This is a genomic window from Allobosea sp. P5_A5 (assembly GCF_056400625.1).
In genome coordinates this window covers 620,517-675,728 of the sequence record NZ_JBFUKY010000001.1, presented here as the reverse complement: position 1 = coordinate 675,728, position 55,212 = coordinate 620,517, and the positions used below count along the sequence as shown (strand labels likewise).

The following is a 55,212-nucleotide window of genomic DNA, read 5'->3' as shown; positions in this document are numbered from 1 at the left end:
CCGGCCGATAGCGATTGATGCCGAGCCGGGGCAGCGCGCCCCGCTGGCGGCTTTCAGCCCGGCGGCCGGCCTTGGCAAGGGGCAAGGGCTGGCGGGCGCTGGCGGCCGCCGTTTCCGCGCCCGGCCTAAGCCTTCAGCTCCCCGTGCTTGCCCGGAAATTTGGCTTTCTCGTTATCAAGCCAGTGTATTTTCAGGTGGACGCGAATGTTGTGCTTAGTCGCTATCCGCTGAATTTCTTTCCAAGCACCATCGGCCGACTGACCTTGGTAAGAAATACCTAGATCGGGATAATACTTGTAGCCGTTATTCTCATATTCAGCCGCAGTCGATGGTATGTTTAGTTCTTTGTCCAGTTCAGCGGCAGTCAATCCTCGCCTGTTTTTGAGAGCGTGAATAATTGCATTCAAGGCGGATGACCAGTTTGGTAGTCTCAGTGAAATGTTATCGATTTTAGCTTCAACAATCTTTGTGTAGGTAACAGCCGGAGACGCCAGAAATGTCAGATTTCCGGCATCATTAGTTGAAGCGTCCTCTCCTTGATTGTCTTTTTCGAGGCCGAGGCTCTCCATAGTTTCCCTAATAACCCTGTCCAGTGTTTCAGCAGGGCTCTTTGTTTTAAACCACTTTGCCATGACCGACAGATCATCAAAAGCAGAGTCGCTAATTCTAATAACAGGCATCATGTCCGTCTCCCAAGTTGCAAGCCTAGGGAGAATGTTACATATACCCTAACTGCCGTCAAGCGGTTATGTAACATATCGTCTGATGGCGTGTCGTCTGAAGCCAAGCCGTTTGACATGCTGTTTTCTCGCCGCGTAAGACGGCCGTGCCCTTCGGAAATACAGGCATGATGCGCGCTCTTCGGTTGTCGGTCATCCTCGCGGCGTTCGCGTTTTCGCAGAACGCCCAAAGCGTAATTCTAGGGCTTGATGCGTCGCATCTTCCGATCTCACGAAGCAGCGTCATGTTGCGAGGAGAAGGGGGATGGTGCAGCGCGGTGTTAATTGACAGCGTGACAGCTCTCACCACAGGCTTTTGTGTTGATGGGAAACGCGATCAGTATATTACGTATCTAAATGGAAGCGGCATTCCGACCCGAATTCCAGTTCGATTAACCAGCGTACATCCCAATTTTAACCGCGACGCCGCTCGGTTGCGCTTGGCATCAACAGATGCTGCGCTTCTACGCCTAGCGTGGTCCGTGCCGAGTAGCTATCGCGGCGCGTTGCTAAGCTATGACTCGCCAAGCGTCGGGGATAAAATACACGTCGCAGGTTTTGGAGTAACGGTCGAAGGCAACGACCAATCAAGCGGCCGATTGAGCTACGCTGAAATTCAGTACGTAGAGCCTTATGGCCGAGGTGCAATCTTATCGTGGGCTCAAGATGCCCAGCCCGATCAGCCTGGTCTCGGACGTGGCGTTTGTTTTGGTGATGCAGGTGGCGCGCAGATTATCGCCAGTGGACCAAATGCAGGACGCGTTTTCGCGATTAACTCGTGGTCAACAGGCTCCGGTGGGCGGACGTGCGGACTGCTAACTCAAGGCGTCCGAATATCGGCGCTCCGCGAATGGATTGGTCAAACGCAACAAGCGTGGGGGGATGCTACGCCGCGTCCTATGCCGCCCGTCGTCACCCTCTCCCCCCCGGTCCAGCCTGCATTTCCCCAGCCGCCAGTTCGTACAGCCTTGAGACACGGTGTTGAGCGCCTTGGCTACAACCTCGCAGGCGAGATGGTCGTAAAAATCAGCGGAACGATTACCCGCGATGCAATCGGGGAATTCCAGCAAGCGATCGGTGATGAGAGGCGCGTCGCCGTCGTGCTTGAAGGGCCCGGCGGCAACCTGTCTGCGGGCATAGAGATTGGCAACCGCATACGATTAAGAGGGTTTCGGACAGCCGTCGCGCCGGGAACGATGTGCGCATCGGCATGCGCAATCGCATGGCTTGGTGGTAATCCTCGTCACCTTGATGCTTCATCCCGTGTCGGTTTCCATGCCGCCTACACTGATGAGAGTGGACGATTGCTCGAATCCGGTGTCGCAAATGCCTTGGTCGGCTCGTATGCTAGCCGACTTGGTCTGAGCGACAATGCGATCATATTCATCACATCGGCAGGGCCAACCGATATGAACTGGGTCCAAACTCAATCGAGTAGTTATTTCGGCGTCGACTTTCAAACCGATGCGCGCGGGCATATCCCACTTAAATAAACATCGGGCTTTCGCCTTCGGCCGCCCAGACTTCATTTGTCTGGGGTAGCAGTTTATGCCTCCTGACGCGCGATCGTGAAGAGTCGCTCCAACTCAGCCAGCGGCAGATCGCGCAGCGAGTGGATCAGATAGGCGCGGCGGCGCATTTCGGCGGGAAGCTGCGCCGACGCGACGAATGCCGGAAGATGATCGCCGCGCTTTGCAGGCGCGCCGCCGTGGGCGAGGTGCGCCTGCAGATCGTCCTTCGCTGCCTGCGGAAGGTCGCCCGTGTCTGAAACGAACGCCTCGTATGCGGCGCGGTCGATGCCGATGGCGGCGGGCAGATCGCTCATCTGCTTCATCCGAGAGGGGTCGCTCAGCATGGCGCGGAGCGCGAAGTCGGCGTGCCAATTCTGGAGTTTGTCCATGCAGTCGGGATCGGGGGCGACGTCGGCGTCCGCGAAGTCTGTGAGGCTGTCGCGATCGATGCCAACCCGAAGGGCTAGCGCCCGAAGATCGGGCCGGGAGAGGTTGGCGATGGCGCTCCGCATGCGGTCGAATGGGCGGGTCATAGGGGTTCTCCGTGGTATCGGATCGGGGGTAATTTGATCTTGATAGGGGCTCGGCGGGCCTGCTCGTCGAATGTGTCTTGCAGGGCCTCCGGCCAAATTTCGTCGTAGCGGAGCAGGCAGTCGGGGTTGCCGGGATTTGCCGTCAGCGAGATCTCGGCGAGGGAAAAGTGGCGGATCAGGATTACACCGTCTGATCGCTTTGAGACGCCGAGCATGTACCCGCCGACCGAAAAGCCGTGACCTGCTTCGGCTTTAATCGCCGCGATGCGCTCCGCCACCATTGGCAAGGCAGGATCGAGAACGGCTTCGCACCACAGGCGGCCATTCCGGGCGCTTAGCTGCTTGATCTCGCCGGCCGGCAGCGCGGGCACATGGTCGAGGCGCAGGGCAATGCCTGACAAGCCGACAAGGGCGATCGATACGTCGAAGCATCCGGGCATGAAGACGCAATCCCGGAGGGTGAGCTTATCGGTTGATGCGAAGCCCCGGACGCGCATATCAGCCTCGAAAGAAGATGTCCGGAGTGGTGGTCTTCTCGATGAATTCGACGATGTCGTCGGCCCGCGCTCGGGTTTCCGGATCGAGGTGCGCGTCGCGCCGGATCGCTGCGGCCAAAGCCCGGCGCCGATCCTTTGTCATGATCGCGTCCCAGCCCGGCCGATCGGAAATGCCGACCGCGCGCTTCAGCTCGCGCACGGCGTCCTGGAGGCGTCGAAGTTTTTCGATGTTGAGAGTCATGAATTCAGCTCCGCGCGAGGAATAATCGCTGCAAGAGCGTAGAATGTCATGAGAGCGCCGCCGGGGCGATTGGGCCATGAGCGGCGCAATACGCTTATCACGCCCATAGATGCGCGCGCGCCGCAAGCAAAATCTTCGCTGAAGATCGATTTATATTAGGTCATCAGCAAGGTCTTGGCTGAATCCTTACGAGTGCTAGAATTTTTCCTTAAATCGCCTCACAAACGGCGCCGCATCACGGGAGGCTTGCCACCGGCTGATCGGCCAATCGCGTGGATTTCCAACGAGTTGCAACGTTTTCGGACCCATGCCAACGCGTCCGCATGCGAGCGAAAATCGACATCCTTCGAGAGCTTATGGCCTGCGGCGATTGGCATGCCGCCCTTCGACTGGCTGCGTCATGGCCCGATGCGACAGTTGAAGTTAGAAAAGCATGGGAAGGCTGCGTCCGGCCGGACTTCCAGCGGCAGCTCGGTCGCGATCCTGAAGCGCTGATCACGGCTGGCCTCGAAGCGTTGAAAGCTAGATATGCGCGCTGAATGCCGAGAGGTGTCGCGCGCATCGTCATGAGTCATTGTCGGATAGTCGCTCGGGCGCTATGCCTTGTTATCATCAAGGAATCTGTGATGCATCGCGTCGTTCAAAGTCACCTTAGCGATTTCAAAAACAAACATTCAATCGATCGCGATGAGTCAAAATCTTTCGAGGCATTTGTTAATTACGCGGCATTCCGTACGCTATCTGCTGAGGCAATAGACCCAAACGACTTGATTTACGACGGCGATGATCCTGGCATCGATGGCGTCATGGTATTTTTAGACGACGCTTACATATCCTCACCAGAAGAGGTTGAAGATTTCTTCACGTCGCGCAAGCGCGATGTCGAAGCAACTATAATATTTACTCAGGCAAAAACTGGAGAAAATTGGAATAAATCGGAGATAAACGCATTTCAATCAGCAGTAATCGATTTTTTATCACCAGACCATTCATATCCTCATAGTGATTACATGAAATCGGCCCGCGAGGTTTTCGATAGCGTCATCCAGAATGTTGGGAAGATTCGCGGTGGAAAGCCGCAGGTGCTTTGTTACTTCGCTAACTCAGCCAGAACGCCGACCGAGCGAGAGATCATTGGTGCTCGCGATGCGATGCAAAAATCGCTGGACGACTCCGGATACTTCCGACTGGCCACTGTCGACCTTCTGGATCGTGACAAGGTGGTCGACCTTTGGACTTCTGCGGAAGGGCAGGTCGAAGCGACCCTAAGGGTGCTCGGCTCAGCGGCCTTTCCGAAGGCTCCCGAGATCGAAGAAAGTTATGTAGTTACCGTGAGAGCAATCGACTTTGTCGAACAAATTCTCTCGGATAGCAACGGTCGTCTAAGGCAGCGTATTTTCGAAGAAAATGTTCGAGATTTCATTGGACTGAAGGGTGAAATCAATTCTGAAATGTCGGATACGCTGCGGGATAGCGTGAAGCAGAAGCGATTTGGCGTTCTTAATAACGGCATTACGATCATATCTCCTGATATTCGGCTCACCGGATTTGATATTTTTCTGCGTGATTTTCAGATCGTGAACGGTTGTCAGACTTCAAACGTTCTATTCGAGAACCGTCTGGGCATAAGCCCCGAGACAACGGTCATGTTGAAAATTGTTGAGACTTCGGATGCCGCTGTGGTCGATGATATCGTTCGATCAACTAACCGCCAGACGAAAGTTGAGGAAGACCAGTTCCTTGCAACCCTAGACGCCGTTAAGGCGCTAGAGCGATACTTTGATGCACGAGGCGCTGACGAAGAGTATCGCCTCTTCTTCGAAAGGCGGAAGAATCAATTTTCGTCACACGAGAACGTCAAAGCGATCAGGGTATTCGATATCAAAGAGATCGCGCGCTGCGCCGCCGCGATGTTTCTCGACAAGCCGGATATTGCAAGCAGGTATCCGAACAGGCTGACTAATGAACTGCGAGATTCTGTATTTAATCAGACTTACTCGGAGGAAGTGTATCATGTTTCAGCATACACGCTTTACCGAGTCAAATTGCTGCTTAGTAATAATAAGATTGACCCTAAATATAGTAAATTGCGATGGCACATATTGATGGCGATCAAGTATTTTGTTCTGGGCGATGATACTCCTCAGTTGGGTTCGAAGAAAATTACACAAGCTTGTGCAAAGGTAGAGCATTTTATCAGCAGCAATGATGATTCGAATATCGCCAAATTGAGAGCCTTGTGTGCGGCCATCGTCGATATTAACGATATCACTCGGGATAGGATCAAAACGCCGACCTTCTCTTCCGAAGTGAGAGCGCGCGCCCTTGCTCACCGGAAGGACATCGGGTTCGGCTGAAGCCCGTTCGCACTAAGCCGGTCTATGGCCTCGGCATCCAGCAGGCTGCGGCGGGTAGCGGCGGCGCGCTCCGCCCGAGCGGTTGGGGCTTAACGTCGCGCGGCTCGATCGCGGCCGGGTCATACCGGCTCCCGGCTGCCATGGCTTGGCTGGGCCTCAGGCTAGCGCGGGCCTTTCCGTCTGCCGCCTTTCTTTCGCGCATGGCTTGAAGGTCGCGCAGCCGGGCCGCCGCCGCCGCCATGCGGATGCCCGCAAAGAAAGCCGCCATCGGGTGTGGCCGGCGGAGCGCCAAGGTGCGGGCGCAAATGGCGATGATGGCCTCCTCCGCCGCGATCCGGGCGTCGGCATGCGGGCGGGCATCGAAGAGGTTACTTAGCCAGCTCATTGGGCGGCCTCCGTGGCAAGGCCGAAGCGGGCCTCGAATTCTTTGTCATCCATCGCCTGCGAGGGGCGCCGGGCCGCCAAGCTGAAGCCGTGGCGGTTGAAGGCGAGGTGAAAGATGCCGCCGGATAAGTCGATGGCCTCGGCCGCCGCTAGAACCAGCGCGCCGGCTGCGGCGTTCGCCAGATCATCATGGGCGCCGGGCGGGTGATCGACAGAGTCCCGGCCGGATCGGCTGGTTCGGCGCTCAAGCGATGTGAGCTGGGTTTGCAGCTTGGGCAGATCGAGCAGGCGGATCGACTGGCTGTTTATCTGTGGGAGCAGCTCTAGGTAAATCTCGCTTCGGGATTTGGTGGTGTGCTCGTAGGTGACGCCGTTGGCCGCAAAGGCGCTGACGACCCACTGCGCGGCATAGCGATCGCCTGTGACCGTGTGCAGGCCGTAGGATTTGATCGTGTTGCAGAACTCCGCCGTTGCTTGGGCCGGATCGAATGGCGGCCTGATCTCGCGGGCAAGGTCGAGCACTGTTTGGTTGGTGATCCGGTCGCGATGGGCGATGCCGAGCGTCATTGAGTCGTTGCTGCCACCGGATGGGTCTGCGAAGGCGAAGTATTGAACCCTGCCGCCGGGGATGCCGGGGACCGATGGGATCGGCGGGCGCTCGCGAATATTGCGGTCGGTGCAGGCCGCGACGGCATCGAACTCAAGGAAGCCGGCGACATCGGATCGGAATTCCGCGCCGTACTCGGCCGCTGCGGCTTGCGGGTCATCGCGATAGGCTGCGGCGATGACGCCTGTCTCGCGGCGCAGGGTCGGGTTCATCCGCCAAGTCGGCGCCTTGACGATGAGGATGTCGGGCTCGCCGGGCTCGGGAATGCTGCCGTGGTGCCGGCGGAACTTCTTCCAGAGCAGGCCGCGCCGGGCATAGGGGCTGCTGATGCCGATCAGCATCGCGCCGGGGATGGTGGCCATAGCCGGCGTCAGGGCGTCATAGACCGCGCTGTCCGGATTGACGCTGTTGCCCTCGTCGCTCATCCAAAAGGCGACTTCATCGAGGACGGCGGCAACAACGGTTCGGCCTCGGACGCGGCGCCGGTCGTTCGTTGTGATCTCGATGGCTAGGCCGTTCGTTAGCTCGATCCCGTCCGGCATCTCCTTCTCGACCATGGAAGCGAGAAGCGGCTGCTGCATCATGGCGCGGAGGTAGCCGAGGCAGACCTGCGCTTGGTTGCGATCGACAGCGAGAAGCTGAACAACGCCGCGCTCGCCGGGCGTCAGGTGCTTCTGGAAGTTCATGAAGTGGGCGCCGATCGTCGCGATATAGGCGATGATCGAGGCGGCCTTGACGTCCTTCCCGCTGCGCCGACCGGCGATCAGCCAAGCCTCTGCCACCGGCTTCTGCGGGGCTTCGGCGCGGGCTGTCAGCTCTTGGAAGATCGCAAGCTCGGCAGGATCGAGGGGCTCGCCGAAGATGGCCTTGTCGAGGACGCGCCAGCATTCCCACGAGTCAGCGGCGAACCATGGGCCGAAGAGCGCCGGGTCGCGGCAGGCGGCGGCATAGCTGAATTCGGTTTGGATCATCGGAAGGCTTCCAGGATTGGCACGGAAGGCCAACGGCGGGCTTCATCTGGAGCGGCGGGGCCTGGGCCGCCCATTGCGATCAGCCGGCGGCGCCGAGCCATGACGGCATGCCGCCTTCGCCCGGCTGCACGGTCTTCGCTACATCGTTCCCGACCTTGCCCGTCAGATAGGAAGCGAGGTCATTCGCCGCGCCCTTGGCCTTGCGCTCAAGGCCCAGCTCCTTCAGCAAGCGCAAGAGCGTGGTGGCGACTTTCGTATAGTCATCGGGCATCGGCTTGCCCTGAAGCATGCGGCTGTCGACAAGCTCAAGTTGCACCTGCATGGAGATGACGCGATCCAGCAGGGCCTCGCGGGCATGGCTGAGATCGTCACCGAGATCCGTCTCGTAAAAGATTCGCAGGTTGTATGCCCTGATTGCCTGCCAGCTCATAAAGCCGCTGAAAGCAGGATCGACACCGATTTTCCGGTTCCACTCATCGGGCGGCATGCCGGGGTCGGGGATCGGAAATTTTTGGCTCATCTCGGCGCCCTCCGGGCTCCCGGCTTGGATTTGATCCCCGGACGTTCCCCCAGGTTATCGCGATAGGCAAGCGCTATATATCAAATATATGAAATCAATCATCTTATCTATCTAAGGCCATATGATTGATTATCAGATGGCATGAATTCGGCGCGAAGATCGAGGCCGGCTGTCTCTCTGCATGGCGCGACATCGGCGTCGGCCTCGCGGCCGGCGGAGAAATATTCGGAGCCATGATCTTGCCACCAGATAAGTGGGTGCTGCGAAGAGATCGATCTCGACGCTTGAGAAACCGGCCCCACTCCGCCGGCAGCGATGTTCATGAATTCATGGGCCATTCATGCCCGTTTTTAGGAACAGAAAACGCCCTAATTACAATGAGTTAATATATAAAACCATATATATTCATGTTCTATCTCTCTCTCGATCTATTCCCTTGGGGGACCCCGGCATGAATGGCATGAATGCATGAATGGCGGCCGGGAAAGGCCCGAAATGCCGGCGATCCCGACTTCCAAAGCCGCTCACTTGTATTTCTTCAGGTCAATAATTTGATAGACCTTTCCGATATAATTTACCTTCACCCCTGAGTATTCTTTCCCATTATCGCATTCGATGATGACGCCTTCATCCTTCAGGACATTCAAGCAATCGGTGATCTGCTTCGCAGCCGGATTATTCGGCAAATCCTGAAAATCGACAGCGCCAAACTCCTTGACCTTCTGATTGATCCAGAAGCGGCGGAAGATGCCTGCTTTCTGCTCTGCCGCCGTAACTTTTAGGCTGCTCGACTTGAGCCCGATATACGACTTGAGAGCCTTGATCACGATCGCAATCTGCTTGGCCTGCCCGCCGCCGATCCCGTCCGTTTTGAACTTCTCAAGCAGGTGGCAGCGCTCCCGATAGACAAGATCAATCGCGAAGCGCGCCTGGCTCTCATCAACCATCGGCCCATCCGGGTCTTCTAATATCGCCATGAGCGCAGCGCGAACATAGGCCGACATCAGCGAGCGGCCGAAGAGGTCAGCCCTGATCTTGTCTCTCTCGCTGTCGAGCTGGTCGACGATCCCTTCCTCATACTCATCGAAAAGCGCTTGGGCGGCGCCGCTTACCTGCACCGCTTTCATATTCGGCAGGTCGGGCGGCTTCTCCGCAGTCCGGGAAATCAGGAGTGCGACCGTTCTGATGGAGTCCGAGCTGAACTGCGCCTCGCCTGCTTGCTTATTGCGCTTGCCGCGCCGGGCGGTGGATGCATCAAATATATCGAAGCGGTTGAGGAGCCCGTCTTCAGCCATTTCCGCATCTAGCGCGCGGTAGAGCTTGTCCGGCTGCCCCTCGGCGAGGACGGTGAACGATGGCGCATCGCAGGACGGGACGAGATCGGCGCCCTTTGCATAGGCCTTGCCGTCCATCCGGCCATGCCTGCCTGACTTCGGTTTCAGCTCAAGCAGGGCCGAGCGGCTGCTCGCCGCATGCGTGTCATTCTTGTTCTTGAGGCTGGCGAAGAGGAAGGAGGCCTCGCTGAAGATCGACGCTTGCCGCTTGTGAAAATTGATGTGGTTCACCAGCGAGACGCCCGATGCGTACTTGCCGGGCCCGAAATAGATATCGGGCGAAAGGTGCTGAGGAACTAATCGGCTCTCATTGACGGCGCTAATCAGGATGTTGCGGCCCTCAATCATCCGCTCTTTGCCGAGGGCCGTCTTTCCCATGAGGAAATCATAGAGATTCACGCCCATGCCGTTGATGTGATAGTGCCGCTGCGCAAAAGCGGCGATCATGTTGAAGGCCCAAACTACCGCGACCGTCTGGTTACGGTAGTGCTGCATCTCCATGAAGTCGGAAGCCAAGCAGCCGATGGCGCAGTCCGGGAAGCTGATCGGGAATGCCGGCCGGAGCTGTGCCTCAGTCGCCTCGCTCGCCCCGTCAGAGTCGTCCGTCTCATCTTCATCGGCAGGCGCTTCCGGCGCGGCCAGGAAGCCATCCTGCGGAAACGGCGGCTTGGGCAGCCCTGCGGCTTCGGCGGCGGCGCAGGCAAGGCCCCAGGCTTCGACGGCTGCGGGATCGGGCGCGGGGGGCGCGGCCGGGACCGAAGGGCGATCATAGAGGACGCTGATATCGACTTCCCGCGCCAATGCATCGGCCTCGGCGGCCTGCTGCGCCTTCATGCTGTCATAGCTGGCAACGCCCGCAGCCCACTCGAACAGGAAGCGGCGAAGGAGCCAGCGTCGGCGCGACTCCTTGCCATCGGCCCGCATTCCCGCGAAGGCCGGCGAGGCCTCCAGCCATCCGAACGCTGCCGCTGCCGAGGCCTCGACCTTCGACATATCCTTTATGAGATGCGCGGCGTCCTTGCTGAAGTCGAGCGTTTCACCTGCCTCGAAGAACGCGATGCTGTGGGCATACATCCTGCCGTTTGGCTTTTCCGCCCGGCCCCGCATGGTGGCAATAAGGTCGGCCGCGTTCAGATGCAGCTTGCGCCCGTTCGCCTCGTTGATGGCTTCCATCACGCCGGCTGAAAGCAGCTCTTCTCGCGAAAGGCTCTCGCCGCCCTTGATCTCATGCATCACGCCTTGGGTGATGAAGCCGTCGATGATCTTCTCGATCTCGTCAGCGAGATCGGGAAGCTTCATGCACGGCGCCCCGGCGATGATGTCCCCGGTCATATGAACGAGCTGGTTGTGCGTATAGAACGCGCCACAGTGCACGCCCTCGATTTTGAAGAATGCGCGCTTGATAGGCCGACTGAGCTTGGCTGCGATATGATGGCCGGCGCCGCTGATAGAGCGCTCAACATAGGCGCCACGCGCGCTGAGCCTTGCCACCAGATCGGCATTGATCGCGCCCATCCGGGCGATGGCCCGATCTTTCTGCTCCTGCGGCATGTCGGCGTAGTCTTTGTGGGTCAGCGCCTTCCGCATGCAATCGAGATCAAACATCCCGATGCCGTGCGCTCTGTCGAGCAGGAAGCTTAGCCCGGCGAAGCTAGCGGGATGCCGGCCGAGCGCTGCATATGCGACCTGAGCCGGAGCTGGCACATGCGGGTCGCGCCATTTGCAGACGGCGTGGCCGCGACCTTCCGGAGTAAAGGTGGCGGTCTTTGCCGCGTAAGGCAGTTTTGCCTGATCATAGAGAAGCCATGCTACCGGCCCTTCCAGCATATCGAGTGGAAGGTTTGCGATATTCTTGAGTTTATTTTCGTTGATGTAGCTCAAGCGTTCACATTGAATTGCGGTGCGCGCCACGGCATTCATAGCATTGTCCTTCGGGATGCTTGCGATCCGGACGGGATCTTGCTATATTCGCGCTTCCACGCAGCGGATATAGCTTAGACCTTCGCCGGTCTATTAACGGGCCTCGGCATCATTGCCGGGGCCTTTCCTTTGCGCGGGCCGGTGGCGGCGGCATCACGCGCTGCTGGAACGCTGGCTCCCAATCGCTACGGGCGCGCGAAAATTATGCTGAACTTCCTCGAATGAAGGGATGATCGCCTGCTTCCGCTCGTTCTTGTCCAGTGGCAGGTGATCCAGCGGACTGTGAGCCCCAACACGGTGCAGGTTCGAATTGCCGGAACGCACCATGGCGAGGATGATCTCGACCTGACGTGTTTTGAAGCGCTTCCCATGGTGGCCCATCACGCGGCCCTCTTGGCGCGGGCATCGATCCAGGCGTCCATCTCGTCGCGGCGGAAGAAACATCGGTCGCCGATCTTGATCGCCTTCGGGAAGTTCAGCTCCGGGCGCTTGCGCCAGCGGTGGATGGTGAGTGGCCGGATGCCGAGGCGGCGGCAGGCTTCGGGCTGGCTGATGAGGTCGGTCATGGCCGGGCCTCGCACAGGCTGATGAGGTGATCGCAGATCGCCTCGGCCGTATAGCACTCGACCCCGCCACCGGAGAGCGGGGCTAGCCCGGTCTTCGCTGCATGGCGCTTAAGGTTGCGAACCTCGATCTTGAGGATTTTCGACACAGCGAAATCGGAGTAGCGGCGTGGAATGCGCGGATTGATAGCGAGCGCGGTATACAACTCGCGGCAGCGAAGGCCCTGTGCGACCAACTTAGTCTCCTCTTGAAAGAAGACCGTCGCGTCGTCAGAAAACTGAAACGAAGGTGGGTAATTTTGCATCTGGTTGCCTCCTTTCGGCGGCCAACCAGCTATCGCACCGGAGCGGGAAGCTCCTAGAGGGGTCGAGCTTCCCGAATTATTTCAAAGCCTTATGCGAGAAGAGGGCGCGAATAGCCGCTTCCTTCGCCTCGGCGCGGCTTTGGCGGGCGCCGGCTTCACGGGCTTGGGTACCGGCAAATTCAACGAATTCATGCCACGATGGTGGGCCACCAGTCTGGGCCGAGAGATCGGACATAGCTTTTTTGATGATAGCGCGCGGGCCCAAGGCTGCCGGGCCTTTGAACCACTCTTCAAACGCCTCACGATCGGCAGGGACGCCGAGGTCCTGAAGCCCCTTCTGCGTGCGACCCGTGGCAGCGGCGGCAGACTTCAGCGCTGATGCCCTATCCATGCCCAGGCGCATCCCCTGCGCCGCTATCGCAAGCGCGAATTGCGATTGCACATGATGCGAATGACCGCGCCCATTCGTGCGGCGCTCTTCGATCACCGACGCGAGGGGCGACCCGCGATCTTCAGCCATGCCGGCTAGCATATCGAGGATCGCGGCAAATGCCTCCGCGCTTTCTAGATCATCGGCAGCGACCGCGGTCCTTGCGTGTTCGCCGACCGCCATCGCGGCGAGCATCAGCGCTTTGGTCATGGGCGAGTTCTTCACGACGCCCTCACCATCGGCAGGACATTGTCGGCCGGCGCGTCCTTGAGGAGGCCATCCAAAAAGACGCCCCAGGCATCGGCAGCGTGCCGCTTCTCAGCGGCATAGTCGTAGAGGTTGTAGACCTTTACGATCCCGCTGAAGGTGCCGCTGATATGGTTGAGCAGCTTCTCGACAACATCAACCTTGATCCCGAGCTTCTGCATGCCCGATGCCGCCGTTCGCCGCAGGTCATGAAGCGTCCAGTGGGGAATTTCGGCCCCTTCCTCGGCAAGTTCGGCCATGGCCTTGTCGATGTCCTGTTTCAGTTTGGCGAAGCCGCTGAAGGCTGCGCTGCCGCCGATAGTGAAGGCATAGCCCGGCCCAGCGATGCGCGGGCGCGCGTCAAGAATGACTAGCGCGCCCGCATTCAACGGCACCAAGTGCGGCTTCTTGTTCTTCGAACGTTCAGTTGGAATGATCCAACTGTTATCATTAACCTCGCGCCACGCCATTTCGGCGCATTCGGTGCGGCGCTGCGCGGTATAAAGGAGCAGCTTGACTAGATCGCCCTGAATACCACCGACATTGGCGCATGCCTTGAGAAGCAACCGCAATTCATTGTCAGAAAGAGTGCGCTCGCGGCTGACCTCTTCGCCGGGCTTCTCAATACCTGCGCACGGCGAGGCGTGCAGATGGCCGCGTTTCACGCACCAGTTGAACATTTTCCGAACGGCTGCGAGTCGGCGATTGGCTGCGATAGGGCTGCCGGCATCGACTACCTCGTCCAGAGCCGTCACGATCTCTTGCCGCTTGATCGCTCCGATATGGCGGCCGCCCCATTTTGCCACCAAGCTGTCAGGCTTGGCGACAAAGCCGTCGATCTCGTCGCGCCCCCCATCGCCCGCCACCAAACCGAGAGTGCGCGCCGTCTCCCGCCATGTCCGCGTCTTTTTCATGGCATGGCGTTTAATGAACGAGCGCGCCAGAGCATCGAAAGACTCTTTCGCCTTCTCTTCGCGCTCTAGTTTCTGCTGGGCTTCCGCCTCAGCCTTCGCCAGCCGGGGGTCCCCGCCGCTCTTCGCCTGACGGATCATCTCCCTAGCTTCATCCCGCGCCTTGGTGATCTCCGCGCCTGCCAGCGCTTGATCGTCACCGGCCAGATACCTGCCGAGAGTGAACTTGAGCAGGCGGCCATCGACTCGTGCGCGGACAGCCCAGGATTTCGCGCCCGAAGGCTGAATGAGGAAGTAGAGGCCTGGGACGATGGCGTCCGGGATTTCCTGCCGCTTGGTTGGGTCTTTCTTGAAGCGCACCAGGGCGGCAGGGGTAGTAACCTTCTTTTTCTCGTTCATGCTTTCCGCCTCCGGGGGATCGCCGGGGGAACAAAGCAGGCTGAAATGCCCTGATCCCCCGCGATAATATCGGAGCATATCTTTGCCCGGATAATTCCGGCTTTGCAAGGGCTTGTCTCGCTATTCTCCATCTGATTTGATATGCCCCGCTACCATGCAGGACATAACTTTTAATCATGTGGTCGTGGGTTCGATMCCCACCCCGCTCACCACGTCAAGGCTTTGAGTTTAAGCCCAACCCGCTGATCGTTAACCCGCCGGAAACCAAGCCGACCTAGCGTCGGAGCATGGTCATCCGCCGCGGACTCAGATCGGTCTTCATCACGCTCGCGCTCTATGCGGTGTCGGGCGCGGCTGTGTCCTATTTCCTGTTCCACGCTCAGCATGGTGCACGCGGCCTTGAGGCGCGCGGCGCGGTTCGCGAGCAGCTGCGCACGATGGATACCGAACTGGCGGGGTTGATGACCGAACGGAAATCCTGGGAGCGGCGCCTGTCTCTTGTCCGGGACGATTCCATCGATCGCGATATGCTGGAGGAAACCTCTCGCGCGATGCTTGGCCGCACCAACAAGAACGACGTCGTCATCCTCGGGCGATGATCCCAAAACAAGCCGGCTCTTAGTCGCAGGCGTATCGATCAACCAAAATCGAGTTAATTCTGTCTTCTTGAATGATTACAAGAAGATAACGAATGCTGCATTGCGAGATAGCGCCCTCGCCAGCGGTTTTTTGATCCTTTACAACAAGGATAAGAACTCTGGAGGATCGCCTATGGCCGTTGCTGCGCGTAATTCGAAGGCTCCCGTCCTCCCGGCCGCCGGCGCCAAGCCGCCCAAGGCCCGCGCCGCCAAGGGCCAGGGCGACAAGACCGCCGCCGCGCCGAGCAACGTGACGCCCTTCAGCAAGGACGAAGATCTCCACGCCTATCGCGAGATGCTGATGATCCGGCGTTTCGAGGAGAAGGCCGGCCAGATGTACGGCATGGGCCTCATCGGCGGTTTCTGCCACCTCTATATCGGGCAGGAAGCGGTCGTGATCGGCATGCAGATGGCGTCCAAGGATGGCGACCAGGTCATCACCGGCTATCGCGACCACGGCCATATGCTGGCCTGCGGCATGGAATCGCGCGGCGTGATGGCCGAGCTGACCGGCCGGCGCGGTGGCTACTCGCGCGGTAAGGGCGGCTCGATGCACATGTTCAGCCGCGAGAAGAACTTCTACGGCGGCCACGGCATCGTCGGCGCGCAGGTATCGCTCGGCACGGGCCTCGCCTTCGCCGACTGGTATCGCGACGACAAGACGGTTTCGATGACCTATTTTGGCGATGGCGCTGCCAATCAGGGCCAGGTCTACGAGAGCTTCAACATGGCGCAGCTGTGGAAGCTGCCGGTGGTCTACGTCATCGAGAACAACCGCTACGCCATGGGCACCTCGGTCAGCCGCGCCTCGGCGCAGACGGATTTCTCGCGCCGCGGTCTTTCCTTCGGCATTCCCGGCGAGCAGGTCGATGGCATGGACGTGCGTGCCGTGCGTGAGGCGGCGCAGCGCGCCATCGAGCACGCCCGCTCCGGCCAGGGCCCCTACATCCTCGAAATGCAGACCTACCGCTATCGCGGCCACTCGATGTCCGACCCGGCGAAGTATCGCTCGAAGGACGAGGTGCAGCGCATGCGTGAGGAGCACGACCCGATCGAGCAGGTCCGTGCCCGCCTGCAGCGCGAATTCAAGATCGGCGAAGACGAGCTCAAGGCAATCGACGCCAAGGTGCGCGAGATCGTCAACGACGCGGCCGAGTTCGCGACGCATGATCCGGAGCCCGATGTCGCCGAGCTCTATACCGACATCCTGCTGGAGCCGGCGAAGGGCTGATCGCCCGCGCCCAAGCCTCCTCATCGTCTTTCCCGCGTCGTAGAACGGGTGCCTCCATGCCGATCGACATTCTGATGCCTGCCCTTTCTCCCACCATGGAGGAAGGAAAACTCGCCAAGTGGCTGAAAAAAGAGGGTGACTCGGTCAAGGCCGGCGATGTCATCGCCGAGATCGAGACCGACAAGGCCACCATGGAGGTCGAAGCGGTCGATGAGGGGATCCTCGCTAAGATCCTGATTCCGGATGGCAGCGAGAACGTCGCCGTCAACACCAGGATCGGCGTCATCGCGGCTGAGGGCGAGGATGTGAACGCCGCCGCGAGTGCCTCCAACGAAGCAACCAAGCCAGCCGGGAGCGACCCCAAGGTCGCGCAGTCGGCGCCTCCCGCCGTGACGGGCGAAGCGCCGAAGGTTGCGGCCGCGCCGAAGGCCGAGGCCGGCGTCGGGAGCGCCCCGGCGCAGGCCAAGGCCTATGATGCGTCCTCGGAGTTTCCGGCGGGTGCCGAGATCGGAAGCCAGACCGTGCGCGAAGCCCTCCGCGACGCGATGGCCGAAGAGATGCGCCGCGACGGCAGCGTCTTCGTGATGGGCGAAGAGGTCGCCGAATACCAGGGCGCCTACAAGGTCACGCAGGGCCTGCTGCAGGAATTCGGCCCCAAGCGCGTCATCGATACGCCGATCACCGAGCACGGCTTCGCCGGCATCGGTGTCGGCGCGGCGCTGTCCGGCCTGCGGCCGATCGTCGAGTTCATGACCTTCAACTTCGCCATGCAGGCGATCGACCACATCATCAACTCGGCCGCCAAGACGCTCTACATGTCCGGCGGCCAGATGGGCGCGCCGATCGTGTTCCGTGGGCCCAATGGAGCGGCCGCCCGCGTCGGCGCCCAGCACAGCCACGATTATGCGGCTTGGTATTCCAACGTACCGGGCCTGAAGGTCGTGGTGCCCTACAGCGCGTCCGACGCGAAAGGGCTGCTGAAGAGCGCCATCCGCGATCCGAACCCGGTGATCTTCCTTGAAAACGAGATCATGTACGGCAAGTCCTTCGAGGTGCCGAAGGGCGACGACTTCCTGATCCCGATCGGCAAGGCCAAGGTCGTGCGTCAGGGTACGGACGTCACCATCGTCTCCTTCGGTATCGGCATGACCTATGCGCTCGGCGCCGCCGAGGCGCTCGCCAAGGAAGGCATCGAGGCCGAGGTCATCGACCTTCGGACCATCCGCCCGATGGACATCGAGACGGTCGTTGCCTCCGTGCAGAAGACCAATCGCTGCGTCGCGGTCGAGGAAGGCTTCCCGCAGTCCGGCGTGACCGCCGAGATCGGCATGAAGATCATGGAGGCGGCGTTCGACTATCTCGACGCCCCCGTCCTCCGCGTCACTGGCAAGGACGTGCCGATGCCCTACGCCGCGAACCTTGAAAAGCTCGCGCTTCCCAACATCGGCGAGGTCGTCGCGGCGGCCAAAGCCGTTTGCTATCGCTGAATTGGCAATGATAAATCGCGATCAACTTAAGAAGGCAGTTGCAGCTGCAATCGATGCTCATGATGGTGAAGCGACGATCGTCGAGGTTGCTCGGCATATCTGGCAAAACCATGAGACAGATCTCAAAGCTTCTGGTGATCTGTTTTATACATGGCAGTATGAAATGCGTTGGGCTGCTCAAAAGCTTCGGGACGACAGCAAATTGGAGCTAGGTCGCCGGGGTCCAAAGAAAACTTGGCGGAAAATTGGAGCCTGACCGATGCCGACCAACATCCTGATGCCCGCGCTCTCTCCCACGATGGAGAAGGGCAATCTTGCCAAATGGCTGAAGAAGGAAGGCGACGTCATCAAGTCCGGTGACGTCATCGCCGAGATCGAGACCGACAAGGCGACGATGGAGGTGGAGGCGGTCGACGAGGGCATCCTCGCCCGGATCGTGGTGCCGGAAGGCACGGCCGATGTCGCCGTCAACGAGATCATCGGCGTCATCGCCGGCGAGGGCGAGGACGCCAAGAGCGTGTCCGCTCCGGCGGCCGGCGGCAAAACCGACGCCCCCAAAGCGGAAGCTCCCAAAACCGAAGCTGCCAAGCCGATGGCCGCAGCCGAGGCCAATCCCAAAGCGGCTGCGCCCGAAGCTTCGGCTTCCGGCTATGGTGGCAGCGTTGCCGGCTCGACGCCGTCCGCGCCGAAGTCTGACGGATCGCGCTCGTTTGCCTCGCCGCTGGCGCGCCGCATCGCCAAGGAAGCCGGGCTCGATCTGTCCGCCATCCAGGGGTCCGGCCCGCATGGTCGCATCGTCGAGAAGGACGTCGAGGCCGCCAAGTCTGGCGGTGGTGCCAAGGCCGCTCCTGCGGTTGCCGCATCTGCTGCCGCGGCGAAGCCTGCATCCGCGCCGCTCGCGACGGGTGCTTCGGATGAGCAGGTCAAGAAGCTGTTCGCGCCGGGTTCTTACGAAGAAGTGCCGCATGACGGCATGCGCAAGACCATCGCGCGCCGCCTGCTCGAAGCCAAGCAGACCGTCCCGCATTTCTACGTCACGGTCGATTGCGAACTCGATGCGCTGCTGAAGCTGCGTGGCGAACTCAATGCCGCGGCGCCTGAAAAGGACGGCAAGGCGGCCTACAAGCTCTCGGTCAACGACATGGTCATCAAGGCGCTGGCGCTGGCGCTCAGGGCCGTTCCGGACGCGAACGTGTCCTGGACCGAGAACACGATGCTCAAGCACAAGCATGCCGATGTCGGCGTCGCCGTCTCGATCCCGGGTGGCCTGATCACCCCGATCATCCGCGACGCCTGCCACAAGACGCTGAGCCAGATCTCCAACGAGATGAAGGATATGGCCGGTCGCGCCAAGGCCCGCAAGCTCAAGCCCGAGGAGTATCAGGGCGGCACCACGGCGGTTTCGAACTTGGGCATGTTCGGCGTCAAGGACTTCGCGGCCATCGTCAATCCGCCGCATGCGACGATCCTCGCGGTCGGCGCGGGCGAGCAGCGTGCGGTCGTCCGCAAGGGCGAACTCGCGGTCGCGACCGTGATGTCGGTCACGCTCTCGACCGACCACCGCGCGGTCGACGGCGCGCTTGGCGCCGAGCTGCTGGCGGCATTCAAGGGCTATATCGAAAAGCCCATGGCGATGCTGGTCTGAGCGGCGGGAGAACGACCATGGCTGACTACGACATCATCGTCATCGGCTCCGGCCCCGGCGGCTATATCGCCGCGATCCGGGCGGCGCAGCTTGGCTACAAGACCGCGATCGTCGAGCGCGAGCATCTTGCGGGCATCTGTTCGAACTGGGGCTGCATCCCGACCAAGGCGCTGCTGCGCTCGGCTGAAATCCTGCACTACGGCCAGCATGCCAAGGATTACGGGCTGGTGCTGGAAGGCTCGTTCAAGGCCGATCTGGACGCGGTGGTGAAGCGCTCGCGCGGCATCGCCGTGCGGATGAACAACGGCGTCCAGTTCCTGATGAAGAAGAACAAGGTCGACGTGATCTGGGGCGAGGCGACGCTGACAAAGCCTGGCTCCATCACGGTTGCGCCGACCAAGAAGCCGCCCATGCAGCCGCAGGGGCCGATCCCGAAGGGCGCGAAGGGCGAGGGCACCTACACCGCCGATCATATCATCGTCGCGACCGGAGCCCGGCCGCGTGCGCTGCCCGGCATCGAGCCGGACGGCAAGCTGATCTGGACCTATTTCGAGTCGATGGTCCCGGCCAAGATGCCGAAGTCGCTGCTGGTGATGGGCTCCGGCGCAATCGGTATCGAATTCGCGTCGTTCTACCGGACGATGGGTGTCGAGGTGACGGTCGTCGAGGTTCTGCCGCAGGTCGTGCCCGTGGAGGATGCCGAGATCGGCGCCTTCGCTCGTAAGGCCTTCGAGAAGCAGGGCATCAAGATCCTGACCGGCGCCAAGGTGACGAAGGTTGAGAAATCGGCCGACAGCGTCACCGCCCATATCGAGGACGAGAAGGGCGGCAAGCAGACGATCACCGCCGATCGCATGATCTCGGCCGTCGGAGTCGTCGGCAATATCGAGAACATCGGGCTTGAAGCGCTCGGCGTGAAGACGGATCGCGGCTGCATCGTCATCGACGAATTCTGCCGGACCAACGTCAAGGGCGTCTATGCGATCGGCGACGTCGCCGGACCGCCGATGCTGGCTCACAAGGCCGAGCACGAGGCGGTGATCTGCGTCGAGGCGATCAAGGGTTTGCATCCGCACCCGATGGACAAGGCGATGATCCCGGGCTGCACCTATTGCCACCCGCAGATCGCCAGCGTCGGCCTGACGGAAGCCAAGGCCAAGGCTGCGGGCCACGAGATCAAGGTCGGCCGCTTCAACTTCGTCGCCAACGGCAAGGCCGTGGCGCTCGGCGAGGATAGCGGTCTCGCGAAGACGATTTTTGATGCCAAGACCGGCAAGCTGCTCGGCGCCCATCTCGTCGGCCCCGAGGTCACCGAGCTGATCCAGGGCTTCGTCGTCGCGATGAACCTCGAGACGACAGAGGAAGAGCTGATGCACACCATCTTTCCGCATCCGACACTCTCGGAAGTGATGAAGGAAAGCGTGCTCGACGCTTACGGCAAGGTGCTGAACGCGTAGGTCATAGTCGGTCATGCTCGGGCTCGGCCCGAGCATGACCGTCTGGCTTGGCGGAGACGGTGTGCCACATCATATAAGCCTCATGCCGCCACGCACCCGCAGATCGCCGAAACCCGACCGTGTCGTCCGCGACGAGGAGGTCGAGATTCTTCCGCCGCGTTCGACGTTGCCGCTCGACTGGAGCGTGATCGTCCCGACGGTCGCCTCCGGTACGGTGATCGGCTTCGTCGCGAGCCTCATCGTCGGAGGCGGCGGGCTCATCCGTCACGCTGTCGTCGGCGTGCTCGGCATGTTGGTGGGGCAAGGCATCGTCAGGCTGACCGGGTGGCGGTTGAACACCGGCTATGCCTTCCTCGACGATGCCGGCATGGCTGTTCTGGGCGCGATCCTGCTGATCCTGCTGGCGCGCTTCATCGCGTAGCCGGGGTCGGCGACATCATCATTCGGGGGAGGGCGCTGCTGCGCCGGCTTGAGGACTGAACAATGGAAAACTTCGCCGCCACCATGGCCCAGCCGGGATACGGCTTTTTCGCCACGCTGCTGATCGGCATCCTGGCGGGTTGGATCGCCGAGCGGATCACGTCCTCCGACCACGGCCTGTTCACGAACATGCTGGTCGGCGTCGCCGGCTCCTTCGTCGGAGCCAAGGTAGCGGAGCTGCTGCAGATCCCGATCTTCGGATTCTGGCGCACGCTGACGGCAGCGGTGGCGGGGGCGATCATCGTCATCACGATCTGGAACGCGGCGCGCCGATAGCGCGGACCAGCCGCAAGGTTGCGATGCGGTGCCCGTGCGATTAGCTAGAACCGAGCCGGCCTGGCCGGCAGACGCATTTGAAGCCTGGACCCCGATATGGCGCTTGTCCTCGACCTGTTGAACCGCGACCCGCGGCCGAATGTCGGAAATCCCAAGGCGATCGCGCCGATGGGCGTTGCCCAGCCTGCCCTCGAAATCCGGCATCCGGAAAAACAGAGGCGCCCGGAAAACCCGGTGCTGCGCAAGCCTGACTGGATCCGGGTGAAGGCGCCGGGCTCGCCGAAATGGGCAGAGACCAAGGCGATCGTAAAAGCCGAAAAGCTGGTCACGGTCTGCGAGGAGGCAGGCTGCCCCAACATCGGCGAGTGCTGGGAAAAGAAGCACGCCACCTTCATGATCATGGGCGACACCTGCACGCGGGCTTGCGCCTTCTGCAATGTGAAGACGGGTGTGCCGCTGCCGCTCGATCTGGAGGAGCCGCGCAAGGTCGCCGATGCCGTCGCCAAGCTCGGGCTCGAGCATGTCGTCATCACCTCGGTCGATCGCGACGATCTTGGGGATGGTGGCGCCGCGCATTTCGCCAACGTGATCCGCGCCATCCGTCTGGCATCTCCCGGCACCACGATCGAGATCCTGACGCCGGACTTCCTGCGCAAGCCCGGCGCGCTCGAGGTCGTCGTCGCGGCCAAGCCGGACGTGTTCAACCACAATCTCGAAACCGTGCCGGGCCGCTATCTGAAGGTGCGGCCGGGCGCGCGTTATTTCCATTCGCTGCGGCTGCTGCAGAGGGTGAAGGAACTTGACCCGACGATCTTCACCAAATCCGGCATCATGGTCGGCCTCGGAGAAGAGCGGAACGAAGTGCTGCAGCTGATGGACGACCTTCGCTCGGCCGAGGTCGATTTTATGACGATCGGCCAGTATCTCGCGCCATCGCGCAAGCACCATGCGGTGATCCGCTTCGTGACGCCCGACGAGTTCAAGAGCTTCGAGACCATCGCTTACGCCAAGGGCTTCCTGATGGTGTCGTCGACGCCGCTGACCCGCTCCTCGCATCATGCCGGGGAGGACTTTGCTCGCCTGCGTGCGAACCGCGCCGCGCGGCGCGGCCCGTAACGGCGCCAATCCGATGCCGATGTTCAACAGCACCCGACGGGTGCGACACTCGCCCGAGCAGATGTTCGCGCTCGTCGCGGATGTCGAAAAATATCCGCAATTTCTGCCGCTCTGCGAGGGTCTTGTGGTTCGCCGTCGCACCCCGCGCGAGGGGGGTGGCGAGATGCTCGTGGCGGACATGTCCGTGGGCTATAAGGCGATCCGCGAGACCTTTACGAGCCGCGTTACACTCGACCCGGCAAACCTCAAGATTCTCGTGGAATATGTCGACGGTCCCTTTCGGCATCTGGAGAACCGCTGGACCTTCAAGCCTGGTGAGACCGGCTGCGATGTCGGCTTCTTCATCTCCTACGAATTCGCCAGCCGCATGCTCGGCCTCCTGATGGGCGCGATGTTCGACAAGGCTTTCCGCAAGTTCTCGGAGGCGTTCGAGCGGCGCGCCGACGAGGTTTATGGAACGACGCAGCCGGCATCCGGCGGCGCCTGACCGGCTTTGGCCGACGAGAGTCTGGCTCGGTTCCCGAACGGAGCCTTACGCCCGCGCCAGCATCGCCTCGCGCAGCAGGTCCAACGCCTCCAGCACGCTCAGCTCGCGGATCTCGTCGCGGCTCCGGGGGCCGAAGCGGCGTTCGCGATGGCGTGTGCCATCGGGGCCCGCACAGGCGAAATGAACCAGTCCGACGGGTTTGGCGTCGCTTCCACCTCCAGGACCGGCCACGCCCGTGATCGCCACGGCAAAGGTGCTGGCGAGCCTCGCTCGGCCACCCTCCGCCATCGCGCGGGAGACCGGTTCGCTCACCGCGCCATGCTGCGCAAGCAGCGCCGGGGGAACACCGGCAAGGGCCGTTTTCGCGTCGTTGGCGTAGGTGATCAGCCCGCCGAGGACGAGGGCCGAGGAACCCGAGATCGCCGTCAAGGCTCCGCCGACGAGGCCTCCGGTGCAGGACTCGACCGTCGCGACGGTGAAGCCGTGCTTGAGGCCGATCTCCAGCAATTCGGCTGCGCGAGCGGGAATCTCGGCGAGGCTCATGTCAGGTGATCCTCCGGCAGTCGGATCGTGGCGGTCGCCAGCGCGGCGAGGCCTTCCCGGCGACCGGTAAAACCCATCTGCTCCGAGGTCGTCGCCTTGATCGCAACCTTGCCGATCGCGATTCCGGCAGCAGCGGCGATCGCTTCGCGGATGGCCTCGCGATGGGGACCGATTTTCGGGGCTTCGCAGATGATGGTCAAATCGAGATGGTCGATCCGGCCACCTCGGGCGCGTACCCGCTCTGCCGCGAAGGTGAGGAACCGGGCCGAGGCCGCACCGCGCCATTGCGCCTCGGAAGGCGGGAAGTGGGTGCCGATATCTCCCTCGGCGAGCGCGCCAAGTACAGCATCGGTCAGCGCGTGGAGCGCGACATCGCCGTCAGAATGCGCGACAACCCCGTTCTCATGCACGATGCGGACGCCGCCAAGCCAGATATGGTCGCCCGGTCCGAAAGCGTGGACGTCGTAGCCGGTGCCGACCCGGGTCACGAGAGATGAACTGTCCACCGGGGAGCGCTCCCTGAAATCCTGCGGATGGGTAAGCTTGATGTTGGCGGGATCGCCGGGAAAGGTCGCCACCGGGTGACCTGCCCATTCCATCAGCGCCGAATCGTCAGTGAAGCCCAGCAAGCCGGCTTTCTCGGCGGCCTCATGTGCACTCAGCAGCGGCGACAGCAGGAAGCCTTGCGGCGTCTGCACACTGACGAGCCGAGCGCGCGGCGGTGTCTCGACAATCCGGCCGGTGCCGTCGATGCGCTTGATTGTGTCGGTCACTGGCAAGACCGGAACGGCAGCGACCGCACTGCCCGCGAGACCGTCGATCGCGGAATTGATAAGATCCGCTGAGACGAAAGGCCTCGCCGCATCATGGACCAGCACGATCCCGTCAAAGCCTGCCCGCCGGAGCGCTTGGAGGCCTAAGCGTACCGAATCCTGGCGGTTCGCACCGCCCTCCGCAGGCGGCAGGAGGCGCGATGCATCGATGTCGGCGACGGCCTGCGCATAGCGTTCCGAATCCTCAGTGCCGATGACCACCAGCACGTGCCCGATGGCAGGCTCTGCCAGAAACGGCGCCAGAGCCCGGGCGAGGACCGAACGTCCTCCGAGGCAGCGGTATGGCTTTGGGGTCCCCGCGCCTGCGCGCAGGCTTTGGCCGGCAGCGACGATCAGGGCGGCGACGGGGAGGAAATCTCTCGATGGGTCCGGCACGGGCACTCTATGGATACGATGAAGCCCGCGACATAGCACTCTTTCAGGCCGTGCGGAGCCCCGCAGGCTGTGCAGTGCAGCAACCAGAATCAAGACGCTTGCGCAGTCGCAGCAATGTCTAATAAATAACCAATCGAAAACGTGCCTCAAAAGCAGGCTGTGAGCGTTGCAGGTCGCTGGCGTACCCATCCATTCTCGAGCATTCCTCGCTCCGATGTCCGGCGTGACGGATATCGTGATGCGTCGGCTGGCCGCGCGCTATCAGGCTGGGATCGTCGTCTCCGAGATGGTCGCGTCGGATGAATTCGTTCGGGGCAGCGAGGAGGCGCGGATCCGGGCCGAGGGGCAGGGCGTCACGCCTCATGTCGTGCAGCTGGCGGGGTGCGACCCGCATTGGCTTGGCGAGGCCGCGCGGCTGGCCGAGGCCAACGGAGCCTCGATCGTCGATATCAACATGGGTTGCCCAGCCAAGAAGGTGACAGGCGGTTGGGCAGGGTCGGCCCTGATGCGCGATCTCGACCATGCTGTGCGGCTGGTCGAAGCGGCCGTGGCGGCCGTGACCATTCCTGTGACGGTCAAGATGCGGCTTGGCTGGGACGATGCCTCCCGCAATGCGCCCGAACTTGCACGTCGTGCCGTCGTCGCGGGGGCCCGGATGATCGCTGTCCACGGTCGCACGCGACAGCAATTCTACAAGGGCACGGCCGATTGGCGCGCGATCGCGGCCGTACGAGCGGCCGGCGATTTCCCCCTCGTCGCGAATGGCGACATCTGTGATGTCGACGATGCCCGACACTGCCTCGCGCAGTCGGGCGCCGACTTCGTCATGGTCGGCCGCGCCGCCCTCGGCCGCCCTTGGCTCGTCGGCGAGATCGGGGCCGCGCTGGATGCGAGGCCTTTCGTGCCGCCGACGCTCGCCGAAAAGCTCTCGGTCGCGCGCGAGCATTACGAAGGTCTTTTGACGTTGATGGGGGTCGCTCATGGCGTACGCCATGCCCGCAAGCATCTGGCGGCTTATGCCGACGAAGCGATCGCGGAGGGCTGCGAGCCTGACCTTCAGCGTCGCCGGACACTGCTGACGAGTGACGAGCCGGCTCGCGTGATCGAGTCTCTTACAGGTCTGTTTTCCACCGATCGCGATCGCCAGGCCGCGTGAAACGGAGCCGAAACCGATGACGGTGATGTTTATGGAAAAGGAGGCCGGGCGCGGTGCGGCTTACCTGTTAGGGTCGATCGAGGTTCAGGCGCTGAATGTGCTGCCGATGCCGGTTCTGGTGATTGGGCCGGAACAGGCGATCCTCTACGCCAATACGGCGGCGGAGGATTTTTTTCAGTCGAGCGCCGCGCTGTTGAAGCGTCATCCGATCGGCGATCTGATCGCGTTCGGTTCTCCTGTGCTGGCCTTGGTCGAAGAGGTTCAGCGTCGCGGCGCCAGTGTCAGCGAATATCGCCTTGACCTCGGCTCGCCGCGCCTCGGCCTTGAGCGGATCGTCGATGTCTTCGTATCGCCCCTGCCGGGAGATGGCGGCGCGGTCGTGCTAATGCTGCAGGAACGGACAATTGCCGAAAAAATGGACAGGCAGCTGACCCATCGCGGGGCCGCCCGTTCCATCACGGCTCTGGGCGCCATGCTGGCCCATGAAATCAAGAACCCGCTTTCGGGCATTCGTGGCGCGGCCCAGTTGCTGGAGGGTTCGGCCTCCGACGAAGACCGTATGCTGACGCAGCTGATCTGCGACGAAACGGACAGAATCGTGAAGCTCGTCGAGCGCGTCGAGCTTTTCGGGGACGAGCGACCCAGCGAGCGCGACGCCGTCAACGTGCACGACGTGCTGGATCATGTGAAGCGGCTGGCGCAATCGGGCTTTGCGCGCCACATCCGTTTCAACGAAATCTACGACCCGTCGCTGCCGCCGGTCGCCGGTAACCGCGATCAGCTTGTCCAGGTCATGCTCAACCTGGTGAAAAATGCGGCAGAGGCCATTGGCGAGCAGTCCATCGACGGTGAGATCACCCTGACCACGGCCTATCGACCCGGCATCCGCATGCAGGTGCCGGGCTCGCTCGACCGTATCGCACTCCCTCTCGAGATCGGCGTGCGCGACAACGGGCCGGGCGTGCCCGCTGACCTGCTGCAGCACCTGTTCGATCCCTTCGTCACCACCAAGGCGCAGGGCAGTGGCCTTGGACTTGCACTTGTCGCCAAGGTGATCGGCGATCACGGCGGGATCGTCGAATGCGAATCCATCCATCGCCGCACGAATTTCAGGATTCTCCTGCCCCTGCACCAGCGGCCGGGCCAGACAACGTAAGGCCGACAAAAGCTCATGCCGACCGGGAACATTCTGGTAGCCGACGATGATGCCGCGATCCGCACGGTCCTGAACCAGGCGCTCGCCCGGGCGGGCTACGAGGTTCGCACCACCGGCCAGGCGGCGACGCTTTGGACCTGGGCCGCGCAGGGCCTCGGCGACCTCATCATCACCGATGTGGTGATGCCGGACGGCAACGCCTTCGACCTGCTCCCACGGATCAAGCGGGTGCGTCCCGACGTGCCGATCATCGTCATGAGCGCGCAGAACACGTTCATGACGGCGATCAAGGCGTCAGAGCGCGGCGCCTATGAATACCTGCCCAAGCCTTTCGACTTGAAGGAGCTCGTCGCCATCGTCGGCCGCGCTCTGTCGCGCCCGCGCGGGGACATCGCCCGCTCCCATCCGTCCGAGCCCGAGGACATCCCGCTCGTCGGCCGCTCTCCGGCGATGCAGGACGTTTACCGCGCGCTCGCCCGCCTGATGCCGATCGACCTCACGGTGATGATCAACGGCGAGTCCGGCACGGGCAAGGAATTGGTTGCGCGCGCGCTGCACGATTACGGCAAGCGCAAGAACGGCCCCTTCGTCGCGATCAACATGGCCGCGATCCCCAAGGACCTGATCGAATCCGAGCTTTTCGGGCACGAAAAGGGGGCCTTTACCGGCGCTCTGACGCGTTCGTCCGGCCGTTTCGAGCAGGCCGAGGGCGGCACACTCTTTCTCGACGAGATCGGCGACATGCCGATGGAGGCGCAGACCCGGCTGCTGCGCGTGCTCCAGCAGGGCGAATACACCACGGTCGGCGGCCGCACCCCGATCAAGACCAATGTCCGCATCGTCGCCGCGACGAACAAGGACCTTCGCATCTCGATCGCGCAGGGTCTGTTTCGCGAGGATCTGTTCTTCCGGTTGAACGTGGTGCCGATCCGCCTGCCGCCCCTGCGGGAGCGCGTCGAGGATATCCCGGACCTTGTGCGTCACTTTTTCTCGCTGGTCGAGAAGGAGGGGCTGCCGCGCAAGCAGGTCGATTCTGAAGCCATGGACGTCATGCGGCGCTATCGCTGGCCGGGCAATGTCCGCGAGCTGGAGAATCTCGTGCGACGTCTCGCGGCGCTGTATCCGCAGGAGACCATCACAGCGCCGATTGTCGAAACAGAGTTGCAGCCGGCCAGCGCCACATCGAGCTTCGGTGGAAGCGTCACTCCCACGACGGAGCGTGCGGAAACCCTGTCAGGCTCGGTCGAGCGGCATCTGGGGCAATATTTCGGCGGCTTCGGCGACAACATCCCGCCGCCAGGGCTGTATCACCGCATTCTGCGCGAGATCGAGCCGCCGCTGATCGCTGCGGCACTGGCCTCGACGCGCGGCAACCAGATTCGGGCCGCCGAGTTGCTGGGCCTGAACCGCAACACGCTCCGCAAGAAAATTCGCGAGCTCGACATGCAGGTCGTCCGCACACCGCGCTGAGCGAAGTCCTCGTTAGCCGGCCTCATCCTGAGAAGCGCCGTCGGCGCCTCTCCGGAATTTTGGGGAGCACCCCGAACCGGTTCCGGCCATGCGCCAAGAGGCGTTTAGCTGAACCTGACGGTTAAGCGGCGGCGGCTGAATTTGCGATGGTCTCAAGCCCGCCTTGCATATGTCGTATTTTGACAACACCGTTGCGGCGGCGCATCAGTAGCGCTGCGCGTCACGTCTTCCGGGCGCGCTTCCGCGAGGTTGTCAGAAATCGTGTCGGTATCCGTCAGTGACGCCAGAATCATGCCGCGTGCCGAGGAAAACTCTCGGCATGTCTCCGGCTGGGTCGGCGGCAGCATTGTCGTTCTGGCACTCGTCTCCGCGCTCCTGACCTTTCTCGTCCTGTCGGGTTCGACGCCGATCACCCCGGTTCACGAGGTGGTCATCGGCGTTTTCGTGCTGAACGCCCTGCTCATCATCGCCTTGCTGGTGGTCGTCATTTTCGAAGCCGCCGTGGTGATCCGCGCGCGCAAGGCGGGGGCGGCCGCTGCCGGCCTGCATGTGCGGATCGTCGGGCTGTTCAGCTTCATCGCCGCGTTGCCGGCCATTCTGGTTGCCATAATCGCCACCGTCACGATCGAGCGCGGCCTGGAGCCCTGGTTTTCCGACCGGATGCGCGATGCCGTGTTCAAATCGGTCGAGGTGGCCGATGCCTATGCCGCGAGCCAGTGCAAGTCGCTCGGCCGCGAAATCCGCATCCTCGCCGACGATTTGACGCGCGCCAAACCGGCCTTTGATGCGGATCGGCGCTGGTTCGAAAGCTTTCTGACGGCGCGCGCCACGGCGCTCGGCGTACCGGTCGCATTGGTGATGCAGCCGCCGGAAAAGATCGTCGCGCGTGCCGCCATCGACGTGCTGCGAAATCCGCCGATGCCCGACAAGGCCGCATTCGACGATGCCCAGGCCGCGCCGGATCCGATCTGCGTGATCCCCCGCAACAGCAGCGTTTTCGGCACGCTGATGAAGCTGCCGTCCTACGACAACAGCTTTCTGTATACGGCGCGCGAGGTCGACCCCCTGGCGGTCGAATTTCCTAGCGTCGCGCGGGGTGCAGCGGTCGAATATCTGTCGATCGATGCGCGACGCAAAGGCGTGCAAATCGCCTTCGCCTCGATGTACGCCTTGATCGCGCTGATCCTGCTGCTCTCCGCGATCTGGTTCGGCTTGAGTTTCGCCAACCGGCTCGTCGCGCCGATACGACGACTGATCCATGCGGCTGATCAGGTGTCGAGCGGGAACTTCTACGTTCAGGTCCCGATCCGTCGCTCGGAAGGCGACCTCGCCCATCTCGGCGAAACCTTCAACAAGATGACGGCCGAGCTGCGCCGCCAGCACGACAGCCTGGTGACGGCCAGCGGGGTCATCGATCGACGACGACGCTTCACTGAGACGGTCCTGTCGGGCGTCTCGTCGGGCGTGCTCAGCCTCGACAGCGAAGGCCACATCACCATCATCAATCGCTCCGCCGAAGCCCTGCTGGGCACTGGCGGCCGGCTCCTCGGTAAAGCTATTGCCGAGATCGCTCCGGAACTGGCGAGTTTCGTCGCCGAGGCGCTGCACGGCCGGATGCGCCAGAGCTCCGGCCAGGTTATGATCCCGCGCGCCGGGCGGGACCGCATGGTCAATGTCAGGGCCACGCGCGAAGGCGAGAACCTGAGTGCCGGGCTTGTCGTCACCCTCGACGACATCACGGATCTGGTTTCGGCGCAGCGCACCGCCGCCTGGGCCGATGTCGCGCGCCGGATCGCTCACGAAATCAAGAACCCGCTCACGCCGATCCAGCTTTCGGCCGAGCGCATCAAACGCCGCTTCGGCAAGGTCATCGTCGAGGGTAAGGACGTCTTCGACCAGTGCACCGACACGATCGTCCGGCAGGTCGACGACATCCGCCGCATGGTCGACGAGTTCTCGTCCTTCGCCAGAATGCCGAAGCCTTCGCTGCAACGTGAGGACATCGTCGAGACTGTCCGGCAGATCGTCTTCCTCTGGCGCGTCGGTAATCCCGAGACGACGATCGAGGAGCAACTGCCGGAAGGCGACGTGCAGGCTCGCTTCGACAGGCGTCTGATCTCGCAGGCCCTGACGAACGTCATCAAGAATGCCACCGAGGCGATCGAGGCCGTGTCGGTCGATGAGCGCGGGCAGGGGCGCATCGAGGTTCGTTTCGAGCGCTGGGAGGATGGCCGCATCGTCATCGACGTGATGGACACCGGCAAGGGCCTGCCCGTCGAGCAGCGGCAGAAGTTGCTTGAGCCCTATATGACGACGCGCGAGGGGGGCACGGGCCTCGGCCTCGCCATCGTCGGCAAGATACTGGAAGATCACGGCGGCGGCATCGAATTGCTCGACCGTCCCGATGGCGCGCGCGGGGCGCGTATTCGTCTCTGGTTCCCCGAAACTGGCCCGGTCCAGGAGGCCGATAACGGCGAGGAGGGCACCCGCAAGGGCGCCCCGTCGCTCGAACGCGACAGGAAAAATGGGACAAGCCTATGAGTGCTGACATCCTGGTGGTGGACGACGAGGTCGATATCCGCGATCTGGTGGCCGGCCTGCTGGAAGACGAAGGTTACCGCACGCGCAAGGCCGGTTCGGCCGACGAGGCGCTGGCGGCGATCGCCGCACGCCGACCGAATCTGGTTTTCCTCGACATCTGGCTGCAGGGCAGCCGGCTCGACGGCCTCCAGGTGCTGGAGCTGGTCAAGGAAAGCCATCCCGATCTCGCGGTGGTGATGATCTCCGGTCACGGCAACATCGAGACCGCCGTCTCCGCGATCAAAAGCGGGGCCTACGACTTCATCGAGAAACCGTTCAAGGCCGACCGGCTCGTGCTCGTGGCGGAGCGGGCGCTCGAGGCCTCCCGCCTGCGTCGCGAAGTTCGCGACCTGAAGACCCAATCTGTGCAGGCGAGCCGTATCGTCGGTCGCTCGACCACGATCAACCAGCTGCGCCAGACGGTGGAGCGCGTTGCGCCGACGAATGCGCGCGTGCTGATCACCGGCGAGCCCGGCTGCGGCAAGGAACTTGCCGCGCGGACGCTGCACGAATCGTCCACGCGCTCTTCGGGCCCCTTCATCGTCATCAATGCCGCGACGATCACGCCCGAGACGATGGAAGAGGAGCTCTTCGGAATCGAGGGCGGAGACGGGCGCTCGCGCCGCGTCGGCGCGCTCGAGGAGGCGCATGGCGGCTCGCTCTACATCGACGAGATCGGTGACATGCCGCGCGAGACGCAAAACCGCATCCTGCGCGTTCTGGTCGACCAGAATTTCCAGCGTGTCGGCGGCGCGACGCGGGTCCATGTCGATGTCCGCATCATCTCCTCGTCCAGCCGCGATCTGGCTCTGATGATCTCGGAGGGGCAGTTCCGCGAGGACCTCTATCACCGCCTCGGCGTGGTGCCGATCAAGGTGCCGCCGCTCTCCGAAAGGCGGGAGGACGTGCCTGAACTGATCGAGTTTTTCATGGATCAGATTTCGGTGGCATCGGGGCTGCCGAAGCGGCGGATCGGCGGCGATGCGATGGCGGTGCTGCAATCGCATGAATGGCCGGGCAATGTTCGTGAACTCCGCAACAATGTCGAACGGCTGATGATCCTGACGAAGGGCGATCCGACCGCAGAGGTCACCGTCGAGATGCTTCCAGCCGAGGTCGGCGCCATGGTGCCGACGACCCCGTCCGGAAGCGGCGGCGAGCGATTGATGAGCCTGCCTTTGCGGGATGCGCGCGAGATTTTCGAGCGCGAATATCTCATCGCCCAGATCGCGCGGTTTTCCGGCAATATCTCGCGCACGGCGGAATTCATCGGGATGGAGCGTTCGGCTTTGCACCGCAAGTTGAAGTCGCTGGGTGTGGGATAGCCAGCTAGGCGCCGAGCGCATGTCGATCTGCGCACCGTGCAGCTGATATGCGCGATATCGCGTTATGCTGCACTTGCGTAATGAACGGACTCGACGATCTAATGGAGTGTCGGTGTTCTGCGGCTGGCGGCTGGTCCGCTCAGTCATAACGGAACGAACTGGATCGCGGGTTTCAATCCGATCGGCGATCCCAACAAAAGGAACTAAACATGGCCGCCGAACGGGCTCAAAACCTTCAGGACACGTTCCTGAACCACGTCCGCAAGCAGAAGATTCCCCTGACGATCTTCCTCGTCAACGGTGTGAAACTGCAGGGCGTCGTCACCTGGTTCGACAATTTCTGCGTGCTGCTGCGGCGTGACGGGCACTCCCAGCTGGTCTACAAGCATGCGATCTCGACCATCATGCCCGGCCACCCGGTGCAGCTGTTCGAGCCCGAGGAAACGGACAAGACCTGATTTTGGCGAAAAGCCACGACGACGATAATCGGGCGGGGACGCGCGTCACTGGCGCGAAACCGCTCGACGAGATCGAACGCGACATCGCGGCGAATACACGCGCCTATGTCGTCGGGCCCTATCAGCAAAAGCGCGGCCTGGCGGCCGACTCCAACCAGCGTTCCTTCGCAGCGCGGCTCGACGAGGCTGTCGGTCTGGCTGCTGCGATCGACCTGACGGTCGTCGAGCCGGTGCAGGTGCTGCTCAGCGCGTTGAGGCCCGCGACCTATCTCGGCAAGGGCAAGGTCGAGGAGCTGGTCGAGCGGATCAAGATCGAGGAGATCGGCCTTGTCGTGATGGACTGCGCGCTGTCTCCGGTCCAGCAGCGAAATCTCGAAAAAGCGTTCGGCTGCAAGGTGATCGACCGGACCGGCCTGATCCTCGAAATCTTCGGTCGGCGCGCACGGACCAAGGAAGGCGCGCTCCAAGTCGAGCTGGCGCATCTGAACTACCAGAAGAGCCGGCTGGTGCGGTCATGGACCCATCTGGAGCGGCAGCGCGGCGGCTTCGGCTTCCTCGGCGGCCCTGGCGAAACGCAGATCGAAGCAGATCGGCGGGTCATCCAAGAGAGGATGACCAAGATCGAGCGCGATCTCGACCAGGTCAAGCGCACCCGCTCGCTGCATCGGGCAAGCCGCAAGCGGGTGCCTTACCCGATCGTGGCGCTGGTCGGTTACACCAATGCCGGCAAGTCTACGCTGTTCAACCGCCTGACCTCGGCCGAGGTGCTGGCGCAGGACATGCTGTTCGCGACGCTTGATCCGACCGCGCGTGCGATCAAGCTGCCGCTCGGAGCCCGCATCATGCTCTCCGACACGGTCGGCTTCATCTCGGACCTGCCGACGCAGCTCGTTGCCGCTTTCCGCGCCACCTTGGAAGACGCGATCGAAGCCGACGTGCTGCTCCATATCCGCGACGTCTCGCACGAGGATACGCAGGCGCAGGCCGCCGACGTGCAGGCCATCCTGCGCGATCTCGGCATCAACCCCGACGATGGCCAGCGTGTGGTCGAAGTCTGGAACAAGGCCGACCTGCTCGATCCCGCCGAGCGCGAGCGGCAGCTGGAAGTCGCATTGCACCGTCCCGCGGAGGCGCGTCCGGTCCTGGTCTCCGCGCTGACAGGCGAGGGCATGGGTCGGCTGACGCAGGCGATTGAGACACGCATCGCAGCGAGCCGGCCGGTCTTTCGACTGGAGCTGCCGACGGGCGACGGCAAGTCGCTGGCCTGGCTTCACGCCAATGGCGAAATCCTCGAACGCGAGGATGAGGCGGATGGGCGCTTGAACCTGCTGGTGCGCCTCCCGCTGGAGCGTGAAGGGGCGTTTACGGCGCGGTTTGAAGGCGCGGAGCGCATCCGCTAGGCATCGTTGCGCGTATTGCTTCACTGCGTTCGTACCGACGCTCTAACCGCCCGCTTTCTCGGCCTTCTTCATCTCCTGCCAAAGCGCTTCCATCTCCTCGAGGCTCGCGTCCTGAGGGCTGCGGCTCTGCGCGTCCAACGCGGCCTCGATCCCGTTGAAGCGTCGCTCGAACTTGGCATTCGCAGCGGCAAGCGCGCCTTCCGGATCCGCGTCGAGATGCCTTGCGAGATTGGCCACCGCGAACAGCAGGTCGCCGACCTCCTCGCGCATCGCAGGCTTGTCGCCGGCCGCCATGGCTTCGTCGACCTCGCCGATCTCTTCGCGGATCTTGTCGAGCACCAGCCGGGCATCGTTCCAGTCGAAGCCGACAGTCGAGGCCCGCGCCTGAAGTTTCCAGGCACGGGTCAGGGCGGGCAGGGTGAAAGGCACGCCGGAAAGAACGCTTTTGTCTTCCGGCTTCGGCGGGAGACCGGCCGCCTCGCGTGCTGCGAGCTTCGCGGCCTTCTCCTCCATCTTGATCCGGTGCCACAGCACCTTGACCTCGGCCGGCGTCAGATCGCGCGTATCACCGAAAACATGGGGATGACGCCGGATGAGCTTGCTGGTGATGGCCTCAACGACATCGGGGAAGGCGAAACTGCCTTCCTCCTCCGCCATGCGGGCATGGAAGACGACCTGCAGCAGCAGATCGCCCAGCTCGTCCTTGAGTTCGAGCCGGTCGCCGCGCGCGATCGCGTCGGCAACCTCATAGGCTTCCTCGATGGTGTAGGGCGCGACGGATGCGAAATCCTGCTCCAGATCCCAGGGGCAGCCGGTTCCGGGCGTCCGCAAGGCCGCCATGATCGCGATCAGGCGTTCGATGTCGCGTGAGGCCTGCAACGCTGTGAACTCCGTGAACGGAAGCGAGATCGTAAGCGGTTTTCGCGCGAATCCCGCCCTGATTCCTGATAAGGCGAGACAAATTCGGAATTCAGACAAGACCGCTCGGCAATTCCATCTGAATTCATCCGGCTTGAGGCTAGTCTCAGTTTCATGATTCAGGTCACCCCGTCCATCGCGATCGAGGAAAGCGAGATCGAGGAGAGCTTCGTGCGCGCCTCCGGTCCGGGCGGGCAGCACGTCAACAAGGTGTCGAGCGCCGTTCAGATCCGCTTCGACGTGAGACGTTCGCCCTCGCTGCCGAACGAGGTCGCGATTCGGCTGATGAAGCTGGCGGGCAGCAGGTTGACGCAGGACGGCGTGATCGTCCTCGTCGCGCAGACGCATCGCAGCCAGAAACGCAATCGCGAGGATGCCGTGGAGCGGCTGGCCGACCTCATCCGGCAGGCGGCGGTTCGCCCGGAAACACGGCGCGCCACGAAGCCGACCAAGGCCTCCAAGGAGCGCCGGCTCGCCTCGAAGGAACGACGTTCCGGCGTGAAGGCCGGTCGTTCGCGCCCGGCATCCGACTAGCATGACTGAGAAAGAGGAGCGGGCAGCCCAGCCCTCGCCGCGTCCGCGAAAGGCGCCGCGACGCATCACCCGCGATTATCTGCATAGGGCGGCGCTGCACTATATCGAGCGCTACTCCGCGCCGAGCGCGCAGTTGCGCCGGGTTCTCGCCCGCAAGATCGCGCTCAGCTGCCGCCATCATGGCGACGATCCAGCCAGCCACACCGAACTGCTCGAGGATGTCGTGGCGCGATGCCAGTCGCTCGGCCTCGTCGACGACCGCCGCTTCGCCGAAGCGCGGGCGGCAAGCCTCCACCGAAAGGGCCTGTCGGGACGTGCTGTCGCTGGCCGCCTCGCCGCGAAGGGTGTCGCGCGCGAGCTGATTGCCGAAGTGTCGCGCCCGGACGCCGACGCGGAGCTCGACGCCGCCCGAACCGCAGCCCGTCGCAAGCGCCTCGGGCCATGGCGCCGGACCGGACGCGCCGAGGCCCGAAACAAGGATTTGGCGGCGCTGGCCCGGCTGGGCTTCGGCTATGCCATCGCCCGCCAAGCCATCGATGAGGAACTGCAGCATGAGCCGATCTGAATATATCCCCGTCATCATTCGCGCGGATAGAAAGCGATGAGCCGTCTCGACAGTTTCATCCGCCGCATGGAAGCGCAGCGCCGCGTGCTCGACTGGGCCGTGGACAGCCTGCAGGGCGTTGAAGGCATTGCGCTGGAACTCGGCCTCGGCAACGGCCGCACCTATGACCACCTGCGTGAAAAAATGCCCGGCCGCGAGATCTACGTCTTCGAACGCGATCCCAGCCCGAACCCGAAATCGATGCCGCCGGTGGACAGGCTGATCGTCGGAGACATGGCGCAGACCTTGCCGGCCTTTGCCGCCGGCCATGCCTCGTCCGCCGCCTTGATCCATGCCGATGTCACCACCGGCGTGCCAGAGCGCGACGCGACGCTGTTCGCCTGGCTGCCCGCGCATATCGTGGCACTGGCGCGTCCGCATGCGCTCGTCGTGAGCGGCTGGGCGTTGAGCCATCCAGCCTTGCAGTCCATAGCGTTGCCGGACGGCGTGCCCGAAGGGCGCTATTTCGCCTACAGGATGCAGCCTTGAGGCGAATGCCGGAGCGCGTTCTCAGCCCGCTTTGGCGGGACCGGTCGTGATTGGGCGCCCGCTCGCGCCCCATTCGCTCCATGAGCCGTCATAAAGCGCGCGCACCGGCTTGCCGATCGATTCGAGCGCGGTCGCGAGGATTGCGGCCGTGACGCCCGAGCCGCAGCTGGTGATCACCGGGCTGTCGAGATCGATTCCAGCCTCGGCAAAGGCCGCAGCGACCGCCTGCGGGTCCTTGAGCCTGCCATTCGCGAACAGAGCCGTCGCGGGGACGTTAAAGGCGCCGGGCATGTGGCCGGAGCGGACCCCGGGGCGGGGCTCGGGCGCTTCGCCCCGAAAGCGGTCCGCCGGGCGGGCATCGACGATCTGAGCGGCGCCGGAGGCGAGAGCCTCGGCGACATCATCCGCGCCGGCAACGGCGGAATGGTCGAGCCGAGCGGTAAAGCTGCGCGCGGCACGGGCGCGGGGCGGACCATGCTCGATCGCCCGGCCCTCGCTCTCCCATTTCGCGAAACCGCCCTCGAGAATGAACACGCTGCGCTCACCGAAGGTGCGGAAGGTCCAGCGAACGCGGGGCGCCGAGAAAAGGCCCGGCCCGTCATAGACAACGACGGTCATGCCCTCGCCGACGCCCATCGCGCCGACCGCTGCGGCGAATGCCTCTGGGCTGGGCAGCATGTGAGGCAGGTCGGATGCGGTGTCCTTGACCGCGTCGATGTCGAAGCGCACGGCGCCAGGAATGCGCCGCTCGGCATATTCCGCAGCGGCGTCGCGGTTCTGTGCCGGCAGGTACCACGAGCCATCGACAACGATCACATTCGGCGCATCGATGCGCTCGGCCAGCCAGTCCGTCGAAACGAAAATGTCGTCGTAAGCCATGATATCCTCGGTCTCGTCAGACCAGCGAGATGCGGACGCGCCGGTTCTGCTTTCCTTTTTTCTCGATATCCGTGACGGCGACAAGGCCGATCTCAGCGGTGTTGCGCACATGCGTGCCGCCGCATGGCTGCAGGTCGATGTCGCCGATCGCAACGAGGCGGATGCGGCCGGAGCCGCGAGGCGGCTTCACCGACATCGTCTTGACGAGGCCAGGATTGGCGTCGAGCTCCGCGTCGGTGATCCAGCGCTCGGTCACATCGGCATGACGCGCGACGAGGGCGTTCAACCGCTGCATCACGTCCTCCTTGTCGAAGCCGCCTTCGGGAATGTCGAAATCGAGACGGCCATCGCCATCGCCGATGGAACCGCCCGTGACAGGGAACGGCAGGACGACGCTGAGCAGATGCAGCGCGGTATGGACCCGCATGCGCTTCAGCCGCTTGTCCCAGTCGAGCACGACCGTGACGACTTCGCCGGCTTGAGGTGCGGGTTGTCCGTCGAGCGGAACATGCAGGACGCGGCTCCTGTCTTCGGGGTCGTAGATTGCGGCGCCGATGCCGATTTCGCCACCAGCAGCGCGACGGAGAAGCCCGGCATCGCCGGGCTGCCCGCCACCGGTGGCGTAGAGCACGGTACGGTCGAGGATGATGCCGCCGCGCTCGTTGACCGCCTCGACGGTGGCTTCGGTTTCCCGGAGGTAGGCATCCTGGCGGAAGAGCAGGTCTGTCGGCATCGTCAGCGATCCAGTCGGCAAAGCAGTGCGCCGAAAGACTGCACGAAGTGTATCGTGGGCGCTACGGGGCAAGCGAGACAGCTCCTGCGCGTTTGCGCATATCTTTCCGCAACGTCTCTGCCGTTTATATCGGAAGTGGACGAGGCAAGGGGATCACCATGGCGCTGCCACGCATGACGCCGCAGGATGGCGTCGCCTGGGTGACCGGGGCCAGCTCCGGCATCGGGGCAGCCGTTGCCCTCGAGCTCGCGCGACGCGGCTGGACGGTCGCCGCGACGGGCCGCAGGCTCGATCGCCTCGAGGACCTCGCCGGGCAGGCGGAAGCGCTGTCAGGCCGAATCATCGCTCATGCGGGGGACGTCACCGACGCTGCTGCCATGTCGGCATTGGTCGAGACGATCGCGGCCGTGCACGGACCCATCGCGCTTGCCTTCTTAAATGCCGGCGTCGCGACAGGCACGGCCGAACGCAAGCCGGGATTCGATCTCGCCGCAGCCGAATCGACATTCTCCGTCAACATTCTCGGTGTGGTCCGCAGCCTGGCTCCCGTGCTTGAGACGATGAGTCGAAGGGGCAGGGGGCAGATCGCCGTCACGGCCTCGGTGGTGGGCTATCGCGGCTTGCCGGGCGCCGCGGCCTATGGTGCCTCGAAGGCTGCGGTCATCCATCTGTGCGAATCGTTGCGCGGGGATTGCGCGGGGCAGGGGGTCGTCCTGCAGGTGGTCAATCCGGGCTTCGTCAACACGCCGATGACCGAACGCAACCGCTTCGCGATGCCGTTCCTGATGGATGTGACGGATGCCGCGTCGCGGATCGTCGACGGCTTCGCCAAAAGTGGCTTCGAGATCACTTTCCCCCGCAGGCTGGCATGGCTGCTGAAGGCTGCCCGCGTCCTGCCCTATCCCGTGTATTTCTGGCTGATGCGCCAGGTCGCGAAGCGAATCTGAGGCCGGCGAAGGCTGCTGATCAGCCGTTTTTGATGACGGCGAAGGCATCCAGCGCGCGTTGGCGGCCCAAACCGAGATCGATCATCGGCTTGGGATAAGTCTTCCCGAGTTCGACGCCGGCTTCCTGCAGCGCCTTCGCGCTCGCCTTCCACGGCTGGTGGATCAGATCCTTCGGCAGCTTCGCGAGTTCGGGAATCCATTGGCGGACATAGTCGCCGCGCGGGTCCCAGGTCTCGCCCTGCGTGACCGGGTTGAAGATCCGGAAATAGGGCGCGGCGTCGGCGCCGGAACCGGCGACCCATTGCCAGCTCGCGGCGTTGTTGGCGGGGTCGGCATCGACCAGCGTGTCCCAGAACCAGGCCTCGCCCTCGCGCCAATCCTGCAGCAGATGCTTGATCATGAAGGAGGCCACGACCATGCGGACGCGGTTGTGCATCCAGCCGATGTGCCAGAGCTGGCGCATCCCGGCGTCGATCAGAGGAATGCCGGTCTGCCCGCGCTGCCAGCGCTGGAGCGCCTCGGCATTCGCCTGCCAGGGAAACGCATCGAAGCGCGAATCATAGTTCCGGGTCGCAAGTTCGGGATTGTAGAACAGCAGCTGGTAGGAGAATTCCCGCCAGCCGATCTCGGACAGAAACTTCTCCGCATCGGTGTCGGAGCCCGCTGCCTCACCGGCCTGCCGCGCCATCGCCAGTGTATGCCAGATCTGGCGCGGGCTGATCTCGCCGAAGCGCAGATGCGGCGACAGCCGAGAGGTCCCGTCGCGGTCGGGGCGATTGCGATCCTCGGCATATGCGGCAAGTCCGCTACCGATGAAGGCTTCGAGCCGGGATTGCGCTCCTGCTTCGCCCGGCGTCCAGGCCTCACGCATTCCCCCGGCCCAGTCGGGCTCGCTCGGCTCAAGCGCGAGGTCTGCCACGGCCAGCGAAGGCCCGGCGGCTTGGGGGAGGGCGAGCTTTTCCAGCTTTCGCGGCGCCGGTAAGGGAGCGGCTGGCTCGCCTCGTTCGCGCGCAGCGCGCCAGTAAGGCGTAAACACCTTCATGGGCTGGTCGGCCTTGCTCATGACCTCCCAGGGTTCGTTGAGCAGGCTGCCATTGAAGCTCAGCACTTCGACGCCGGCGCCGGAAAGCCTTTCCTTCAGCGCCGTGTCGAGGGCGATGGAGGCGGCATCATAGCGTCGGTTCCAGGTGATGCGCTCGATTCGCATCGTATCCGCCAACCGCGGCAGAATTGTCGCCGGGTCTCCGCGCATCACGATGAGCTCGCTGCCCATCTCGTCGAGCTTGGCAGCGAGAACTCCCAGCGATCGTGAGAGCCACCAGCGGGAGGCCCCACCCGGCGCTTGGCGGTCGCCCCCTTCGTCTAAAATGTAGAGGCACAACACCGCCCCATCCGCAGAAGCGGCCGTCAATGCGGGATTGTCTGCGAGACGCAGATCGTCCCGGAACCAGTGCAGTGCGCGTGTCATGAAGCCTCGCTAGGACGAGGTCAGGAACGCCGCAAGGCCGCAAGAGTTGCCCAAGGCCGCAGCCCATCTGCGGCTGCTACCAATTTGCTACCGAGCTCAATTTTTGAGGATTGTTTCGGGGCCGTGACAAGCCCTGTAAATAGCTGGCTCCCGGAGCAGGAGACAGGTTTTTCGCTCATCCCATTGATTTGTCGGCACCTGGGGTAAGTCGCTGTGAAACGATGCCAACAAAGATGCCATCAATCGAGCGCGCTAGGCTTTCCAAGATCTATCCCACCATAAATACGAGGATGCGACTACCTGCCACGGGCACTCTGATCGCCAAACCCGACGTTCTGGGGCGGGCTCAGTGATAGTGAGCGTGGCGGGCATGAGATCACGCCTGCCGCGATAGCTGAAGATTACGTCGCATGCGGGTGGCTACGTAGGCCCCATTTAAGGTTATTCCGCCCCTGTAAATAAAAGTGCAATCCAATCGACAATCGACTGTTATTGGTGCGCTGACGCGTCGCCACTGAAGCGGAGTTCCGGCCTTGGCCGATATCGTTGAGAATTTCGAAGCCGGCGGCCTGAGCCGCAAATCCAAAATCAGTGTCTTCGGCGCCATAGCCTTGGAAGCTTCGTCGAAGCCGCCGAGCTGAAGAAACGTCGAGCGCGTTACGCCGAAGGGGAGCGACCAGAGAAACCTGCATTCGCCTCCGTGACGATACCTGATTGCGAGAAACGGCGAACGCGTTGACTCTTGCCGCTCAAACAAGCGCACTTTCCAACCAGTCTCCTGTTCCCATATCGCCAGGGCCCAGACAGAGAACCTCGGTACAGATGAGCCGTCATTCTGGGGAAGGGCGCTGTAGTCGGCCGGGTGACCTGAGCCCACATTTCGCAACCCCAATATGCGAATATGCGCCGAATGGCTGTCGGTCGCTTCGTAGCCTTCCGGGACTTCGCCTAAGGGTCGACCGGGCCGCTGTCCGGCACAGTCCGATTGTCTGCTGTGGGCGCTACTTTCCCGATCCGAGCGGCCGGCGGTTGTGGCCCTTTGCCGACGTTTGCAACGTCCGCTTTTGCGGCGTCTGACTTCAGGCTATCGACTATGGCGCGCGACCTGCCGCGCCTCTTGCGATGCATTTCTCGCCAGCCGCGAGCGTATTGAACGTTTGCGTCGTGCAGCGGCAGACCCCGCCGATGGCCGCCTCAGGATGCTGATTGACTGACCGTATCGTTCAACGCTGGCTCCTGCCGATCCTGGTTCGCGGAATAGCCAAGGTTCAGCCTGCAGACGGAAGCGCAAACATTTCAGGGATCGACACGCCGCTGCGGATGGCCGACACCCACCCTTCCTCCTTGATCAAGTGAGCCTGCGCCGCCGCGAGCACGCTCGCCGCTTGCTCCAGCGGCACGACCACCACGCCGTCATCGTCGCCCAACACGATGTCGCCGCTACGGATCGGCACGCCGGCGACGGCGACAGTGCCGTCGATATCGCCGCCGAACCCGTGATGCGGCCCGCGCGGCACGATCGAACTGCAAAACATCGCGAAGCCGGATTTGCGCATGTCCGCGACGTCCCGCACGGCGCCATCGACAACGGCCCCTCCAAGGTCGCGGTGCACGGCCTCCTCGGTCATGACGCCGCCCCAGACCGCCGTATCTTCGACACCGCCGGCATCGACGACAAGAACCTCACCAACCTGCGCGATGCTGATCAGCGAGCAAATCGGCCCGCAATCGCCCGCCATGACCGTCGCCGTCCGGGCCTGGCCGCATAGCTTGAGCCCAAGAGAAATCGGCTTGATCGCCGCGCTCATCGCCTGCGTCCGGTTCATGCAATCGGATGCGACTGCCGGTGGGATCGCGCGCCATGCGTCGAGCTCGGCGGCATCAAGACGTCTGAATTCGGCGGGGTTCTGCTTGAAAGCCATGTGCTGGGCCCTGTTGCTCTTGTTCGTTGGAAAAGGAAGGAAATCAGGCCGCCCTGACTTCCCAGCCGGGATTGACGTTGTTGCGCAGCCGCCCGTGAAACAGGAACTCGAGCAGGATTTCGGCGGAGAAGGTTCGCATGTCGAGATAGCCGGCCTCGGAGTAGAATGCGGCGTGCGGGGTGAGCACGAAGCGCCCAGCGAGCCAGGCCTCGTCCCGTCGCCACGCCTCGACCAGCGCGGGTGCCGGAATGGGCGGCTCCTTCGGCAGCACGTCGAGGCCGGCTGCGGACAGATGGCCGCCTTTCAGCGCATCGTGTAGCGCATCTACATCGACAAGCCCGCCGCGGGCGACGTTGATCAGAATTGACCCTGGTTTCATCTGGGCTAGTTCCGGGGCGCCGATGATATTGCGCGTCGAGTCAGACAGCGGAACATGCAGGCTGACGACGTCCGAGCGTGCCAGCAACTCCGCCTGCGACCTCACCCGCTCTATGCCCAGACCAAGCTCGTGGCCCTCGGGCACATAGGGGTCGACATAGATGACCTTCATGTCGAAGGCCGCCGCACGCCGGGCGATGGCCGTGCCGATGCGGCCCATGCCGATGGCGCCGAAGATTCCTCCGCGAATGCGCCTGACGACCGGTGCGTCCTCCGCCAGGAAGCCGGTGACGAGGTCGGCCTTGAGCCGCTTCTCGTACGTCCCTAGTCCGCGGGTGAGGTAGAGCAGCATCGCCAGCGCGTGGTCGGCAACCTCGGTCGTGCCGTAGTTTGGGACGTTGGAGACCGGGATGCCCCGCCGTCGGCAGGCGGCGCTGTCGACGTTGTCGTGGCCGACGCCGACGCGTACGATGAGGCGGCATTTGTCGAGCTTGGCGACGACGTCGGCGGTCAGCTTCATCCGGTGCCAGACGAGGACGCCTTCGCAGGAGCGCCAGATCTCGTCCGGGATCGCGGCCGGATCGGTCTCGTCGAACACGATGTAATTCAGCTTGTCCCGGGAAATAGCGCGCTCGATGTCGAGGTCGCGCAGATGCGCGTCGGGTACCAGGATTTTCAAGGGAGGCATCACAGTCAGTCCTTCCGTCGGGTGGGTTACAGCACCTTCTCCAAGAAGCCCTTGAGGCGCTCGTCGGACGGTGCGTGGAAGAGCTGCTTGGGCGGACCGTGCTCGACGATGACGCCACGGTCGGTGAAGAAGACCTCGTCGGCCACCTCCTCGGCGAAGCGCATCTCGTGGGTCACCAGCACGCAGGTCATACCGTCGCGCGCAAGATCGCGGATCACACCCAGGACCTCGCTGACCATCTCTGGATCGAGCGCGGCCGTGACCTCGTCGAACAGAATGACGTGGGGCTGCATGGCAAGTGCGCGGGCGATCGCGACGCGCTGCTGCTGGCCGCCCGACAGCTCGCCGGGAAAAGCACTCTCCTTGCCGGTCAGCCGCACCTTGGCGAGAAGCACGAGCGCACGCGCGCGCACCGGTTCGGGTTTCTCGCCGAGCACCTGGACCGGCGCCATGCAGAGGTTCTGCAGCACCGTGCGGTGCGGGAAGAGATTGTATTGCTGGAACACCATGGAAACGCGGCGGCGCAGCGGGATCAGCGCCTTGTCGCTGCGCAGAGTCTCGACGGCGAACTGTCCGACGCGGATCGTGCCGGAATCGATCGGCGTCAAGCCGTTGATGCAGCGCAGGATGGTGGATTTGCCTGAGCCGGACGGGCCGATGATGCAGACGACGCCGCCATCCTTCACGTCGAGCGAGACCCCGTTCAGCACCGGGAACGTGCCGAAGGATTTGCGCACGTCGCGCAACGAGATCAGCGGGGCATCCTTTGTGTTGGGCTTCATGACGGCAATCGCACGCGGCGCTCCAGCCAACGCGTCAGGATCGCGATGGGAAAGGCGAAAACAAAAAACAGGAACAGGACGAAGATGTAGACTGCCGTCGCCAGATGCGCGCCGTCGCTGCCGATCACCGTGCGCGCCATCGCGAGAACGTCGGCAGCGCCCGTGACGACGACCAAACTCGTGCCGATGAACAGCATGGCGTAGGTCGTCATCAGGTTTGGCGTCATCAGAGGCAGCGCCTGGGGCACGACGACGTAGCGCAGGATCTGGAGGCGGCGATAGCCGAGCGCGCGGGCCGATTCCCACTGGCCGCTGGGGATCGCCTCGATGCCGCCGCGGAAGACCTCGGCGATGTTGGCCGTCACCGGGAAGGCGAGGCCGATCACTGATTTGACCACGGGCGAGAGGTACAGCGTGGTGCCGAAGGCGTCGATCTCGAAAGGCAGCAGATAGAGCATCGCATAGAGCACAACGAGCCAGGGCGAGTTGCGCAGGATGTTCATCAGCAGCGAGGCAGGTGCGCTGACGATGGGGTTCTGCGCGATTAGGGCTATGCCGAGCGCCGTGCCACCGATGCCCGCCAACAGGAAGGCCCATAGGCTGATCGCGACGTTGGCGACGAAGCCGCCTTCGAAGCTGCCGAAATCAGGGCTGCCGCTCAGCAGCAGCGGCACTCGCGCTCCGAGCGCCGCCAGCGTCGCCTGGGTCTGGCCGCCATAGACCAGCACCAGCACCAGGGCGAGAACGAGGTTCACGCCGATCATCCCGAAGACGAAGGCTTTCCATTCGCTGTTCATGAGACGCCCGCCCCGTAGCCGGGCATGCGGAACACGGAGGCGATCCTTCGGATGGCCAAGACGGCGAGGCTGGCGATCAGCACGTAGACCGCCCAAATCAGCAGCATCACCTCAAGGTTGCGGAAGGTCTCGACCATGATCTGCGTGGCGCCGTACATGATGTCGGCGACCGCCACGAGCGCCGCCTGCGAAGACGTCTTGATCAGGCTGACGATGTTATTGGTCATTGCTGGCACACTGAGCCGCAAGCCGATCGGCAGCTCGACATAGCGGAAGGTCTTCAGACGAGAATAGCCCAGCGAACGCGCTCCCTCGACCGTCTGGCTCGGCACGGCCAACAGCCCGGACCGGATGATCTCGACCGCGATCGCGCCGTTGTACAAACCAAGCGAGAGCACCACACATGTGAAGCCGGTGAAGAGTGGGACGCTGCGCCCAGTCTGCGGGTCAGTGAAAGAGAGCCCGATCTCCGGCAGCATGAAATACAGGAAGAAGAGCTGGACGAGCGGCGGTGTGTTGCGGAACAGCTCGACCAGAATCGTTGTCAGCGTGTCGAGCACCGGCACGCGGAAATGGATGCAGGCAGCGCCCACGACCCCGACCGCGAACATCATGACGATACCGAGTAGGCTCATTAGAACGGTGTTGCCCAGTCCGCGCAGCAGCCAGTGCTGGTAGAGCGGATCAGAAAGCCATGCGAAATCGAGGCTCATGCCGCGGCCGCGAGGTCGTGGCAGATTGCGATGTCCTTCAGGGCGTCCAGGCTCGCGATGCCGAGCAGCGCCATTGTTAGGTCAATCTCGCGGCCTAGCAGATCGAGCGCATGTGAGACTCCGGCCTCCCCGCCGATGGCCGCAGCCTGCAAGAAGGGGCGGCCGACGAAGACGAAAGCGGCGCCGAGCCTGATTGCCTTCAGCACGTCCGAGCCGCGCCGGACTCCGCCATCATAAAGGACCGCCAGCGACAGGTTCTCGGCCGCAACCGCTTCCAGCGCATCGAGCGCCGCGACCGCGCAGTCGATCTGGCGGCCGCCGTGGTTGGAGATGATGATACCGTCGGCGCCGTGCTCCTCGGCCAGCCTAGCGTCCTCCACAGCCATGATGCCCTTGACGACGAGCTTGCCGGTCCACCGACGCCGGATCGTCTCGATATGCTGCCATGACAGCGCGTCGCGTCGGCCGATGTCGCGGACGAGCGTCTTGGAGAATACCGGCGGCCCGGGCGCCGCGTCCATGTTCTCGAAGCGCAGCTTCATGCCCGCCCGGCCATCGCGCAGCAGGACCTGCCAGAGCCAACGCGGATGCGTCGCACCCTGCCAGACCAGATCGGGGTCGATGCGAGCCGGGAAACGGAAGCCGTGTCGTGCTGCCAGCTCGTGCTGGCCATGCGCCGCGGTGTCGACCGTCACCACGAGAGTATCGAATCCCGTTGTCCCGACACGGTCGATCAAGGCCGTGATGCGCTCGGGCTCGCCGGGAATATAGGCCTGGAACCAGCTCGTGGCGCCGGCAGCGCGAACCGTTTCCATCGGCGTCAATGACGCTCCGCTGAGAATGAAAGGGAGGCCGGCCCGAGCCGCTGCCTTGGCCAGTACGACGTCGCCGTCGCGGGCGATAAGGCGGCTTGAGCCCATCGGGGCAATGCCGAAGGGATAGGGATGGCTGCGTCCAAAGAGTGAGGTCGCAGCCGAGCGGGCCGAGACGTCGGCCAGAACGCGCGGCACGAAGGCGCGCGTTTGGAAGCTTCGGAGATTGCGGCGATGGCTTTCGCCGTCCTCGACATAGCCCGCGACATAGTGGTGCATGGCCGGCGGCAGCACGCGCCCGGCGCGTGCCTCGAACTCCGCCAGATTGGCCACCCCGCGGACGGAGCGGAGCCCGACCGGCGCTGGGGCTGTGACGGCGTGCATGGTCGAGCCTGTCCTGATGTCGGCAGAGTAAGCCGGTACGGTCGAGCCCGAAGACCCGGACCGCAGCGTTTGCGGAAGCGCTTACTGGGATAGCGCCTTCTTGCCTTCGATCTGGCGCTTGGCGACGTAGTCGCTCGTGCCGAGGCTGTACTTGCTTTCGCCAGAGACCATAAGGCCGGCGCCTTCCGCCTTCAGGATCGCGGTGTTGACGGCCTTGAGGAAGGCGGGCTCGCCCTTGCGGACGCCGCCTGCGATTGGAATGAACTCGAAGGCGTCGAGCGCGATCTTGTACTTGTCCTTCCAGCCATCCTCCGTGACCTTCGTATTAAGGTTCGGGCCGTCATAGGCGATCGCTTCACAGCGGCCAGTCTGGAAGGCGTTGTAGATCTCGGCGGTGCCGACGAAGAGGACGAGGTCAGCACCCCATTTCTCTGCCAGCATGCGGTTGTAGAGATTGCCCTGGCTACCGCAGATCTTCTTCCCGCGGATGTCTTCCCAGGACTTGTAGGTCGCTTCCTTCGGCGACAGCAGCACCATGCCGGCCATGGAATAATATTCCTCGGTGAATTCGATCACCTTGCCGCGGTCTGCCGTCTTGCCGAGTGTTGCGAAGATCACGTCGATGCGGCCGGCATTTAGCAGTTCGATCCGGTTGGACGCGACAACCGGGACCATCTCGATCGCGGTCTCTGAACCGAACATGTCCTTTGCCACCGCACGGGCGAGATCGACCTCGAAGCCGGTGTTCTGGCCCTTGGCGTCGAGGAAGCCGAAGGGATTGTAGTCGTTGCGGATGCCGACGACGAGCTTGCCGCGCTGCTTGACACGGTCGAGTTGGTCGGCATGTGCGGCGCCGACCACGAGACCAGCAGCGAACAGGGAGATGGCAGCGAGCGTTGTTTTGAAACCCGGCAAGACGAAATCCCCTTTATTGAGAGCGCTCATGATCCCGGCGATCGAGGCCGGCGCTTATGAACGAGCATCACCTTGTGTTGCATAATTTCCCAATAGATAATTCTCTGATCAGAATAAGTAGGTCTTATACAGCGTCATGAATGTGCGCCAGATCGAGGCATTTCAGGCCGTGATGGCCACCGGCAGCGTCACCCGTGCCGGGGAGCGAATGAGTATTTCCCAGCCTGCCGTCAGCCAGCTGATCGCGCAGTTCGAGCGCGATTGCGGCTTCCGGCTGTTCGAGCGCCAGGGCAGCAAGATCGCGCCGACGCGCGAGGCCGAAGCGCTCTACAACGAGGTGCAGCGCATGTTCGTCGGCGTGGGTCAGATCGCGCGGGTCGCGGCGGCGCTGCGCGAGCAGAGCTGGGGGGCGGTGAGCTTGGCGGCCTTCCCCGCGATCGCGCGCAAGATCGTGCCCAGAATCGTCTGGGCCTTCTGCCTCGCCCATCCAGAGACCCGCTTTCGCCTCGAGAGCATGCGCTCCCGCAGCCTGATTGATGCGGTAGCAGCACAGCATGTCGATATCGGCCTTAGCTTCCTGCCGGGGGATCGGACCGAAGTTGAGAGTATCCATCTGCAGCGGTTGCGGGGTCTTTGCATCCTGCCGCACTCGCACCGGCTGGCCGGGCAAGAGGTGATCAATGCCGACGATCTGGCCGGCGAGGATTTCGTCTCGCTTGGACAGCAGGATCATTCGCGCCTCATCATCGACCGCGTCTTCGACGAGGCCAAGGTTAAGCGCCGCTCGCGCATCGAGGCGGGCCAGTCGGAGACGGCCTTCTCGTTCGTCGCGGCCAATGCCGGCGTTGCGCTGGTCGATCCGATCAGCGCGCACAACAACGAAGACGCTACGGTCGCGATCCGCCGCTTCGAGCCTCCGGTCTATTTCGACATATGGCTGATCCGTCCCAAGGCGTCGCGCCCCTTCAATCTCGTCGAAGGTTTCGTGACTTTCCTGCGCGAACAACTGGCCAAGTTCACGGCGGACATAGAGCCGGGAGACGACGCCCAGCGCTAGAACCGACGGGATAAATACAGCGAGAGACCGGAAGCCGCCACCGTCATCACGCCGGAGGCGATGAAGACGACAGGCAATGGCAGGACGAGCAGTAGCACCGCGAAGAGACCGGCGGGAACAATCTGCGCCACGTCGCGATAGGTGCTGAAGATGGGCGTCATCCGCATGCGCTGATGGGGGCGCACCGCGCGCAGGAACAGGACATTGCCCATGCCGTCGATGGCACTCATCGCGAAGGCAGCGACGAGCAGCATCGCTGCCGCGCCGTAGGCGCTAAGTGTTGTGAGTGGACCGACGGCGATCGTGCACAGGCCGCAAAGGGCATAGCCGGACATCAGGACGTTGCGCGTGCCCAATCGACGGGCAAGCCGCCCCCAGAGCGGTGCGAGCAGCAGCAATGTCGAGCCGAGCGACACGAGCATGCCGCCTGCGGACAGGCCAAGCCCGTAGCTCATGGCGAAGATCGGCGCATAAACGAGATACATGCACCACCACGCCGCTCGAGCGACCGCGAGCAGCCATGCCAGACGGAGACGCGGCTGAGCCCAGAACCGGCCCAGATCGGCCCTGCTCGGCGCGATCGATGCGGCTTGGGCCGGGGGCGTCGGGCCTTGTGGCTTCAGCCGCATGAGCAGCAGCGGCGTCAGCAAGGCGCAGGATGCGCTTGTCGCCAGTGGCAGCCAGGGGCAGGTCGACTGCGCCAGAGAGACGCCGAGCCATGGCCCGATCGCATAGCTCGCACCGGCCAGAAAGATCCGCCTCGGCTCGAATGCGGAGAGGATGCGCCGGGGAACATATTGCAGGACATAGAGGCTCATCACGTTCTCGAAGGTCAGCACCATCAGAACATGCAGAACGAGGCCGATGGCCAGTCCGAAGCCAGAGGCGGTACCAAGCGCCACGGCCGAGCCGACCCCGCTCGCCGCCGCGCCGATCAGGACCATCGAGCGGCCGAGCCGCGACAACAGCCAAGGCAAAGCAACACTCGCGGCGATGCCGAAGAGGCTGGCAACGAAATAGAGTTCGCTGACCCGCTGTGCCGTCCCCAGCATCGCATAGGCGACGACCGGGATCAGCGTGATCACCATCGTGCGCGCCAAGACCGTCAGCGCATAGATGCCGACCAGCCCCCATTCCGAGGGCATGACCGGTTCGGGTAGTGAAGGCGAGCCCTCCAAGCTGCCGGCCTCTGCGATCAGGGGCGAGGGCCGCGGCCCTGGCAGAGCTCGGCGGCGACCAGATCCTCCAGCGAGCAGCCGACGGATTTGAACAGCGTGATGTCGTCGTCGGCCATCCGCCCGGCGACGGCGCCCCGCGTGAGGTCGAAAAGGTCGCCGGCGATGTCCTGGGGGAGGAGAACGCCGCGCGCGATCGCCTGCACGATCTCGCCGGCCTCCGCTTGCGCGCCCTCGCGCGTATCGACGAAAACGCGCGCACGCATGATGGCCTCGTCGTCGGCCTCTCGCATCGTCGGCGTGAAGGCGCCGACGAGATCGAGATGGGCACCGGGCTGTAGCCAGGCGCCATGGATCAGGGGATCGGCGGCCAGCGTCCCGCAGGAGATGATGTCTGCCTCCCGTACGGCCAGTTCCAGATCGCCGGCGACCGTGGCGCCGAGACCGAGTCCGGCGAGCACGCCGACGATTTCTTCCGCCTTGCGGGGATCGCGACCCCAGACCTGCACGCTTTCGATGGGCCTGACTGTGGCGTGGGCTTGTGCGAGCTTCGGCGCGAGCCGTCCGGTTCCGACCACCAGCAAGCGCCGCGACGCTGGCCGCGACAGAAAGGTCGAGGCCAGGGCGGAGGCAGCGGCGGTCCTCCTCGCAGTCAGTTCACCGCCGTCGAATGTCGCCGCGATGGCGCCGGTCCGCGCATCGATGAGCAGGTAATGCGCGCCGACCGCTGGTAGTCCGCGTGTTCCATTGTCCGGGAACACGGTCACCGTCTTGAGGCCGATATACCGGCCCGGGCTCCAGGCCGGCATCAGCAGCAGGGTCGCATCGCGCTCGCCCGGCACCGGCACCGTATAGTGCGGGCGCGCCGGGCTTGTCGCCCCGCGCCGGAAGCCGTCCCTGAGCACCTCGACCAGCGAGGGCCAGTCGAGTGCGGCTGCAACGTCGCTGTCGCTGAAATGAGGCATCGCAAGGCTCCGGATGGCTAGACGATGCGGAAGGTCGGAAGCGGATAGCGCGCCGCCTCCGGCAACGGCAGCGTCTCGACCTTTGCCTTGCTCTTCACGGCAGCCGGATCCGCCGTGATCACGCGTCCGAGTAGGCTCGCCCCCTCTTCGAGTGCGATCTCGGCCAGCATGATCGGCACTTCCTCGTTGAAGGAGGGATGGTTGGGGCGGGTAATCAGCGAGAAGGACACGATCTCGCCACGTCCTGAGGCTTCTGTCCAGATCAGGTCTGTGGAGCCAGTATAGGGACAGATCGGGCGCGGATAGAAGAAGGCCGGCCCGCCTTCGCGGCTGCGCTGCAGGAGAAGTTTGCCTTCGCGCCATCCGGCTAGGAAGGCCGCGTTGTCCTCATCCTCGAAGGGCTGCGGATAGTCGGGTTTCTCGATCACTGCACGACCTCCAGGATGATGCTGCTGGCGGAAAGGCCATGGCCATAGCCGACCATGCCATATCCCGCCACGAGCCCGCGCCGGGCGTTGGAGACCTGGCGGCCTTCCGCCTCGCCACGCAATTGCCGGACGGCCTCAGTGACGCTGAGCAGGCCGCCCGCGATGCCGGCCTGGCCGCAGGAGAGCTGGCCGCCGCCGGTATTCAACGGCAGGCTTCCGTCCCATGAAAAGCTGTTCTTCGCGAGGAAGGCGCTGACTTCGCCCTTCTTGCAGAACCCCAGATCCTCGAGCTGGATCGCGACCATGATCGGATAGTCGTCGTAGAGCTGCAGGAGATCCATGTCCTCCGGACCGTATCCAGCCTTGTCGTAGAGCTTGCCAGCAAAGGTTTCCCAGCCGCCCCGGAGCGGCGCGACCTCCATCGGCGGATGGTTGTGACGCTCGAAGCCGGCAAGGATCCTGACGCCCTTTCCGGGCGGGGCGCGGTCCAGGGTCGTGACCACGACGGCCTCGGCGCCGGCACAGGGCAGCACGCAGTCATAGAGGCAGATCGGATCGGCGATGACGCGCGCATTCATGTAGTCGTCGATCGTCATCGGCCCTCGCAGCAGGGCGTGTTCGTTCTGCCGGGCACTGCGGCGCTGGTCCACGGAAATCCTGCCGAGATCTTCCCGGCGCGTGCCATATGTCTCCGCATGCTTGCGCTGGATGATGCCGAACAGGCCGTTGGCGCCGCCAAATCCGGTCGGCGTGCCGTAATTGCGCAGGCCGCGGCTGAAATTGTCCATCAGCTTGAAATGCCCGCTGACATCGTAGTTGTCGCCGGCGATGCAGAGGACGGTGGTTGCCTGTCCGCTCTCGATCGCATGTTTGGCGTTGATGACGCTGGCGATCGGGCCGGCGCTGCCCGCCGTACCGAGATAGGCCCAGGAGATCGAGAGGCCGAACTGCTCTGCCGTTGTCACGGTGTTGTCGGGCGGGAGCTCGAAGGAGGAAATCGCCAGCCCGTCGACGTCCTTGAAGGTCAGGCCGGCCGAATCCAGAGCGTTCCGCCCTGCCTCCGCCAGGAAGGAGAACAGCGTGCGGCTGGTCCGCTTCTTATAGGCCGTGTGGCCGTAGCCAGCTATTCCGATACTGCTCGTCGTCATATCGTCCTCGGTCAGATGATGTTGCCGCGCCGCAGCGCATCCAGTTCGCCCGCGGAGAGGCCGAGCCAACCGCCAAACACTTCGTCGTTGGCGGCACCCGGGTCGCGGCCGGTCCAGCGGATCGTGCCGGGGGTTTCGCTCAGTTTGGGGACCGGAGCCGGCATACGGATCGGCCCCAATTGTTCATCGACCATCGTCCGGATCGCTTCTCGTGCCGCAACATGGGCATCGCCCAGCACATCGGCGATGTCGTTGATCTTGCCGGCGACAACCTTGCTGGCGACCAGCTTGGCGAGCGCCTGTTCGGTCGTCTGCGTCACCATCCAGGCGGCGACTGCGCCATCGATCGCGTCGCGATGGGTCACCCGGTCCGCCATGCTGCCGAAGCGCGGATCGGACTTCAGTTCGGGCCGCTCCATCGCATCGACGAGGCCCTCATAGATCCGTTGCGACCCGCAACTGATCGCTATCGCCCCGCCATCGGCCGTCGCATAAACGTTGCGCGGCACGTCCTCTTCCATCTGGTTACCGAGGAGCGGCTTCTTCTGGCCAGTCTGGTCGAAGCGCACCACGACGGATTCGATGATCCGCAGCAGCGGCTCGTACAGCGCCACATCGACGATCTGGCCCTTGCCGGTCTGTTCGCGTCGATGAATCGCCGCCATCGCTCCGAATGCACCGAATATCCCGGCCAGATAGTCCCCCATCGGGAAGGCCGATACGGTGGGCCCCTTGTCTGCATGCCCGGTAAACGAGGCCAGGCCGGAGAACGCCTCGGCGATCGTGGCATAGCCGCCCTGATCCTTGTTCGGGCCGGTCTGGCCCCAGCCGCTGACGCGGACCCAGACGATGCGCGGGAAGCGTTCGCTCAGCTCAAGCGGCGAGAGCCCCCAGCGCTCAAGCGTGCCGGGACGGAAATTCTCGATGACGATGTCGCTCTCGCCGATGAGCTTGAGGGCAAGATCGCGCGCCTCGGGCCGCGAGATATCGAGTGTCACGGCGTGCTTGTTGCGCGCCATGGTCTTCCACCACAGGGCCACGTCGTCCTTGTGCGGCGGCCATTCCCGTAAAGCATCGGGCTTGCCGGGCTTCTCGACCTTGATTACGCGCGCGCCGAAGTCGCCCAGCATCGAGCCGACGAAGGGCCCCGCAAGCATCGAGCCCAATTCGAGGACCTTGAGATCGGATAGCGCGCCTGCTGGCGCCGGGGCAGAGTCTGTCGTTTGGGTCATGGCGGGCCTGTGCGATCGGTGGAATGGTTTGACGTCTGCGTCGGGCAACGGCGCCGTTTTATTTTTGCGAGGCCGCCACGCGGTCGATGCCTACGAAGACGTCGAGCAGCACGACGGCGACGATCGCGACATAGATCGTTGCGGCCGAGATCGCGGCGACCATCGGATCGATGGCGTATTGCACGTAGTTGAACAGCTTCACGGGGATCGGCATCAGCGCCGCTGTGGTGTTGAAAATGCTCAGTTCGACATTGATCCAGGAGATGATCAGCGCGAACAGAGCGCCTGCGACCAGGCCGGGCTTGATGATAGGCAGCGTCACCAGGAAGAAGGTCGAGAACCCTGAAGCGCCGAGGTCCAGCGCAGCCTCCTCGAGCGTCCTGTCGAAGCGCGCCAGTGAGGCGAGCACAGTTCGCAGGATATAGGGCACGACGATCACGACATGGCCGACGAGAAGCGCCGTGTAGCTGCGGGCAAAGCCGAGCATGCTGGCATATTGCAGCAGCGCCGCGCCGATCACGATCGTCGGCAGGATGAGCGGGGCCAGGAAGATCGTGTTGACGATGCGCATGCCGGGCAGCGAGCTGCGCGTGATCGCCAGCGCCACCGGCAGGCCGATGAGTACGGCGATGGCCGTCGAGGCGAAGGCGAGCGACGCGCTGAGGCCGATCGAGTCCAGATAG

The 55,212-nt window shown here is 63.1% G+C and carries 57 protein-coding genes (2 of these 57 running past the window's edge); 25 read left to right on the top strand and 32 right to left on the bottom strand.

Annotated features, from left to right (window positions below; all coding sequences use genetic code 11):
- Positions 1–18, top strand: the end of a protein-coding gene (locus tag AC1DR6_RS03265) for a hypothetical protein (RefSeq protein ID WP_476827731.1). 627 nt of this gene lie to the left of the window's left edge; 18 of the gene's 645 nt are visible here — the last part of the coding sequence; the start codon falls outside the window, past its left edge; the stop codon is at positions 16–18.
- 107 nt (positions 19–125) lie between these two features.
- Here the strand turns inward: AC1DR6_RS03265 and AC1DR6_RS03260 are convergent, their stop codons facing one another.
- Positions 126–683, bottom strand: coding sequence for a T4SS efffector SepA family protein (locus AC1DR6_RS03260; RefSeq protein WP_476827730.1), 558 nt, complete (start codon positions 681–683; stop codon positions 126–128).
- A 164-nt stretch (positions 684–847) separates the two neighbouring features.
- Here AC1DR6_RS03260 and AC1DR6_RS03255 point away from each other — a divergent pair, with 164 nt between their 5' ends.
- Positions 848–2,212, top strand: coding sequence for a trypsin-like serine protease (locus tag AC1DR6_RS03255; RefSeq protein WP_476827729.1), 1,365 nt, complete (start codon positions 848–850; stop codon positions 2,210–2,212).
- 53 nt (positions 2,213–2,265) lie between these two features.
- Here AC1DR6_RS03255 and AC1DR6_RS03250 read toward each other — a convergent pair whose 3' ends face one another.
- Genes AC1DR6_RS03250 through AC1DR6_RS03240 form a run of 3 tightly spaced genes read right to left on the bottom strand, consistent with a single transcriptional unit; the run spans position 2,266 to position 3,627 of the window.
- Entirely contained in the window at positions 2,266–2,763 is a 498-nt protein-coding gene (locus AC1DR6_RS03250) for a hypothetical protein (protein WP_476827728.1), read from the bottom strand.
- Positions 2,760–3,260 carry an HK97 family phage prohead protease gene (locus AC1DR6_RS03245; protein ID WP_476827727.1) on the bottom strand — a complete coding sequence of 167 codons (501 nt, stop codon included), beginning with the start codon at positions 3,258–3,260 and terminating at the stop codon, positions 2,760–2,762. Before AC1DR6_RS03245 ends, AC1DR6_RS03250 begins: the two co-directional genes overlap by 4 nt.
- Before the next feature lies 1 nt (position 3,261).
- Entirely contained in the window at positions 3,262–3,627 is a 366-nt protein-coding gene (locus AC1DR6_RS03240; protein WP_476827726.1) for a hypothetical protein, read from the bottom strand.
- 500 nt (positions 3,628–4,127) lie between these two features.
- Here AC1DR6_RS03240 and AC1DR6_RS03235 point away from each other — a divergent pair, with 500 nt between their 5' ends.
- Positions 4,128–5,858 (top strand): AIPR family protein, encoded by a 1,731-nt coding sequence (locus tag AC1DR6_RS03235; RefSeq protein ID WP_476827725.1) that lies wholly within the window; start codon positions 4,128–4,130, stop codon positions 5,856–5,858.
- Between the two features lie 22 nt (positions 5,859–5,880).
- Here AC1DR6_RS03235 and AC1DR6_RS03230 read toward each other — a convergent pair whose 3' ends face one another.
- The 9 genes from AC1DR6_RS03230 to AC1DR6_RS03190 form a co-directional block, all read right to left on the bottom strand.
- Positions 5,881–6,243 carry a hypothetical protein gene (locus tag AC1DR6_RS03230; RefSeq protein WP_476827724.1) on the bottom strand — a complete coding sequence of 121 codons (363 nt, stop codon included), beginning with the start codon at positions 6,241–6,243 and terminating at the stop codon, positions 5,881–5,883.
- On the bottom strand, positions 6,240–7,820 hold the full coding sequence (locus tag AC1DR6_RS03225) for a hypothetical protein (protein WP_476827723.1): 1,581 nt from the start codon (positions 7,818–7,820) through the stop codon (positions 6,240–6,242). Before AC1DR6_RS03225 ends, AC1DR6_RS03230 begins: the two co-directional genes overlap by 4 nt.
- Before the next feature lie 79 nt (positions 7,821–7,899).
- Positions 7,900–8,340: a hypothetical protein gene (locus AC1DR6_RS03220; protein ID WP_476827722.1), complete on the bottom strand. Its 441-nt coding sequence runs from the start codon at positions 8,338–8,340 to the stop codon at positions 7,900–7,902.
- Positions 8,341–8,864: 524 nt separating this feature from the next.
- Positions 8,865–11,594 carry a hypothetical protein gene (locus tag AC1DR6_RS03215; protein WP_476827721.1) on the bottom strand — a complete coding sequence of 910 codons (2,730 nt, stop codon included), beginning with the start codon at positions 11,592–11,594 and terminating at the stop codon, positions 8,865–8,867.
- Between the two features lie 153 nt (positions 11,595–11,747).
- Positions 11,748–11,978 (bottom strand): hypothetical protein, encoded by a 231-nt coding sequence (locus tag AC1DR6_RS03210; RefSeq protein WP_476827720.1) that lies wholly within the window; start codon positions 11,976–11,978, stop codon positions 11,748–11,750.
- Positions 11,975–12,160 (bottom strand): helix-turn-helix transcriptional regulator, encoded by a 186-nt coding sequence (locus tag AC1DR6_RS03205; protein ID WP_476827719.1) that lies wholly within the window; start codon positions 12,158–12,160, stop codon positions 11,975–11,977. The genes AC1DR6_RS03210 and AC1DR6_RS03205 overlap by 4 nt, the downstream gene beginning before the upstream one ends.
- Positions 12,157–12,393, bottom strand: a complete 237-nt coding sequence (locus AC1DR6_RS03200; RefSeq protein ID WP_476827718.1) for a hypothetical protein — start codon at positions 12,391–12,393, stop codon at positions 12,157–12,159. Before AC1DR6_RS03200 ends, AC1DR6_RS03205 begins: the two co-directional genes overlap by 4 nt.
- 145 nt (positions 12,394–12,538) lie before the next feature.
- Positions 12,539–13,102 carry a hypothetical protein gene (locus tag AC1DR6_RS03195; RefSeq protein ID WP_476827717.1) on the bottom strand — a complete coding sequence of 188 codons (564 nt, stop codon included), beginning with the start codon at positions 13,100–13,102 and terminating at the stop codon, positions 12,539–12,541.
- Between the two features lie 11 nt (positions 13,103–13,113).
- Entirely contained in the window at positions 13,114–14,448 is a 1,335-nt protein-coding gene (locus AC1DR6_RS03190) for a tyrosine-type recombinase/integrase (protein WP_476827716.1), read from the bottom strand.
- 287 nt (positions 14,449–14,735) lie between these two features.
- Here AC1DR6_RS03190 and AC1DR6_RS03185 point away from each other — a divergent pair, with 287 nt between their 5' ends.
- The 10 genes from AC1DR6_RS03185 (at position 14,736) to AC1DR6_RS03140 (ending at position 23,265) form a co-directional block, all read left to right on the top strand.
- Positions 14,736–15,047, top strand: a complete 312-nt coding sequence (locus AC1DR6_RS03185; protein ID WP_476827715.1) for an FtsB family cell division protein — start codon at positions 14,736–14,738, stop codon at positions 15,045–15,047.
- A gap of 172 nt (positions 15,048–15,219) precedes the next feature.
- The gene (gene pdhA, locus AC1DR6_RS03180; protein WP_476827714.1) at positions 15,220–16,317 is read left to right on the top strand and encodes a pyruvate dehydrogenase (acetyl-transferring) E1 component subunit alpha; all 1,098 of its coding nucleotides are present in this window, start codon (positions 15,220–15,222) and stop codon (positions 16,315–16,317) included.
- Between the two features lie 56 nt (positions 16,318–16,373).
- Positions 16,374–17,804 (top strand): pyruvate dehydrogenase complex E1 component subunit beta, encoded by a 1,431-nt coding sequence (locus tag AC1DR6_RS03175; RefSeq protein WP_476827713.1) that lies wholly within the window; start codon positions 16,374–16,376, stop codon positions 17,802–17,804.
- 7 nt (positions 17,805–17,811) lie between these two features.
- Complete coding sequence (locus tag AC1DR6_RS03170; protein WP_476827712.1) at positions 17,812–18,060, top strand: hypothetical protein; 249 nt, start codon at positions 17,812–17,814, stop codon at positions 18,058–18,060.
- Positions 18,061–18,063: 3 nt separating this feature from the next.
- Positions 18,064–19,449: a pyruvate dehydrogenase complex dihydrolipoamide acetyltransferase gene (locus AC1DR6_RS03165; RefSeq protein ID WP_476827711.1), complete on the top strand. Its 1,386-nt coding sequence runs from the start codon at positions 18,064–18,066 to the stop codon at positions 19,447–19,449.
- 17 nt (positions 19,450–19,466) lie between these two features.
- Complete coding sequence (gene lpdA, locus AC1DR6_RS03160; protein WP_476827710.1) at positions 19,467–20,906, top strand: dihydrolipoyl dehydrogenase; 1,440 nt, start codon at positions 19,467–19,469, stop codon at positions 20,904–20,906.
- 82 nt (positions 20,907–20,988) lie between these two features.
- The gene (locus AC1DR6_RS03155; RefSeq protein WP_476827709.1) at positions 20,989–21,327 is read left to right on the top strand and encodes a GlsB/YeaQ/YmgE family stress response membrane protein; all 339 of its coding nucleotides are present in this window, start codon (positions 20,989–20,991) and stop codon (positions 21,325–21,327) included.
- Between the two features lie 62 nt (positions 21,328–21,389).
- Positions 21,390–21,662 carry a GlsB/YeaQ/YmgE family stress response membrane protein gene (locus AC1DR6_RS03150; RefSeq protein WP_476827708.1) on the top strand — a complete coding sequence of 91 codons (273 nt, stop codon included), beginning with the start codon at positions 21,390–21,392 and terminating at the stop codon, positions 21,660–21,662.
- A 96-nt stretch (positions 21,663–21,758) separates the two neighbouring features.
- Positions 21,759–22,778 carry a lipoyl synthase gene (gene lipA / locus AC1DR6_RS03145; RefSeq protein ID WP_476827707.1) on the top strand — a complete coding sequence of 340 codons (1,020 nt, stop codon included), beginning with the start codon at positions 21,759–21,761 and terminating at the stop codon, positions 22,776–22,778.
- Positions 22,779–22,791: 13 nt separating this feature from the next.
- Positions 22,792–23,265 carry a type II toxin-antitoxin system RatA family toxin gene (locus AC1DR6_RS03140; RefSeq protein ID WP_476827706.1) on the top strand — a complete coding sequence of 158 codons (474 nt, stop codon included), beginning with the start codon at positions 22,792–22,794 and terminating at the stop codon, positions 23,263–23,265.
- Between the two features lie 45 nt (positions 23,266–23,310).
- Here the strand turns inward: AC1DR6_RS03140 and AC1DR6_RS03135 are convergent, their stop codons facing one another.
- Together AC1DR6_RS03135 and AC1DR6_RS03130 are read right to left on the bottom strand one after the other, a co-directional pair.
- Positions 23,311–23,808 (bottom strand): CinA family protein, encoded by a 498-nt coding sequence (locus AC1DR6_RS03135; RefSeq protein ID WP_476827705.1) that lies wholly within the window; start codon positions 23,806–23,808, stop codon positions 23,311–23,313.
- On the bottom strand, positions 23,805–25,016 hold the full coding sequence (locus AC1DR6_RS03130) for a bifunctional 2-C-methyl-D-erythritol 4-phosphate cytidylyltransferase/2-C-methyl-D-erythritol 2,4-cyclodiphosphate synthase (protein ID WP_476827704.1): 1,212 nt from the start codon (positions 25,014–25,016) through the stop codon (positions 23,805–23,807). The genes AC1DR6_RS03135 and AC1DR6_RS03130 overlap by 4 nt, the downstream gene beginning before the upstream one ends.
- A 166-nt stretch (positions 25,017–25,182) precedes the next feature.
- Between AC1DR6_RS03130 and dusB the strand changes: the two genes are divergently transcribed.
- From dusB to hflX, 7 genes are all read left to right on the top strand, one after another.
- A complete protein-coding gene (gene dusB, locus AC1DR6_RS03125) occupies positions 25,183–26,172 on the top strand; it encodes a tRNA dihydrouridine synthase DusB (RefSeq protein WP_476827703.1) in 990 nt (329 codons plus the stop codon).
- Positions 26,173–26,203: 31 nt separating this feature from the next.
- Positions 26,204–27,328, top strand: coding sequence for a two-component system sensor histidine kinase NtrB (locus AC1DR6_RS03120; RefSeq protein WP_476827805.1), 1,125 nt, complete (start codon positions 26,204–26,206; stop codon positions 27,326–27,328).
- A 15-nt stretch (positions 27,329–27,343) separates the two neighbouring features.
- Positions 27,344–28,798, top strand: a complete 1,455-nt coding sequence (gene ntrC / locus AC1DR6_RS03115) for a nitrogen regulation protein NR(I) (protein ID WP_476827702.1) — start codon at positions 27,344–27,346, stop codon at positions 28,796–28,798.
- A gap of 291 nt (positions 28,799–29,089) precedes the next feature.
- On the top strand, positions 29,090–31,339 hold the full coding sequence (locus AC1DR6_RS03110; protein WP_476827701.1) for a sensor histidine kinase NtrY-like: 2,250 nt from the start codon (positions 29,090–29,092) through the stop codon (positions 31,337–31,339).
- Positions 31,336–32,703, top strand: coding sequence for a nitrogen assimilation response regulator NtrX (gene ntrX / locus AC1DR6_RS03105; RefSeq protein ID WP_476827700.1), 1,368 nt, complete (start codon positions 31,336–31,338; stop codon positions 32,701–32,703). Before AC1DR6_RS03110 ends, ntrX begins: the two co-directional genes overlap by 4 nt.
- 209 nt (positions 32,704–32,912) lie before the next feature.
- The gene (gene hfq / locus AC1DR6_RS03100) at positions 32,913–33,161 is read left to right on the top strand and encodes an RNA chaperone Hfq (RefSeq protein ID WP_076438102.1); all 249 of its coding nucleotides are present in this window, start codon (positions 32,913–32,915) and stop codon (positions 33,159–33,161) included.
- Between the two features lie 71 nt (positions 33,162–33,232).
- Positions 33,233–34,561: a GTPase HflX gene (gene hflX, locus AC1DR6_RS03095; protein WP_476827804.1), complete on the top strand. Its 1,329-nt coding sequence runs from the start codon at positions 33,233–33,235 to the stop codon at positions 34,559–34,561.
- Between the two features lie 42 nt (positions 34,562–34,603).
- Here the strand turns inward: hflX and mazG are convergent, their stop codons facing one another.
- Positions 34,604–35,440: a nucleoside triphosphate pyrophosphohydrolase gene (gene mazG / locus AC1DR6_RS03090; protein WP_476827699.1), complete on the bottom strand. Its 837-nt coding sequence runs from the start codon at positions 35,438–35,440 to the stop codon at positions 34,604–34,606.
- A gap of 153 nt (positions 35,441–35,593) precedes the next feature.
- Between mazG and arfB the strand changes: the two genes are divergently transcribed.
- The 3 genes from arfB to AC1DR6_RS03075 are packed head-to-tail and all read left to right on the top strand — an operon-like array spanning position 35,594 to position 37,106.
- Positions 35,594–36,013 carry an alternative ribosome rescue aminoacyl-tRNA hydrolase ArfB gene (gene arfB / locus AC1DR6_RS03085; RefSeq protein ID WP_476827698.1) on the top strand — a complete coding sequence of 140 codons (420 nt, stop codon included), beginning with the start codon at positions 35,594–35,596 and terminating at the stop codon, positions 36,011–36,013.
- A gap of 1 nt (position 36,014) precedes the next feature.
- Positions 36,015–36,578, top strand: coding sequence for a regulatory protein RecX (locus tag AC1DR6_RS03080; protein ID WP_476827697.1), 564 nt, complete (start codon positions 36,015–36,017; stop codon positions 36,576–36,578).
- Between the two features lie 36 nt (positions 36,579–36,614).
- A complete protein-coding gene (locus AC1DR6_RS03075) occupies positions 36,615–37,106 on the top strand; it encodes a class I SAM-dependent methyltransferase (protein ID WP_476827696.1) in 492 nt (163 codons plus the stop codon).
- Between the two features lie 21 nt (positions 37,107–37,127).
- On the opposite strand, the gene sseA is transcribed toward AC1DR6_RS03075, so the two are convergent.
- Positions 37,128–37,985, bottom strand: coding sequence for a 3-mercaptopyruvate sulfurtransferase (sseA, locus tag AC1DR6_RS03070; RefSeq protein WP_476827695.1), 858 nt, complete (start codon positions 37,983–37,985; stop codon positions 37,128–37,130).
- A 16-nt stretch (positions 37,986–38,001) separates the two neighbouring features.
- Complete coding sequence (locus tag AC1DR6_RS03065; protein ID WP_476827694.1) at positions 38,002–38,718, bottom strand: alanyl-tRNA editing protein; 717 nt, start codon at positions 38,716–38,718, stop codon at positions 38,002–38,004.
- A gap of 158 nt (positions 38,719–38,876) precedes the next feature.
- Between AC1DR6_RS03065 and AC1DR6_RS03060 the strand changes: the two genes are divergently transcribed.
- A complete protein-coding gene (locus AC1DR6_RS03060) occupies positions 38,877–39,665 on the top strand; it encodes an SDR family NAD(P)-dependent oxidoreductase (protein WP_476827693.1) in 789 nt (262 codons plus the stop codon).
- 19 nt (positions 39,666–39,684) lie between these two features.
- Here the strand turns inward: AC1DR6_RS03060 and AC1DR6_RS03055 are convergent, their stop codons facing one another.
- From AC1DR6_RS03055 to AC1DR6_RS03020, 8 genes are all read right to left on the bottom strand, one after another.
- Positions 39,685–41,133 (bottom strand): cryptochrome/photolyase family protein, encoded by a 1,449-nt coding sequence (locus tag AC1DR6_RS03055; protein ID WP_476827692.1) that lies wholly within the window; start codon positions 41,131–41,133, stop codon positions 39,685–39,687.
- Between the two features lie 1,268 nt (positions 41,134–42,401).
- Entirely contained in the window at positions 42,402–42,959 is a 558-nt protein-coding gene (locus AC1DR6_RS03050) for an RraA family protein (protein WP_476827691.1), read from the bottom strand.
- A 139-nt stretch (positions 42,960–43,098) separates the two neighbouring features.
- Positions 43,099–44,121 carry a C-terminal binding protein gene (locus AC1DR6_RS03045; protein ID WP_476827690.1) on the bottom strand — a complete coding sequence of 341 codons (1,023 nt, stop codon included), beginning with the start codon at positions 44,119–44,121 and terminating at the stop codon, positions 43,099–43,101.
- A 26-nt stretch (positions 44,122–44,147) separates the two neighbouring features.
- Positions 44,148–44,903, bottom strand: coding sequence for an amino acid ABC transporter ATP-binding protein (locus AC1DR6_RS03040; RefSeq protein ID WP_476827689.1), 756 nt, complete (start codon positions 44,901–44,903; stop codon positions 44,148–44,150).
- Positions 44,900–45,700: an amino acid ABC transporter permease gene (locus AC1DR6_RS03035; RefSeq protein ID WP_476827688.1), complete on the bottom strand. Its 801-nt coding sequence runs from the start codon at positions 45,698–45,700 to the stop codon at positions 44,900–44,902. The genes AC1DR6_RS03040 and AC1DR6_RS03035 overlap by 4 nt, the downstream gene beginning before the upstream one ends.
- Positions 45,697–46,413 carry an amino acid ABC transporter permease gene (locus AC1DR6_RS03030; protein WP_476827687.1) on the bottom strand — a complete coding sequence of 239 codons (717 nt, stop codon included), beginning with the start codon at positions 46,411–46,413 and terminating at the stop codon, positions 45,697–45,699. The genes AC1DR6_RS03035 and AC1DR6_RS03030 overlap by 4 nt, the downstream gene beginning before the upstream one ends.
- Positions 46,410–47,609, bottom strand: a complete 1,200-nt coding sequence (locus AC1DR6_RS03025; RefSeq protein WP_476827686.1) for an alpha-hydroxy acid oxidase — start codon at positions 47,607–47,609, stop codon at positions 46,410–46,412. Before AC1DR6_RS03025 ends, AC1DR6_RS03030 begins: the two co-directional genes overlap by 4 nt.
- Before the next feature lie 81 nt (positions 47,610–47,690).
- The gene (locus AC1DR6_RS03020; RefSeq protein ID WP_476827685.1) at positions 47,691–48,554 is read right to left on the bottom strand and encodes a transporter substrate-binding domain-containing protein; all 864 of its coding nucleotides are present in this window, start codon (positions 48,552–48,554) and stop codon (positions 47,691–47,693) included.
- Between the two features lie 106 nt (positions 48,555–48,660).
- Here AC1DR6_RS03020 and AC1DR6_RS03015 point away from each other — a divergent pair, with 106 nt between their 5' ends.
- Positions 48,661–49,581 carry a LysR substrate-binding domain-containing protein gene (locus AC1DR6_RS03015; RefSeq protein WP_476827684.1) on the top strand — a complete coding sequence of 307 codons (921 nt, stop codon included), beginning with the start codon at positions 48,661–48,663 and terminating at the stop codon, positions 49,579–49,581.
- Here AC1DR6_RS03015 and AC1DR6_RS03010 read toward each other — a convergent pair.
- The 6 genes in view from AC1DR6_RS03010 to AC1DR6_RS02985 are tightly spaced (at most 58 nt apart) and all read right to left on the bottom strand, a layout consistent with a single transcriptional unit that may run on beyond the window.
- Positions 49,578–50,726: an MFS transporter gene (locus AC1DR6_RS03010; protein ID WP_476827683.1), complete on the bottom strand. Its 1,149-nt coding sequence runs from the start codon at positions 50,724–50,726 to the stop codon at positions 49,578–49,580. The genes AC1DR6_RS03015 and AC1DR6_RS03010 overlap by 4 nt on opposite strands.
- Before the next feature lie 50 nt (positions 50,727–50,776).
- The gene (gene lhpI, locus AC1DR6_RS03005; protein WP_476827682.1) at positions 50,777–51,721 is read right to left on the bottom strand and encodes a bifunctional Delta(1)-pyrroline-2-carboxylate/Delta(1)-piperideine-2-carboxylate reductase; all 945 of its coding nucleotides are present in this window, start codon (positions 51,719–51,721) and stop codon (positions 50,777–50,779) included.
- A 17-nt stretch (positions 51,722–51,738) separates the two neighbouring features.
- Positions 51,739–52,149, bottom strand: coding sequence for a Zn-ribbon domain-containing OB-fold protein (locus AC1DR6_RS03000; RefSeq protein WP_476827681.1), 411 nt, complete (start codon positions 52,147–52,149; stop codon positions 51,739–51,741).
- A complete protein-coding gene (locus AC1DR6_RS02995) occupies positions 52,146–53,297 on the bottom strand; it encodes a thiolase family protein (RefSeq protein WP_476827680.1) in 1,152 nt (383 codons plus the stop codon). The genes AC1DR6_RS03000 and AC1DR6_RS02995 overlap by 4 nt, the downstream gene beginning before the upstream one ends.
- A gap of 11 nt (positions 53,298–53,308) precedes the next feature.
- Complete coding sequence (locus AC1DR6_RS02990; protein ID WP_476827679.1) at positions 53,309–54,529, bottom strand: CaiB/BaiF CoA transferase family protein; 1,221 nt, start codon at positions 54,527–54,529, stop codon at positions 53,309–53,311.
- Between the two features lie 58 nt (positions 54,530–54,587).
- Positions 54,588–55,212: the 3' portion of an ABC transporter permease gene (locus AC1DR6_RS02985; RefSeq protein ID WP_476827678.1), read on the bottom strand. The gene runs 185 nt beyond the window's last position; only the last 625 of its 810 coding nucleotides appear in the window; the start codon falls outside the window, past its right edge — the gene reads right to left on this strand; its stop codon occupies positions 54,588–54,590.

Excerpts from the sequence above, each read along its gene's own strand:
- AC1DR6_RS03260 (WP_476827730.1), bottom strand. The coding sequence starts at position 683 with ATGATGCCTGTTATTAGAATTAGCGACTCTGCTTTTGATGATCTGTCG.
- AC1DR6_RS03255 (WP_476827729.1), top strand. The coding sequence starts at position 848 with ATGATGCGCGCTCTTCGGTTGTCGGTCATCCTCGCGGCGTTCGCGTTT.
- AC1DR6_RS03250 (WP_476827728.1), bottom strand. The coding sequence starts at position 2,763 with ATGACCCGCCCATTCGACCGCATGCGGAGCGCCATCGCCAACCTCTCC.
- AC1DR6_RS03245 (WP_476827727.1), bottom strand. The coding sequence starts at position 3,260 with ATGCGCGTCCGGGGCTTCGCATCAACCGATAAGCTCACCCTCCGGGAT.
- AC1DR6_RS03235 (WP_476827725.1), top strand. The coding sequence starts at position 4,128 with ATGCATCGCGTCGTTCAAAGTCACCTTAGCGATTTCAAAAACAAACAT.
- AC1DR6_RS03230 (WP_476827724.1), bottom strand. The coding sequence starts at position 6,243 with ATGAGCTGGCTAAGTAACCTCTTCGATGCCCGCCCGCATGCCGACGCC.
- AC1DR6_RS03225 (WP_476827723.1), bottom strand. The coding sequence starts at position 7,820 with ATGATCCAAACCGAATTCAGCTATGCCGCCGCCTGCCGCGACCCGGCG.
- AC1DR6_RS03220 (WP_476827722.1), bottom strand. The coding sequence starts at position 8,340 with ATGAGCCAAAAATTTCCGATCCCCGACCCCGGCATGCCGCCCGATGAG.
- AC1DR6_RS03215 (WP_476827721.1), bottom strand. The coding sequence starts at position 11,594 with ATGAATGCCGTGGCGCGCACCGCAATTCAATGTGAACGCTTGAGCTAC.
- AC1DR6_RS03205 (WP_476827719.1), bottom strand. The coding sequence starts at position 12,160 with ATGACCGACCTCATCAGCCAGCCCGAAGCCTGCCGCCGCCTCGGCATC.
- AC1DR6_RS03195 (WP_476827717.1), bottom strand. The coding sequence starts at position 13,102 with ATGACCAAAGCGCTGATGCTCGCCGCGATGGCGGTCGGCGAACACGCA.
- AC1DR6_RS03190 (WP_476827716.1), bottom strand. The coding sequence starts at position 14,448 with ATGAACGAGAAAAAGAAGGTTACTACCCCTGCCGCCCTGGTGCGCTTC.
- AC1DR6_RS03185 (WP_476827715.1), top strand. The coding sequence starts at position 14,736 with ATGGTCATCCGCCGCGGACTCAGATCGGTCTTCATCACGCTCGCGCTC.
- pdhA (WP_476827714.1), top strand. The coding sequence starts at position 15,220 with ATGGCCGTTGCTGCGCGTAATTCGAAGGCTCCCGTCCTCCCGGCCGCC.
- AC1DR6_RS03175 (WP_476827713.1), top strand. The coding sequence starts at position 16,374 with ATGCCGATCGACATTCTGATGCCTGCCCTTTCTCCCACCATGGAGGAA.
- AC1DR6_RS03170 (WP_476827712.1), top strand. The coding sequence starts at position 17,812 with ATGATAAATCGCGATCAACTTAAGAAGGCAGTTGCAGCTGCAATCGAT.
- AC1DR6_RS03165 (WP_476827711.1), top strand. The coding sequence starts at position 18,064 with ATGCCGACCAACATCCTGATGCCCGCGCTCTCTCCCACGATGGAGAAG.
- lpdA (WP_476827710.1), top strand. The coding sequence starts at position 19,467 with ATGGCTGACTACGACATCATCGTCATCGGCTCCGGCCCCGGCGGCTAT.
- AC1DR6_RS03155 (WP_476827709.1), top strand. The coding sequence starts at position 20,989 with ATGCCGCCACGCACCCGCAGATCGCCGAAACCCGACCGTGTCGTCCGC.
- AC1DR6_RS03150 (WP_476827708.1), top strand. The coding sequence starts at position 21,390 with ATGGAAAACTTCGCCGCCACCATGGCCCAGCCGGGATACGGCTTTTTC.
- lipA (WP_476827707.1), top strand. The coding sequence starts at position 21,759 with ATGGCGCTTGTCCTCGACCTGTTGAACCGCGACCCGCGGCCGAATGTC.
- AC1DR6_RS03140 (WP_476827706.1), top strand. The coding sequence starts at position 22,792 with ATGCCGATGTTCAACAGCACCCGACGGGTGCGACACTCGCCCGAGCAG.
- AC1DR6_RS03135 (WP_476827705.1), bottom strand. The coding sequence starts at position 23,808 with ATGAGCCTCGCCGAGATTCCCGCTCGCGCAGCCGAATTGCTGGAGATC.
- AC1DR6_RS03120 (WP_476827805.1), top strand. The coding sequence starts at position 26,204 with ATGGAAAAGGAGGCCGGGCGCGGTGCGGCTTACCTGTTAGGGTCGATC.
- ntrC (WP_476827702.1), top strand. The coding sequence starts at position 27,344 with ATGCCGACCGGGAACATTCTGGTAGCCGACGATGATGCCGCGATCCGC.
- AC1DR6_RS03110 (WP_476827701.1), top strand. The coding sequence starts at position 29,090 with ATGCCGCGTGCCGAGGAAAACTCTCGGCATGTCTCCGGCTGGGTCGGC.
- ntrX (WP_476827700.1), top strand. The coding sequence starts at position 31,336 with ATGAGTGCTGACATCCTGGTGGTGGACGACGAGGTCGATATCCGCGAT.
- hfq (WP_076438102.1), top strand. The coding sequence starts at position 32,913 with ATGGCCGCCGAACGGGCTCAAAACCTTCAGGACACGTTCCTGAACCAC.
- arfB (WP_476827698.1), top strand. The coding sequence starts at position 35,594 with ATGATTCAGGTCACCCCGTCCATCGCGATCGAGGAAAGCGAGATCGAG.
- AC1DR6_RS03080 (WP_476827697.1), top strand. The coding sequence starts at position 36,015 with ATGACTGAGAAAGAGGAGCGGGCAGCCCAGCCCTCGCCGCGTCCGCGA.
- AC1DR6_RS03075 (WP_476827696.1), top strand. The coding sequence starts at position 36,615 with ATGAGCCGTCTCGACAGTTTCATCCGCCGCATGGAAGCGCAGCGCCGC.
- sseA (WP_476827695.1), bottom strand. The coding sequence starts at position 37,985 with ATGGCTTACGACGACATTTTCGTTTCGACGGACTGGCTGGCCGAGCGC.
- AC1DR6_RS03065 (WP_476827694.1), bottom strand. The coding sequence starts at position 38,718 with ATGCCGACAGACCTGCTCTTCCGCCAGGATGCCTACCTCCGGGAAACC.
- AC1DR6_RS03060 (WP_476827693.1), top strand. The coding sequence starts at position 38,877 with ATGGCGCTGCCACGCATGACGCCGCAGGATGGCGTCGCCTGGGTGACC.
- AC1DR6_RS03055 (WP_476827692.1), bottom strand. The coding sequence starts at position 41,133 with ATGACACGCGCACTGCACTGGTTCCGGGACGATCTGCGTCTCGCAGAC.
- AC1DR6_RS03050 (WP_476827691.1), bottom strand. The coding sequence starts at position 42,959 with ATGAACCGGACGCAGGCGATGAGCGCGGCGATCAAGCCGATTTCTCTT.
- AC1DR6_RS03045 (WP_476827690.1), bottom strand. The coding sequence starts at position 44,121 with ATGCCTCCCTTGAAAATCCTGGTACCCGACGCGCATCTGCGCGACCTC.
- AC1DR6_RS03040 (WP_476827689.1), bottom strand. The coding sequence starts at position 44,903 with ATGAAGCCCAACACAAAGGATGCCCCGCTGATCTCGTTGCGCGACGTG.
- AC1DR6_RS03035 (WP_476827688.1), bottom strand. The coding sequence starts at position 45,700 with ATGAACAGCGAATGGAAAGCCTTCGTCTTCGGGATGATCGGCGTGAAC.
- AC1DR6_RS03030 (WP_476827687.1), bottom strand. The coding sequence starts at position 46,413 with ATGAGCCTCGATTTCGCATGGCTTTCTGATCCGCTCTACCAGCACTGG.
- AC1DR6_RS03025 (WP_476827686.1), bottom strand. The coding sequence starts at position 47,609 with ATGCACGCCGTCACAGCCCCAGCGCCGGTCGGGCTCCGCTCCGTCCGC.
- AC1DR6_RS03020 (WP_476827685.1), bottom strand. The coding sequence starts at position 48,554 with ATGAGCGCTCTCAATAAAGGGGATTTCGTCTTGCCGGGTTTCAAAACA.
- AC1DR6_RS03015 (WP_476827684.1), top strand. The coding sequence starts at position 48,661 with ATGAATGTGCGCCAGATCGAGGCATTTCAGGCCGTGATGGCCACCGGC.
- AC1DR6_RS03010 (WP_476827683.1), bottom strand. The coding sequence starts at position 50,726 with ATGCCCTCGGAATGGGGGCTGGTCGGCATCTATGCGCTGACGGTCTTG.
- lhpI (WP_476827682.1), bottom strand. The coding sequence starts at position 51,721 with ATGCCTCATTTCAGCGACAGCGACGTTGCAGCCGCACTCGACTGGCCC.
- AC1DR6_RS02995 (WP_476827680.1), bottom strand. The coding sequence starts at position 53,297 with ATGACGACGAGCAGTATCGGAATAGCTGGCTACGGCCACACGGCCTAT.
- AC1DR6_RS02990 (WP_476827679.1), bottom strand. The coding sequence starts at position 54,529 with ATGACCCAAACGACAGACTCTGCCCCGGCGCCAGCAGGCGCGCTATCC.